Annotated in this window: 71 protein-coding genes and 1 tRNA gene (1 of these 72 only partly in view); 27 read left to right on the top strand and 45 right to left on the bottom strand. The window is 58.0% G+C overall.

Annotation, left to right across the window (positions count from 1 at the left end; genetic code table 11):
* The 5 genes from ACIQY3_RS00360 to ACIQY3_RS00340 form a co-directional block, all read right to left on the bottom strand.
* Positions 1-131, bottom strand: the beginning of a protein-coding gene (locus tag ACIQY3_RS00360; protein ID WP_403016131.1) for a hypothetical protein. 781 nt of this gene lie to the left of the window's left edge; the window shows 131 of its 912 coding nt (coding positions 1-131); its start codon is at positions 129-131; its stop codon lies off the left edge, out of view.
* Positions 132-434: a hypothetical protein gene (locus ACIQY3_RS00355; RefSeq protein ID WP_403016129.1), complete on the bottom strand. Its 303-nt coding sequence runs from the start codon at positions 432-434 to the stop codon at positions 132-134.
* A gap of 1 nt (position 435) precedes the next feature.
* Complete coding sequence (locus ACIQY3_RS00350; RefSeq protein WP_403016127.1) at positions 436-3,999, bottom strand: phage tail protein; 3,564 nt, start codon at positions 3,997-3,999, stop codon at positions 436-438.
* Between the two features lie 80 nt (positions 4,000-4,079).
* Positions 4,080-4,844: a tail assembly protein gene (locus ACIQY3_RS00345; RefSeq protein ID WP_403016125.1), complete on the bottom strand. Its 765-nt coding sequence runs from the start codon at positions 4,842-4,844 to the stop codon at positions 4,080-4,082.
* A complete protein-coding gene (locus ACIQY3_RS00340) occupies positions 4,799-5,149 on the bottom strand; it encodes a hypothetical protein (protein ID WP_403016123.1) in 351 nt (116 codons plus the stop codon). Before ACIQY3_RS00340 ends, ACIQY3_RS00345 begins: the two co-directional genes overlap by 46 nt.
* 463 nt (positions 5,150-5,612) lie before the next feature.
* On the opposite strand from ACIQY3_RS00340, the gene ACIQY3_RS00335 reads away from it, so the two are divergent.
* Positions 5,613-5,816, top strand: a complete 204-nt coding sequence (locus ACIQY3_RS00335) for a hypothetical protein (RefSeq protein WP_149658526.1) — start codon at positions 5,613-5,615, stop codon at positions 5,814-5,816.
* Positions 5,817-5,962: 146 nt separating this feature from the next.
* Here ACIQY3_RS00335 and ACIQY3_RS00330 read toward each other — a convergent pair whose 3' ends face one another.
* The 12 genes from ACIQY3_RS00330 to ACIQY3_RS00275 all read right to left on the bottom strand — a co-directional run bounded on the left by ACIQY3_RS00330 (position 5,963) and on the right by ACIQY3_RS00275 (position 14,993).
* A complete protein-coding gene (locus ACIQY3_RS00330) occupies positions 5,963-6,736 on the bottom strand; it encodes a C40 family peptidase (protein WP_403016120.1) in 774 nt (257 codons plus the stop codon).
* A 10-nt stretch (positions 6,737-6,746) separates the two neighbouring features.
* Positions 6,747-7,445: a phage minor tail protein L gene (locus tag ACIQY3_RS00325; protein WP_403016118.1), complete on the bottom strand. Its 699-nt coding sequence runs from the start codon at positions 7,443-7,445 to the stop codon at positions 6,747-6,749.
* On the bottom strand, positions 7,445-7,780 hold the full coding sequence (locus ACIQY3_RS00320; RefSeq protein WP_403016116.1) for a phage tail protein: 336 nt from the start codon (positions 7,778-7,780) through the stop codon (positions 7,445-7,447). The genes ACIQY3_RS00325 and ACIQY3_RS00320 overlap by 1 nt, the downstream gene beginning before the upstream one ends.
* Positions 7,780-10,977 (bottom strand): phage tail tape measure protein, encoded by a 3,198-nt coding sequence (locus tag ACIQY3_RS00315; RefSeq protein WP_403016114.1) that lies wholly within the window; start codon positions 10,975-10,977, stop codon positions 7,780-7,782. The genes ACIQY3_RS00320 and ACIQY3_RS00315 overlap by 1 nt, the downstream gene beginning before the upstream one ends.
* Positions 10,978-10,987: 10 nt before the next feature.
* The gene (locus ACIQY3_RS00310) at positions 10,988-11,248 is read right to left on the bottom strand and encodes a DUF1799 domain-containing protein (protein WP_403017603.1); all 261 of its coding nucleotides are present in this window, start codon (positions 11,246-11,248) and stop codon (positions 10,988-10,990) included.
* 47 nt (positions 11,249-11,295) lie between these two features.
* Positions 11,296-11,685 (bottom strand): phage tail assembly chaperone, encoded by a 390-nt coding sequence (locus tag ACIQY3_RS00305; protein ID WP_403016112.1) that lies wholly within the window; start codon positions 11,683-11,685, stop codon positions 11,296-11,298.
* A 3-nt stretch (positions 11,686-11,688) separates the two neighbouring features.
* Positions 11,689-12,345: a phage tail protein gene (locus ACIQY3_RS00300; protein WP_403016110.1), complete on the bottom strand. Its 657-nt coding sequence runs from the start codon at positions 12,343-12,345 to the stop codon at positions 11,689-11,691.
* 70 nt (positions 12,346-12,415) lie between these two features.
* Complete coding sequence (locus tag ACIQY3_RS00295; protein ID WP_403016108.1) at positions 12,416-12,832, bottom strand: phage tail terminator-like protein; 417 nt, start codon at positions 12,830-12,832, stop codon at positions 12,416-12,418.
* Positions 12,829-13,482, bottom strand: a complete 654-nt coding sequence (locus ACIQY3_RS00290; protein ID WP_403016106.1) for a hypothetical protein — start codon at positions 13,480-13,482, stop codon at positions 12,829-12,831. Before ACIQY3_RS00290 ends, ACIQY3_RS00295 begins: the two co-directional genes overlap by 4 nt.
* Positions 13,479-13,850: a hypothetical protein gene (locus ACIQY3_RS00285; RefSeq protein ID WP_403016104.1), complete on the bottom strand. Its 372-nt coding sequence runs from the start codon at positions 13,848-13,850 to the stop codon at positions 13,479-13,481. Before ACIQY3_RS00285 ends, ACIQY3_RS00290 begins: the two co-directional genes overlap by 4 nt.
* A gap of 16 nt (positions 13,851-13,866) precedes the next feature.
* Positions 13,867-14,370: a DnaT-like ssDNA-binding protein gene (locus ACIQY3_RS00280; protein WP_403016102.1), complete on the bottom strand. Its 504-nt coding sequence runs from the start codon at positions 14,368-14,370 to the stop codon at positions 13,867-13,869.
* A 62-nt stretch (positions 14,371-14,432) separates the two neighbouring features.
* Complete coding sequence (locus tag ACIQY3_RS00275; RefSeq protein ID WP_403016100.1) at positions 14,433-14,993, bottom strand: hypothetical protein; 561 nt, start codon at positions 14,991-14,993, stop codon at positions 14,433-14,435.
* A 104-nt stretch (positions 14,994-15,097) separates the two neighbouring features.
* On the opposite strand from ACIQY3_RS00275, the gene ACIQY3_RS00270 reads away from it, so the two are divergent.
* Positions 15,098-15,595: an HNH endonuclease gene (locus ACIQY3_RS00270; protein WP_403016098.1), complete on the top strand. Its 498-nt coding sequence runs from the start codon at positions 15,098-15,100 to the stop codon at positions 15,593-15,595.
* A gap of 43 nt (positions 15,596-15,638) precedes the next feature.
* On the opposite strand, the gene ACIQY3_RS00265 is transcribed toward ACIQY3_RS00270, so the two are convergent.
* From ACIQY3_RS00265 to ACIQY3_RS00210, 12 genes are all read right to left on the bottom strand, one after another.
* Complete coding sequence (locus ACIQY3_RS00265) at positions 15,639-16,607, bottom strand: major capsid protein (protein WP_403016096.1); 969 nt, start codon at positions 16,605-16,607, stop codon at positions 15,639-15,641.
* A 10-nt stretch (positions 16,608-16,617) separates the two neighbouring features.
* The gene (locus ACIQY3_RS00260; RefSeq protein WP_403016094.1) at positions 16,618-17,328 is read right to left on the bottom strand and encodes a hypothetical protein; all 711 of its coding nucleotides are present in this window, start codon (positions 17,326-17,328) and stop codon (positions 16,618-16,620) included.
* Positions 17,329-17,415: 87 nt separating this feature from the next.
* Positions 17,416-17,874 carry a DUF2829 domain-containing protein gene (locus ACIQY3_RS00255; RefSeq protein ID WP_403016092.1) on the bottom strand — a complete coding sequence of 153 codons (459 nt, stop codon included), beginning with the start codon at positions 17,872-17,874 and terminating at the stop codon, positions 17,416-17,418.
* Positions 17,875-17,887: 13 nt separating this feature from the next.
* Complete coding sequence (locus tag ACIQY3_RS00250; RefSeq protein ID WP_403016090.1) at positions 17,888-18,976, bottom strand: minor capsid protein; 1,089 nt, start codon at positions 18,974-18,976, stop codon at positions 17,888-17,890.
* Positions 18,951-20,411 (bottom strand): DUF4055 domain-containing protein, encoded by a 1,461-nt coding sequence (locus ACIQY3_RS00245; protein WP_403016088.1) that lies wholly within the window; start codon positions 20,409-20,411, stop codon positions 18,951-18,953. The genes ACIQY3_RS00250 and ACIQY3_RS00245 overlap by 26 nt, the downstream gene beginning before the upstream one ends.
* Positions 20,411-21,898: a terminase gene (locus tag ACIQY3_RS00240; RefSeq protein ID WP_403016085.1), complete on the bottom strand. Its 1,488-nt coding sequence runs from the start codon at positions 21,896-21,898 to the stop codon at positions 20,411-20,413. The genes ACIQY3_RS00245 and ACIQY3_RS00240 overlap by 1 nt, the downstream gene beginning before the upstream one ends.
* A 1-nt stretch (position 21,899) precedes the next feature.
* Positions 21,900-22,517: a hypothetical protein gene (locus ACIQY3_RS00235; RefSeq protein ID WP_403016077.1), complete on the bottom strand. Its 618-nt coding sequence runs from the start codon at positions 22,515-22,517 to the stop codon at positions 21,900-21,902.
* Between the two features lie 8 nt (positions 22,518-22,525).
* Positions 22,526-22,957 (bottom strand): proteasome subunit beta, encoded by a 432-nt coding sequence (locus ACIQY3_RS00230; protein WP_403016074.1) that lies wholly within the window; start codon positions 22,955-22,957, stop codon positions 22,526-22,528.
* The gene (locus ACIQY3_RS00225; protein ID WP_403016071.1) at positions 22,954-23,145 is read right to left on the bottom strand and encodes a hypothetical protein; all 192 of its coding nucleotides are present in this window, start codon (positions 23,143-23,145) and stop codon (positions 22,954-22,956) included. The genes ACIQY3_RS00230 and ACIQY3_RS00225 overlap by 4 nt, the downstream gene beginning before the upstream one ends.
* The gene (locus ACIQY3_RS00220) at positions 23,138-23,446 is read right to left on the bottom strand and encodes a Gp49 family protein (protein ID WP_403016069.1); all 309 of its coding nucleotides are present in this window, start codon (positions 23,444-23,446) and stop codon (positions 23,138-23,140) included. Before ACIQY3_RS00220 ends, ACIQY3_RS00225 begins: the two co-directional genes overlap by 8 nt.
* Before the next feature lie 58 nt (positions 23,447-23,504).
* Positions 23,505-23,852: a hypothetical protein gene (locus ACIQY3_RS00215; protein ID WP_403016066.1), complete on the bottom strand. Its 348-nt coding sequence runs from the start codon at positions 23,850-23,852 to the stop codon at positions 23,505-23,507.
* The gene (locus tag ACIQY3_RS00210) at positions 23,849-24,187 is read right to left on the bottom strand and encodes an MFS transporter (RefSeq protein ID WP_403016064.1); all 339 of its coding nucleotides are present in this window, start codon (positions 24,185-24,187) and stop codon (positions 23,849-23,851) included. Before ACIQY3_RS00210 ends, ACIQY3_RS00215 begins: the two co-directional genes overlap by 4 nt.
* A gap of 224 nt (positions 24,188-24,411) precedes the next feature.
* Here ACIQY3_RS00210 and ACIQY3_RS00205 point away from each other — a divergent pair, with 224 nt between their 5' ends.
* Positions 24,412-24,681 carry a DUF6555 family protein gene (locus ACIQY3_RS00205; RefSeq protein ID WP_403016061.1) on the top strand — a complete coding sequence of 90 codons (270 nt, stop codon included), beginning with the start codon at positions 24,412-24,414 and terminating at the stop codon, positions 24,679-24,681.
* Between the two features lie 845 nt (positions 24,682-25,526).
* On the opposite strand, the gene ACIQY3_RS00200 is transcribed toward ACIQY3_RS00205, so the two are convergent.
* From ACIQY3_RS00200 to ACIQY3_RS00140, 13 genes are all read right to left on the bottom strand, one after another.
* Complete coding sequence (locus ACIQY3_RS00200) at positions 25,527-25,829, bottom strand: hypothetical protein (protein WP_403016058.1); 303 nt, start codon at positions 25,827-25,829, stop codon at positions 25,527-25,529.
* A gap of 129 nt (positions 25,830-25,958) precedes the next feature.
* The gene (locus ACIQY3_RS00195) at positions 25,959-26,507 is read right to left on the bottom strand and encodes a hypothetical protein (RefSeq protein ID WP_403016055.1); all 549 of its coding nucleotides are present in this window, start codon (positions 26,505-26,507) and stop codon (positions 25,959-25,961) included.
* On the bottom strand, positions 26,504-27,148 hold the full coding sequence (locus tag ACIQY3_RS00190; RefSeq protein ID WP_403016052.1) for a recombination protein NinG: 645 nt from the start codon (positions 27,146-27,148) through the stop codon (positions 26,504-26,506). The genes ACIQY3_RS00195 and ACIQY3_RS00190 overlap by 4 nt, the downstream gene beginning before the upstream one ends.
* Positions 27,145-27,603, bottom strand: a complete 459-nt coding sequence (locus tag ACIQY3_RS00185) for a hypothetical protein (protein ID WP_403016049.1) — start codon at positions 27,601-27,603, stop codon at positions 27,145-27,147. The genes ACIQY3_RS00190 and ACIQY3_RS00185 overlap by 4 nt, the downstream gene beginning before the upstream one ends.
* A complete protein-coding gene (locus ACIQY3_RS00180; RefSeq protein WP_403016046.1) occupies positions 27,596-27,817 on the bottom strand; it encodes a hypothetical protein in 222 nt (73 codons plus the stop codon). The genes ACIQY3_RS00185 and ACIQY3_RS00180 overlap by 8 nt, the downstream gene beginning before the upstream one ends.
* Positions 27,814-28,437 (bottom strand): hypothetical protein, encoded by a 624-nt coding sequence (locus ACIQY3_RS00175; protein ID WP_403016044.1) that lies wholly within the window; start codon positions 28,435-28,437, stop codon positions 27,814-27,816. Before ACIQY3_RS00175 ends, ACIQY3_RS00180 begins: the two co-directional genes overlap by 4 nt.
* A gap of 88 nt (positions 28,438-28,525) precedes the next feature.
* Complete coding sequence (locus ACIQY3_RS00170; RefSeq protein ID WP_403016041.1) at positions 28,526-29,239, bottom strand: replication protein P; 714 nt, start codon at positions 29,237-29,239, stop codon at positions 28,526-28,528.
* Positions 29,236-30,078, bottom strand: a complete 843-nt coding sequence (locus tag ACIQY3_RS00165) for a DnaT-like ssDNA-binding domain-containing protein (RefSeq protein ID WP_403016038.1) — start codon at positions 30,076-30,078, stop codon at positions 29,236-29,238. The genes ACIQY3_RS00170 and ACIQY3_RS00165 overlap by 4 nt, the downstream gene beginning before the upstream one ends.
* Positions 30,078-30,806, bottom strand: coding sequence for a Rha family transcriptional regulator (locus tag ACIQY3_RS00160; protein ID WP_403017601.1), 729 nt, complete (start codon positions 30,804-30,806; stop codon positions 30,078-30,080). Before ACIQY3_RS00160 ends, ACIQY3_RS00165 begins: the two co-directional genes overlap by 1 nt.
* 151 nt (positions 30,807-30,957) lie before the next feature.
* Positions 30,958-31,389 carry a phage regulatory CII family protein gene (locus ACIQY3_RS00155; protein WP_403016035.1) on the bottom strand — a complete coding sequence of 144 codons (432 nt, stop codon included), beginning with the start codon at positions 31,387-31,389 and terminating at the stop codon, positions 30,958-30,960.
* 174 nt (positions 31,390-31,563) lie between these two features.
* On the bottom strand, positions 31,564-31,815 hold the full coding sequence (locus ACIQY3_RS00150; RefSeq protein ID WP_403016032.1) for a hypothetical protein: 252 nt from the start codon (positions 31,813-31,815) through the stop codon (positions 31,564-31,566).
* A 22-nt stretch (positions 31,816-31,837) separates the two neighbouring features.
* Entirely contained in the window at positions 31,838-32,191 is a 354-nt protein-coding gene (locus ACIQY3_RS00145) for a hypothetical protein (protein WP_403016029.1), read from the bottom strand.
* A gap of 34 nt (positions 32,192-32,225) precedes the next feature.
* A complete protein-coding gene (locus ACIQY3_RS00140; protein WP_403016026.1) occupies positions 32,226-32,420 on the bottom strand; it encodes a Cro/CI family transcriptional regulator in 195 nt (64 codons plus the stop codon).
* Between the two features lie 104 nt (positions 32,421-32,524).
* On the opposite strand from ACIQY3_RS00140, the gene ACIQY3_RS00135 reads away from it, so the two are divergent.
* On the top strand, positions 32,525-33,403 hold the full coding sequence (locus ACIQY3_RS00135) for a S24 family peptidase (protein ID WP_403016023.1): 879 nt from the start codon (positions 32,525-32,527) through the stop codon (positions 33,401-33,403).
* A gap of 60 nt (positions 33,404-33,463) precedes the next feature.
* Entirely contained in the window at positions 33,464-34,408 is a 945-nt protein-coding gene (locus ACIQY3_RS00130; RefSeq protein WP_403016020.1) for a hypothetical protein, read from the top strand.
* 269 nt (positions 34,409-34,677) lie between these two features.
* Here the strand turns inward: ACIQY3_RS00130 and ACIQY3_RS00125 are convergent, their stop codons facing one another.
* The gene (locus ACIQY3_RS00125; protein ID WP_403016017.1) at positions 34,678-35,112 is read right to left on the bottom strand and encodes a DUF1654 domain-containing protein; all 435 of its coding nucleotides are present in this window, start codon (positions 35,110-35,112) and stop codon (positions 34,678-34,680) included.
* Between the two features lie 738 nt (positions 35,113-35,850).
* Here ACIQY3_RS00125 and ACIQY3_RS00120 point away from each other — a divergent pair.
* The 22 genes from ACIQY3_RS00120 (at position 35,851) to ACIQY3_RS00015 (ending at position 50,214) form a co-directional block, all read left to right on the top strand.
* On the top strand, positions 35,851-36,108 hold the full coding sequence (locus ACIQY3_RS00120) for a hypothetical protein (RefSeq protein ID WP_403016014.1): 258 nt from the start codon (positions 35,851-35,853) through the stop codon (positions 36,106-36,108).
* Between the two features lie 21 nt (positions 36,109-36,129).
* On the top strand, positions 36,130-36,378 hold the full coding sequence (locus ACIQY3_RS00115) for a hypothetical protein (RefSeq protein ID WP_403016012.1): 249 nt from the start codon (positions 36,130-36,132) through the stop codon (positions 36,376-36,378).
* Positions 36,375-36,596, top strand: a complete 222-nt coding sequence (locus ACIQY3_RS00110) for a hypothetical protein (protein ID WP_403016009.1) — start codon at positions 36,375-36,377, stop codon at positions 36,594-36,596. Before ACIQY3_RS00115 ends, ACIQY3_RS00110 begins: the two co-directional genes overlap by 4 nt.
* A complete protein-coding gene (locus tag ACIQY3_RS00105) occupies positions 36,593-36,727 on the top strand; it encodes a hypothetical protein (protein ID WP_403016006.1) in 135 nt (44 codons plus the stop codon). The genes ACIQY3_RS00110 and ACIQY3_RS00105 overlap by 4 nt, the downstream gene beginning before the upstream one ends.
* 276 nt (positions 36,728-37,003) lie before the next feature.
* A complete protein-coding gene (locus ACIQY3_RS00100) occupies positions 37,004-38,098 on the top strand; it encodes a hypothetical protein (RefSeq protein WP_403016003.1) in 1,095 nt (364 codons plus the stop codon).
* A complete protein-coding gene (locus ACIQY3_RS00095; protein WP_403016000.1) occupies positions 38,095-38,832 on the top strand; it encodes a hypothetical protein in 738 nt (245 codons plus the stop codon). The genes ACIQY3_RS00100 and ACIQY3_RS00095 overlap by 4 nt, the downstream gene beginning before the upstream one ends.
* A complete protein-coding gene (locus ACIQY3_RS00090) occupies positions 38,829-39,392 on the top strand; it encodes a siphovirus Gp157 family protein (RefSeq protein ID WP_403015997.1) in 564 nt (187 codons plus the stop codon). Before ACIQY3_RS00095 ends, ACIQY3_RS00090 begins: the two co-directional genes overlap by 4 nt.
* 7 nt (positions 39,393-39,399) lie before the next feature.
* Positions 39,400-39,990 (top strand): hypothetical protein, encoded by a 591-nt coding sequence (locus ACIQY3_RS00085; protein ID WP_403015994.1) that lies wholly within the window; start codon positions 39,400-39,402, stop codon positions 39,988-39,990.
* Between the two features lie 69 nt (positions 39,991-40,059).
* Positions 40,060-40,308, top strand: coding sequence for a hypothetical protein (locus tag ACIQY3_RS00080; RefSeq protein ID WP_403015991.1), 249 nt, complete (start codon positions 40,060-40,062; stop codon positions 40,306-40,308).
* A gap of 73 nt (positions 40,309-40,381) precedes the next feature.
* Positions 40,382-40,858, top strand: coding sequence for a hypothetical protein (locus ACIQY3_RS00075; RefSeq protein WP_403015988.1), 477 nt, complete (start codon positions 40,382-40,384; stop codon positions 40,856-40,858).
* A 118-nt stretch (positions 40,859-40,976) separates the two neighbouring features.
* Complete coding sequence (locus ACIQY3_RS00070) at positions 40,977-41,570, top strand: DUF1566 domain-containing protein (RefSeq protein ID WP_403015985.1); 594 nt, start codon at positions 40,977-40,979, stop codon at positions 41,568-41,570.
* A 57-nt stretch (positions 41,571-41,627) separates the two neighbouring features.
* On the top strand, positions 41,628-41,981 hold the full coding sequence (locus ACIQY3_RS00065; protein ID WP_403015983.1) for a four helix bundle protein: 354 nt from the start codon (positions 41,628-41,630) through the stop codon (positions 41,979-41,981).
* A gap of 242 nt (positions 41,982-42,223) precedes the next feature.
* A complete protein-coding gene (locus ACIQY3_RS00060; RefSeq protein WP_403015980.1) occupies positions 42,224-43,351 on the top strand; it encodes an RNA-directed DNA polymerase in 1,128 nt (375 codons plus the stop codon).
* A 43-nt stretch (positions 43,352-43,394) separates the two neighbouring features.
* On the top strand, positions 43,395-44,168 hold the full coding sequence (locus ACIQY3_RS00055; RefSeq protein ID WP_403015977.1) for a hypothetical protein: 774 nt from the start codon (positions 43,395-43,397) through the stop codon (positions 44,166-44,168).
* Positions 44,169-44,529: 361 nt separating this feature from the next.
* Positions 44,530-45,444, top strand: a complete 915-nt coding sequence (locus tag ACIQY3_RS00050; protein WP_403015974.1) for a hypothetical protein — start codon at positions 44,530-44,532, stop codon at positions 45,442-45,444.
* Positions 45,445-45,491: 47 nt separating this feature from the next.
* Positions 45,492-46,229, top strand: a complete 738-nt coding sequence (locus tag ACIQY3_RS00045; protein WP_403015971.1) for a hypothetical protein — start codon at positions 45,492-45,494, stop codon at positions 46,227-46,229.
* Between the two features lie 49 nt (positions 46,230-46,278).
* Positions 46,279-47,418: a DNA-methyltransferase gene (locus ACIQY3_RS00040; protein ID WP_403015968.1), complete on the top strand. Its 1,140-nt coding sequence runs from the start codon at positions 46,279-46,281 to the stop codon at positions 47,416-47,418.
* Entirely contained in the window at positions 47,415-47,732 is a 318-nt protein-coding gene (locus ACIQY3_RS00035) for a hypothetical protein (RefSeq protein WP_403015965.1), read from the top strand. The genes ACIQY3_RS00040 and ACIQY3_RS00035 overlap by 4 nt, the downstream gene beginning before the upstream one ends.
* Positions 47,733-47,781: 49 nt before the next feature.
* Positions 47,782-48,162, top strand: a complete 381-nt coding sequence (locus ACIQY3_RS00030) for a hypothetical protein (protein ID WP_403015962.1) — start codon at positions 47,782-47,784, stop codon at positions 48,160-48,162.
* Positions 48,163-48,205: 43 nt separating this feature from the next.
* Positions 48,206-48,700 (top strand): hypothetical protein, encoded by a 495-nt coding sequence (locus tag ACIQY3_RS00025; protein ID WP_403015959.1) that lies wholly within the window; start codon positions 48,206-48,208, stop codon positions 48,698-48,700.
* A gap of 78 nt (positions 48,701-48,778) precedes the next feature.
* Complete coding sequence (locus tag ACIQY3_RS00020) at positions 48,779-49,165, top strand: hypothetical protein (RefSeq protein ID WP_403015956.1); 387 nt, start codon at positions 48,779-48,781, stop codon at positions 49,163-49,165.
* The gene (locus ACIQY3_RS00015) at positions 49,051-50,214 is read left to right on the top strand and encodes a tyrosine-type recombinase/integrase (protein WP_403017598.1); all 1,164 of its coding nucleotides are present in this window, start codon (positions 49,051-49,053) and stop codon (positions 50,212-50,214) included. Before ACIQY3_RS00020 ends, ACIQY3_RS00015 begins: the two co-directional genes overlap by 115 nt.
* 79 nt (positions 50,215-50,293) lie before the next feature.
* Here ACIQY3_RS00015 and ACIQY3_RS00010 read toward each other — a convergent pair.
* A tRNA-Pro gene (locus tag ACIQY3_RS00010) sits at positions 50,294-50,370 on the bottom strand.
* Between the two features lie 89 nt (positions 50,371-50,459).
* The coding region (locus ACIQY3_RS00005; protein WP_400555528.1) for a MerR family transcriptional regulator at positions 50,460-50,727 on the bottom strand (268 nt) is incomplete at its 5' end.

Genomic DNA, 50,727 nt, shown 5'->3' with positions numbered 1-50,727 from the left:
GCCGACCTTAAATGGCGTCTGCTCCAATACTGCTGAAGCGACATATTGCCACTCTTAATTAATCCGTAACAAATCAGACTGGTATCGAAGAGTATTTGCCCATTGTCTTTAAAAACCTCAATATTGGACATTCAGTAATACCCGTAATATATCCGGCAGTTCGCCGAGAAGTATCCCCAGCCATTAGTTGCGTAGGAGTAAGCCCAGGACAGGGCGCTACCCGAAAGCGTAACGCCTGGCTTCTTGCCCTTTTCCTGCTGAAGATCCACCAGCGGCACGACGATAAAGAACTGCGTCTTGCCCGCTGGCGGCGCGGGTATGTTGATTGCGCCATTGGCCCCGCCGGTATCGTACGAGCCCTGCATCTGACTGATATTCATGGTCATATCGACCAGCAGACGACTAGAGTCGTCGTAAATGGTTATGCCAGTCATGTCAGACACTCATGTTGATGGCCAAGACGCCATTGGGGTGATAGAGCTTTACGCTGCTGTTGGTGATCGCGATCCGAGCTTGCCCGGTACCCTGACCGTTCATTTCGAAGCCACCGTTCTTGAAAATGGCCCAGCCGGTTTGGCCAAACACATAGTTCGTTGAGGCGATGTAGTCGCCGATCTTGGCATTGGTGATCGTGCCGTCCTGAATGAATGCGGAACGGATAAACACCTGTCCGCCGGTTACGGCGAACGGCGATGACAGCGTGCCGTTGATTCCATTCACCACCGCGAAAGTATCCGCACTGACCAGAAAGGTGCTCTGCAAACCACCTGGACCGTTCTCGATGCCGAGCCCGATCGCCGCCGCCACGTACTGCCCTTGGGCGTTGAGCTGCATTTTCACCGACCACATGGTGGTCAGCCTGCCAGCGGTGTCGGCGTAGGCCGTCGAGGTCTGCTGAATGGCCGCCGTGTTCTGCCCAACAGACACGTTCAGTTGATCGATCTTCGTCGCCGTGGCTGACGCGTTGGTGGCGACCACCTGCTCCAGCTCGGTGATGTTCGCCGCGTTCTTGCCAATCGCGGCGTCGAAAGTCGTGATCCGCTGCGCCGTTGCTTCGTTTTCGGAGGTGCGAACCTTTGATTCGGAAGCGATCGCCGCGGTGCTGGTCCAGCCTTTCAGGGCATCGGCCAAATCCCCTTCCCCGTTGTCGTCTCGGGAAGAAGCTTTCAGCGCCTGAAACGCAGTTGCCTGGGCAGTGGTCACACCATCCAGCTCGGTGATATCGGCAGTGTTGGTCGCAACCTGTTGTGCCAAGCCATTAGCTGTCTCGATCGACTTCCCCACATCCAGCCAGTAGGTGGCGTTCGGCGGTGGCGTGTTGATGGGCACCTGGCTTTTCGCCTGGTAGATGCGCCCATTCTCGACGACCATCTGATCTTTCTCGTAAATCTCGGCCGGCTTGTAGCCAGTCAAACCGTCGAGTGCGTCGATCTGATCCTGCAGGCCTGGGATTTTGTTGATCTCATCCAAAATATCCTCGCCAAGCTCAGATCGCCCAATCCTTCCGGCAATCATGTCCAAAATTGGATCAGCATTCGAACTCGATTGCCCCATGACGCCCATGCCCACCGGATACCACGGACCGATGTTGCCGATCCGATCCACCAGGCGCGCCCAGAAAAAGAAAGTCACGCCCGCTGCGAGCCCCAGCATCGAGAAATCGCTTTGCGGATACGACAGGTCCGTCAGCTTGGTCGTAGCCTCCAGACTGGTCGTCGGCCCGTACCAGATTTCGGTACGCTGGGTGTCCTCGGCGCCAGCAGGGAAACCCCACTTGAGGTAGATGCCGAACAGCAGCGGCGTGGCCGTCAGGAACGACACCGCCGGCGGATTTCCGGTTTTCCCAAAGAGTTCGGTTGGCTGGGAGAAGGCCCAGAGGGAGCTGTTTTCGTTCGGACCTACAGCAGCCACTCGCGCCGCATAGGTGCCGGTGTAGATGCCCGGAACCTCCATTGAGGCGGTGTAAACGCGCCCACCAAAAATCCAGTCACTAGAGCCTCGTCGCCACCACACGTTATAACTGGCAGCGCCTTTTGGCGCAGTCCAAGTAATCCGCATGGTAGCGACGTTGACGCCTTGGCGGACCGTGTCGAACGTAGAAAGCGTCACGCCGGTCGGGATTGCCTGAACCGCCGACGGAAGAACCGTTGTGGGCAGCGTGACGATCTGTGCTCCGTTATCGATAGCCGGGAATTTGCTCGCGTTGTGCTGCACGGCGACGATGTCGTACTGCAGCTTGTCTTCACCGAAGTTCTCGATAACGGACAGAATTCTGAATGTCTCGGCTTTCAGTTCTGCCGACTCAATGGTGTAGACGGACTGCGTAGTTGGCGTCGAGGAGAAGAACTCCGTCACGGTCACGGTACGGCCTGACACCCCCTGAATGACACGAGCCTCAGCGGTACCGGTGGGTCGTATAACAACCAGCGTATCGCCTGCTTCTGCCTCTATATCAGCATCCAACGTCACGCTGCCGGCTGTCGCGGCCTTGATTCGCCCGGACATTGGCTTGCCGCTATAGTTCTCGTCGGCCACCCGAATCAATTGCCCGGGCCGCGCGATGGTGCCGTCCAGGCCCACGGAGAAACTGACTGTGTCGGTTTCGTAGTGGTTAGTCAGTAGGATGTACTGACCGAGACGCTGGGCCTGCCCTTGCGAAACGCAGCCGAAGGCGGTGGTTTCGGTTTCGCGGATCTGATACCTCGCGATCGCCTCTTGGCTCTGAACGAACTCAACCTTGGCAGCGCCGAAGTTGGTTCGGTCGGACCAAGAAACCTTGCATACGCTGTAGCGAGTTGAACCGCTGGAAGCCGATCGGCTGAACTTGCCGTTTATCACGTTGGCGTTGGTGTAGGTGTAGACGGGGTCGCTCGGCATATCCGCCGACACCATGACTTCGCTGCCGGCGTAATAGCTCATGCCGCGGAAGATGCTGGCCATGTCTTGCAGCACGGTCAGTGCATTGGCGCGACTTTGCAGATAGAGATTGCAGGTGAAGCGCGGCTCTTGCCCACCCTTCCCGTCATCCACCAGTTCATCGCAGTAGCCGGCGATTTGATACAGGCCCCACTTGTCCACCTGACTATCGCTAATCACTGCTCCCAGACCGTAGCGATCATTGAGGATCAGATCGCGGTAAATCCAGGCCGGGTTATCGGTCCACGCCAGCTTGAACGTGCCGTCCCAGGCGCCAATGTAAGCCCTAGTGGCCGGGTCGTAATTGACCGGCACCTGGATGATGCGACCTTTGATGTGAAAGGCACGCTCAGGGATGGAGTTGAATTGCGAAGCGTCAATCTTCGTGCCGATCAGTGCGGTGTATGGGTACTGAAGCTTTGCGTCGATCACCTCGGTGTAGCTGACGATCGAGGTGTTGGCCTGGATGCTGGAGTTCGGTGAATCCGGGGTCAGGCGGCGAATACGAATCTGCCAGCCTCCATCAGTCGGGGGCAGCTCAATCCGGTGGCTGCGCTGGTAGCCGCTGGTTGTCTTGCCGTCGAATGCTTGAGTTAGGACGGTGACGTAATCGCCGTTGTTGGTGGAGAGATCGATAGCGTAATTCACCAGGTAGCCGACGGTGTCGCCGTCCGTCTCGGTCGTGTACAGCGTCGATACGCCCAGGCGAACGCGTACCGCCGACAGCTCGTTATTGCTGATGGCCTGCGTCCACGACTGTGAGAATTTCAGTTCAACGCCTACGGCGGTTTCCGACTCTACCGCCGGAAAGCCGCGGATGTATTCCTGTTCGGCTTCGCTTGTACGCTGCTCCCAGGTAACCCCGGTAAAATTCAGGCTACCGTCAGTGTTCGCCAGTGGCGTCTGGTTGTAGAAAATTGACTGAGCGCCATTCACCAAGCCAACAATCGGTCCCTCGCTGACAGCATCGAGGATATTGGCGTAGCTGGTGTTGATCAGGCTGTCCGGGCTCTCTACAGGCGAATGCGGTTTCTCGCTACCGCCCTTCGAGCCGCCGGCGCCGAATGTTTGTGCTGCGCCCATGCTTTTCTCCAGGCGAAAAAAAACCGCCGGAGCGGTCTTGGGGTTTCTGTGTGTTTGGTATCCGGCTGGCGCCGGCCTGCCTACTGCTGGTCTTCTGCGACGACGCCCAAGGAAACACAGGCAGAGCCAACCACCATCTCGCCGTAGCAGAGAGGGACCGGGTTGCCTTGGGTTACCGTGTTTTTTATGCCACTGAAGTTGTAGCTGGGCTGGTTGTCGGCGGCTTCGGAGCTGCCGATGCCGGGTGCAGTGCCGGCGACCATCTGGGCCACGCCGCCGAGGGCGAGCGAGATGCCGACTGTACCGGCGACCGTCCATGCGCCAGCCGCCGCCCCGGTAGTTCCGAACAGGGCTCCAGACCCGCCTGCCGCAAGACCACCAGAGAAATAACTGGCAGCGACGATCAGTGCTACGCCGATAATGGTCTGAAGCCCGCCCTGGTTTTTACTACCTTGGACGATAGGAGAAATCCGAATTTCATTATGACTCGGAGGATCTCCCAGTTCACTTTCCCCTACATTCCGATTGCCGTAAAAGACCGCGTAGACAAGGCCTCTATCTTTCGATTCAGTCATGAATTGATTGAATCCTTTATGGATCACGCCTAGTGCGCGGACAGCTTCTCGGGCGGAGTTGACCGCAAGATAGTGGACGTGACCAAAACGCTTACCAAGGACTCCATGAAGCCTGACTGTCCGAACTCGATTGCCGGCTGATTGAGTTGTGGCGGTTGGTATCACAGGTTTTCTCCGGGCAATAAAAACCCGGCGCAGTAGCCGGGTCTGTTTTTCAGGGAGACCTAGATGCATGTCTCCATAGAGGATATGAGCTTCTTGGAAATCCACGAATGTCCAACTTCAAAATACTGAATTGTCGTCTTCGCCTTCCTCTGCTGGATGTCAGCAAAGTACTCATTACCTTGGGTGTACACCGTCACTCCGCCGGAACGCCCTGGCTGGATATAGGCAACAGCACCACCACCGGCAAGGCTTGTGTCCTGCCATGCAAATAGAATGCACTTGGCCAGCGCGTCTTCTGGCTTATTCGACGAGTATGTCTTCGCCGGCCCCGTCTGACGCATCTCCGGCATCGTTGGCGTCGAGCACCCAGCCAGCGTCAACAGCGCCAACGCTCCTACGAATAATTTCATGCAGGTCACTCCTGTGGAAAGCGCCAACCATATCACCGGTTTGGCCCTGTACGAATCCCCAGTAACGCCCCGCCTAATTTCAGGAGTAGCGTTTGGCCTTCATTCAAGCCAAGGAGCGGATATGCGAATCAGAAGCCATGCGAAAAACCTACCGAAAGACCCTCGCGCGCCTGGGTCAGTTCTCGGATGGGCCGTTGTGCGAACCACACCGCAAAGCTTCATCGACATTTTCGCCATCAAAGACATTGCAGAAACCCAGGCGGCGCGACTTGGTGCTGCCTATTCCGTCAAATACGGATCACATCGCTTAGGAACTGACGACTTCATTGAGGCTTCTACAGCCTCAACGTAACAAGCCAATTTTCTGTAGCGAACTCAATTAAAGGATTTCCCAGTCCTTTGCCTGCAAGCCCAAGGACTGGGATTGCGCCAATTTCGGCGCGTTTATGACCTGGAGGTCAAAATGGCAAAACAACCTGAAAACGCAGGAAAGGCCTGGACAGCGGCAGAAGTTGCCGAGCTGAAGAAACTGGCTAAGGAAAACACTCCTACCCGCGTGATCGGTCTGAAACTCGGCCGATCAGAAGACTCCATCTACTCGAAAGCCGCAGATGAGAATGTGAGCCTTAAGCCAACTAACCAGTCGCCTTACAATCGTCAGAAGTAAGTTGAGCAACGCTTGATTCATATGCCTGGCGCTGTTCATGGCTCCACTCATGATTGTGTTCCGCCAGTGAGAGCGCCATCGAGTCCAGGCATTTGAGCAAATCAATCTTCATTTGATCCATTTCAGTCTCCCGCGGCCCTGCCGCATCACGTGGTTGGTTGTGCATCTTTGTGCCTGAGGTACAGCCGCGCCGCATCCCGCCAATACCCGCCGAAAATGTCGCGCTTTGAGTCTTTGCCGTAGAGGTGATGCAGGATGCATCCGGGCACCGGATGGTGATTCGGTTCTGTTTTCAGCTTCCCGTCTGCCAGATAGATCCCGGCGTGGTTCGCCTTTTCGGCCCGCACCTGCATGATGATCAGGTCGCCCTGACGAAGCTCGCTCGGGTCAATTTGATGGAAGCCCGTCGCCTCGTACTTGTCCATGTAGTGATCTTCGGCGCCGCTCCACCAGCCATCCTTACGCTCGTAATCCGCCAGCTCAATACTCAGTTCGCGTCGGTAGTAGTCGCGGACCAGCGTGTAGCAGTCGAGCACGCTGTGATGAAACGACCGCCCTAGCAGCGGCGCCTGGTAGCCGGTCGGCAAGTGGATCAGGTGAGAGACGGGCTTGCCCTCGCGCACCTCAACAATCAGCCAGGGCAACTCGGTCGCCTCAAGCGAAACACGGTCCGCGCCGCTCAGTCGGGCCGACTGTCCCGGGTGGCTGTGAACGACACACATAGGCTCACCCTGGTCTTCGGCGCCTGCCCAACTTTCAGCACTTATACGGAAGTCCTTCTCGGGTGCCTCCGCAATGTTTGGCAGTGGCAGATAACGTCTCTTTCCGCCGGCCAGCACCACAATACCGCAGCACTCCTTGGGGTTTTCCGCTTCGGCGTGAGCGTAGATGGCATCGATGATGGATTTATTGAGTTTCATGCGATGCCCCTCAGTTGCCTGCGCTGGGGTACGACCCGTAGCGGAGTTGGTTGTTTTCGCCAAAGCGAAGCTTGCAGCCCTTCAGGGTAAATGAGCACATATCCTTGGCGGGATCGTCGGTCGGCACATCCTTGTCGGTGAAGTAGTTCGACCCGGTCCAGGCGCAGTAGACGCCGCGGTAACCCCCGATGGATGACCATTGGCAGCAGTTCGCGACAATCTGCCGTCCTGGCAGCTTGCGGTCGGTGGCGATCAGTGGCGACTTCAGGACAAAGACCACCGCCTCGCCGTCGGCTGATTGTTTTTGGTCAATGACGTAGCTGTCCGAAGCGAAGTACTCGTTTGGGTCGGCTTCAGGGTTTCCGCCCGGGAAGTTCGCTGCATCCATGTAGCGCCCCAGCGTTCGGTGGCGGCGCAGCTTGGCGTCAACCAGGTCCTGATAAGTCGCGCAGAGCGCCGTGATGAAGCCGGTTACGTTGCCGACAGTGAGCGAGGGGTTGGATTGCTGGCCTTCCCCCGTCATGCCCAAGCCTTCAATCTTGATTGGCCAGGGCGAGTACTCAACGCCTTGCCAGTAGATCGGCCCAAGCTGCGTGTACCCGTGAAAACGGTAGATGTCGCCGCTCATGGGTGTCAGATCGAGCTCAAACAACTCGACGTACAAACCGACCTCCAGCTTCTGGATGTCTTCGTAGATACTTTCAGCCATCACTGCACCTGGAAGGTTTGTTCGAACGTGGCGGTGAGCACCCAGGCGTTGCCGCCTTGCGGTGTAGCGCCGTACGTGGCGCAGGTGAAATACAGCGGCCCATCGAGAGGCGTGGCCCAAATGAAGGACCTGTAGCCCTGGTGGGCACGCAGAAAGGAAAGAATCGCGATGATCCTTTCCTTTGGGCCGGTGAAGGTCTGCGTCCAGGACTGGGTTTCAGTGTTGAGCCCGTCCCCGGCGGTTTGCTTATAGCCACCGAAAGTGGCCGACCGCGTCCGCTGGGCGAACGTGACCGGGACCGACTTATCTGGGCGAAACGTGAATGTGTCGGTCATTACCCCCTCCCTTGAATTGCCTTGCGGATGTTGCCCTGCGGGCTCAACGACTTGGCTTCAAGCTGCTTGAACTTCTGCTCAACAAACTTTCCGATTTCGGCGCCAAAACTTTCGAGTCCGGACTGGTCACTCGACACGTCCGTCTTGCCGTCGCTGGAAATGTTGATGTAGACCTGAGGTGCCCCGCCCGAGCCGCCGGAAGCGGCAACCCCTGGCCCGCCACCGGTGTTCAGCGGCGTGACGCTGCCACCATTGGCGCCAGTCATGAGGAATGACTTGCCACCCTCGCTGTAAAGCTCGGGCCCTCGTTCATTCACCTCGTAGAGGGTGTTCGGATCAACTCCGCCACCGGTGGCCCGGCCACCGCCGAACGAGACAGACGCAGAACTGGCGTCAAACTGACTGCCGAAGCCTTGTGCGCCTGCTTCAGCGCCGCCGGCCGTTGCCGAGCCGGTAGCTCCGCCACCGGCGAAGTAGTTGGTGCCCGCACCGATGATGGCGTTGAGAATCCCCGACGAGGCTTGCCTGCTGGCAATCCGCGCCATGTCCGCCAAGATCGACTTCGCGAAATCGGCAAACGACAGCTTTCCGGTCATGGCGAAGTTGACGATCGCGTCCTCCATCGAACTGAAGGCATTGGTGAACAGGCTTTTCGTCTGCCCGGCAACATCCCGCGCCGACTCCAGGTAGTTCTGCCATGCCGACGATGCGCCGGCGCTCCAATCTCCCTGTGCGGCCGTCATCTGGTCATAGTTGGATTGCACGGTGTCGTGCAGATCCTGCTGCGTGGTTTTCAGCGCAGCCAGCTTCTTCGTGTACTCATCAAGGCTCATTCCCCGCGAGCCATCACCGTACTGGTTGGCCAAGTCGAGCTTCTGGGAGTTGATCTTGTCGTCGATGGCGTTCTGTTGATCGGTCAGGCCGCGCTGTCGATCTCCCTGGCCAAGCCCGGCCGCGGCGCGCTGTCCTTGCTGACGCAGCGTGTCGACTTGCTGCTGCAACGCACTGGTGTAGGTCTGGACGGCCAGTTCCTGCTTCTTCAGCCGGCCCTGCTCGTTCTTCGCCAGCACATCCAGTTCGCTGTCCGCAGCTTTCTGCGCTTTGACCATGTCAGCGCGCGCGTCGGCGATCTTCTGGTCGAGCTGAATTCTCTGCTCGCCCGTGGTTGTCGCCTTTCCCTTTGCCGCTTCAAGAGCGGTAATTTCCGCCTCATAAGCCGCAGTGACCTCATCCCGCTCGTTGCCGATCAAGGCTTCACGCTTCAGGAGATATTCCTGTTGCGAGATCAGCCCGGCCTTCTGCGCGGCATCCAGTTGTTTCTGGGTGTTCGAGTAATCGGCCTGGATTTCCTTGAGTGCGTTTTGCGCCGCGTTGAAAGCAGTTAGGTCGACGGCACTAGCGGATGCTGTCTTCGGGTCCTTGTTCTTGTCCTTGATGTTCTCGAGCGTCTTGGCGACATAGTCGGCCTGGACCTTCGGATCATTTGGATTCGCTTTCCTCAGTGTCTCGACGTCACGCAGATAAGCTTTGGTCAGCTTGTCCCGCTTTTCGGCATTAGTAAGGTTCGAGTCGCCGATCTGCTTCAGGCGCTGTTCGGCTTCGATCCCTTCCTTCTGGATGCGTACCTGATCCTCCTGCGTCTTGGTCCGTTGCTCGCCGGTGAAAACCGTGAGCTGCAGCAGGTACAGTTCCTTCTCCGAGGCTGCGAGTTTCTTCTTGGCGTCGGTGTCATCGGGATCAGCCTTGAGCGCGCTTCGTGCATAGGCTGCACTCTGCGTAAGTTCGGCGATTCTTTTCGCTGGCCCCTCGTCACGGCCAATGTTCTTGATTGCGTCGAGAGACTTCCTGGCTTCGTCAGTGATGCCTTTCCATGCTCGTTCAATGGTGCCCAGATTCTGGGTGATCTCCCCGGCCCGCCCCTTTACGGTATCGGCATAGGTGTCAGTCAGCAGCTTCGCTGCGCCAATGGTGTCGCCCTGCTCCTTGAGCAAGACAATCTGTGAGTAAACCGAGGCGGTCAGGAAGTGGTATTGGTCGTTCAGCTCTTTGGCTGCGCTGACCGGGTCCTTCGCGATTTTGACGAACTCCGCAATCGTCGCGCCGACCGACTTGCCGGTTGCGTCTTCCATCGCAGCGGCAGCTTCAGCGATTTCTTTGAAGCTATCGCCTGCGATCACCCCGCTTCCTGCCAACTTGGCGAGAGATGCCGCCGCATCACCGGTAGTGCCGACGGTCGCGCTCACCTGGCGCGCCATGTCGCTGAGTTGCCCGGCGCTTGTGCCGGCGTAGTTGCCGGTCAGGATCAGAGCGTTGTTGTAATCCTTGGTTTCTTCAGAGCCTTGGTAATACGCGTAGGTCAGGGCTCCCAGAACGGCGGTAACAGCCACAATCGGGCCAACCAGGGCGAGCAGCCCAAGCGCTGACGATCCAGCGCCAGCGCCAAGCTGGGCGATGGCGCGAACACCGCTTCCGATGTCGCCGGTTGAGAAAGCGTTGCCCAACTGAACGACGTTTTCCTGCGCCTGGCGTGTGCCGAGCTTTAGCTTGTCGAACACCCCACCAGACTTGCCGGCCTCGTCATTGAATCCTTTTTGCTTTACGCGGGCCGCGTCAATATCGGCAGAAAATGCCTTGTAGTCGACCTCCTTGATATTGCCAGCTTTGAAGTGCTGGTTAAGCAGTTCTTGTTGCTCATCAAGCCGTTGAATTGCAGCGATTGCCGGGTTGATCTTCCCAAGCAGCGCTTGCAGTCCTTCAGCTTGAACGCCAGTAGCTGCCGCGGCCTTCTTTGCCGCATCGGCCTGATGATCTGTCGTTCCGACAAGAGCGTCAGACTCGGCCTGCAATTTTTTCTGAAGCGCTGCCAGGCTACTTGCCGAAGAGCCGGACTTCTCTAGGGCGGTGGCATTGGTGTTCACGCTGGTGGTGAGGGTCTGGTAGTACTCGCTCGAATCGAGCGATGCCTTGGCCATGGCCGTCAGACGCTTCATCGCATCGTCAGTGGATTCGGACAGCTTCCCTTCCGCTGATGCCAGGCCAGCTGTTGCGGTGGACGCCTTGTTGAAGCCAGCCGCCATGCTATCGGCGGCTTTCTCGGCATTCGTACCGGCCTGAACAAGACGCTCCAGATCCGTGGCGGCCTGGACAGCATCGCTCGAATCTACTGCAAGGCCTAATTGCGCGATTGTGCCCGACATGAGTGCTCCATTACTTCGATTCGCTCATGACGAGCAGGGCTTCGGCCTCCATCACCTGAAGGTCAGGAAAAATCTCAGCGATTTGTTTTTTCTTGATGCCAAGGAAGTTGGCCACGTTTCGGATGGCCGAATAATCGAGCCCGGTGGCGCCGCATGCCCCTGTGCGCCATTGCGTTGTCATGGCATTGAAGAGGCAGAACGCCTGCCAGTTGTCCGGCCAAACGTCCATATCCTCATCAAAGTCCGCAGGGGATAAGCCGAACAGTCTCATTTGGTCGGCCGGCGCGCCCGGCTCGTACAGTGAGCGCGCCACGGCTATCAGTTTCCCAGGCGGGAAGAAGCGAAGGCTTTCTGGTAAGCGTCGACGATGGCATCGCCGGCACCGGCAGAGGTTTCAACCAGGGCGCGGATCGACTCGGGGCTCAGCTTGTCCTCAAAGCCCCAGCCAGCGACCAGTTGGGTTACTTGCTCAACCTGGCGCTCGATGTGTGAGTCGGTGATTTCGATCAGGGTCAACTCGTCGCCCTTCGCCTTAAAGCGCTCCTGATCTTCCTTGACGCTCTCCTGCCAGCCCGCGAACAACGCCGCGAGTTCTTTTCGGTCGCGATACTTGAACTCGAATGGCACCTTGATCGTAGTGCCGCCGACGCGAGGAATCTCCACATCGGCTTTGAAGGTAGCGTTCTGGGCGATCTTGAACTTGGCCATTGGTTACGCCACCACGGTCAGGTAACGGGTTGGTTCCGCCTGCAACGCCAAGTTGACGGTGCGGGTCAGCAGGTTGTTGCGGGAGACAGCCGGCTGTTTCGAGAACGAGGTGTAGGCCCCGTAGAGCAGCGTGTCGTTGCCCGGCAGGTTGAGACGCGCAGCCTGCACCTGCTTGCCTGCATCAGCAGACATCAGTACGGAGTTGAATGGCTGGGCCGGGTCATCGGCGATGGTCAGCACCATGCTCGCCGCCGACTTGTCGGTAGGAATCTGTTTGCCTTGGTCGTTCTCCAGGAACACCACGTCCAGGTAGTTCTGTTCGCCACCCGAGAAAGCAAGATCGGTGACCTGCGGGATTTGCACCCAGGTCAGCACCTTCTTCATGGTCCCAGCGCCGTTACCAGCCGGAAAGACCTGTGTATCGGTGGTGTCGATCGACTCCAGAGTAATCGCGGTGGCCGTGGCCACTTTCACGCGCACCACTTTGTTGTCCAGCTTGCTCCAACCCGAGCTGAGCAGGACGATATCGCCAGCGGCCAGGGTGCCGCCAACAACGGTGGCCACGGCCTCGGATGCGTTGGAGATGGCGGTGAAGGCCAGCGCAGCGGCATAGGTCGCGGCGTGCTGGAAGGTGCCGCCGTTGGGGATCTTGTAGCCCATGGGTTTTTCCTCTTTTCAGAAATGACAAAACCCGCTCAATGGCGGGTTCTGGGTTTGCCCAATGGGCGGATTAGTTGGTGTCAGCGCGGTACATGAACGACACGGGCACGGTGAAGGTGGTGCCGTCGGGAATGCCGGGGCCAGGGTCGACCGGACTCATGGTCACCACCGTCAGCACGCCTTTGGTGTTCCGCTCGTACAGGGGGAACAGCGCGGCGATCTGGTCTGCCAGCGCACCGGCCGCGCCTCGGTACTTGCCGGACGGTGTGACGATGCTGACCTGAAACACGCCGGTATACAGCTTGTGGTCACCGCCGAGCGTGTTGCTCGCGGTGTCGCCCGGCAGCGTGAAGACTCGCAGGTAGGTGACGCCATCGGCGGGCTCGTAAGCCTCGTTTTCGACGACGACCTTCAGCGGCACCGGCAGTGCTTTCGCCCAGGCAATCAGCTTGGCCTCGTAGATAGAGGCGATGGTGTTGTGGCTCATACCTGGTTGTTCCTGATGGCTTCATCGACGATCTGCTGGAAGCGGGCCAGGGTGATGCGGACCATACCGCCGGGCGCCTGCTTCGAATGCCCGTACTCAAGCGGCACCGCATACGGCAGGTTGTTGACCAGGTACGCCGTCTGGCCGATGGTCAGCGACTGCACCTGCGTCCTGAGCACTGCGATAGAGACATTGCCCGACGGGTCGATCTGGTCGAGCACTCCGTCGGCCGGAGTATCAATCGAGAACTGCCAGTTCCCGCGAAACCGCCCGCCTACGTAACCCTTGCCGGCGACCAGGCCGTTTACGTTGTAGTTCTGGTCGCGCTCAGTCTTGGTCAATGGCTTGGCGTACTTCACGCCACGCTTCAGCTTGCCGGCCTTGGTGAAGTTGCTGTCGGTCAGGTTGATGACCGTGTTGCGCACGGCTACGTTGAAGTCGTAGGCATCAGCCGCCGCAGTGTTGCCTTGTCGATGCGCGACGTTGGCCGCCCAGATCTCGGGGTTGCCCACCGGCGACATGCGGATCACGCTGCTGCCAATCTCGATCACGATTTCGCGGAAGGTTGCGTCAAGCCCGGCCTGGGCCTTCTCGGCGAACTGCCGGATGTTCTCCGCGAAGATGCCGTTGAGGCCTGAGTATTTGCTCATGACCGCACCTGCAGCTCGTACAGAATTGGCGTGCCGGCCGGGTTGATCTCTTTCAGAGGCGGGACGATAGACCAGGTGCGACCTTGGGCGATGACTTTGTTCAGCAGGCCAGGCGCCCAGGCCAATCCCTGCGCGGCGATCTTGAGCTTCTTGTCGCCCTGTTTAATGAGGCTGTTGTTCTGGAATTCTTGGCCGGTGAAGTCGAGCAGAATGCCTTGGGCGGTTTGCTCGGTGATGGTGTCAGGCGGCGCGGTACCGGTTTCGGGATCGTACTCGCCGACGGTGAATGCCCGGATGATCACGGGCTGGCCGAACTCTGTGATCATCTCCAGAGCCATCACGGCCATTTCGTCGTAGAAGGTGGCCATGAAAGCTCCGTTTCAGCTATGCGCGGACGGCGAACAGGCCCCGCTTTTGTAGGTAGTCAGCAAACTGCGTGGCGCTCGGCCGATCCGGCGCCGCCGGCAACAGTCGGCCGCTGGTGTTGGAAATCGTCGCGTACTCGCGAGTTACCGCGCCTTCGACACGCTCCAGCGTCACAGCGCCTTTGCGCTTGTCGATGGGGTCGATGTCGTCGGCATGAATCTCGGCGGCCAAGGCCATCTGGCCGTATTCGATGCGCGCAGGAAGGTAGTTGTCGGGCTTGATCTGGCAGTCCAGCTCAACACCCCGGCGCGGCCAGGCCAGAGCCTGATCGCTGCCCATCTTCCGGCCCTTCCAAGTCATGCCATCCATCGCCAAGGCGGCTCGACGCAGCAGCGCTTCCTGCTCGGAAACCCCAGCGGGGATGACCGTACCGAATTTCACGGCGTACATGGCCAGGTCCTCGGCGCTCGCGTAGCTTTCAGCGTCAGGCTTGCCGGTGCCGTCCTCGATAATGAGTGTCATGGATCAACTCGCTGGATTAAGCTTTGAATGATTGGACACCGGATCACCGGCAGCCAGCAGTATCACGCCTCGGGCAGTTCAGCGACGAGCTTTTCCAAGGATTCTTTCGAGGCGTTCGCCCGGTAGCTCACGCTGGCCGCGTCGAGTTTGGCCTTGAGGGCTTCGATATCTTGACCCTCACCCGCTGCCTTCAGGGCTTCGAGCTCGCCGCGCAGTCGCTCGTTTTCACTGGCGAGATCATCACGACTCGTTGCCAGGTCATCCACTTTGACGCGGATGTGATCCAGGGCATGGTAGAGACGGATCGCGAGCTCACCGCATTCCGGCTTCAGGATTTCACCTGAGTCGAGGCCATCAACGATGGCGCGGACCGTATCGCTCTCGGCGCGCAGCTTTCCGATCAGTTCTTCAAGCTCGCTCTGATCGCCGCCCACAACAGCCACAACCAATGGAGATGGAACCTCTTTCAAGGTCGCCTTGGGCACCTTGTCCGCCTCACCTTCACGGCTGTCGGTCACGTTGGCATCGATGATGATCAAGCCAGCCTTTTTGGCAATGGCCTTCACGTCATCTTCGTAGCGGTGGAACGGGCCCGGCAAATACCAGACGTTGTTATCAGTCATCACAAATTCTTCCTATTTTCCGATGGTGCACAGAATGTCCCAATCGCCTTTCCTGCCTGTTGCTAAGGGCATACAATTGCCATTGGGACAAACGGATGCCAGACATGAAAGCGAGAGATGACTTCGATTACGCATACCTTTCTTCGCTGCTTGAGTACGACAAAGAAAGCGGCTCCATAACCTGGAAGCATTCCCGAGGAAAGGCCAAGGCTGGAAGTGAGGCGGGCTGGAAGGACTCCAGGGGGTACATAAAAATCACATGCAACGGAAGAACTTATACGGCTCACCGGCTTGCATGGCTTCTTCACTACAAGGAATCACCTCCAGATGTCGTCGATCACATCAGAGGGGTTGAGGACGGCAACAGGATCAGCAATCTTCGACCTGGCATTTCCTGCGTCAACCAGCAAAACCAAAGGCAAGCCCACACCAGAAACACTTCAAGCAAGCATATTGGAGTGTCTTTTTTCAACGGTCGCTGGAGGGCAAAAATCTATCATGCAGGCAAATACATCTTCCTCGGTTACCACAAGACGGAAGAAGATGCTGCAAATGCATACCTCGAATCAAAGCGACGAATACATGTTGGGTGCGACATATAGATAGGGCGCAACATCGCGCCCCACCCACACTCCCGACCCGATATTACTTAGCCGCATCACCGATCAAGGCGACACCAGCGGTGTCCTTGATCGAGGTTGCCGTCTTATCCCAATTCGCGCCGGTGGCCAGCGCAGCGCTGGTAGGCGACTTGCCACCGTTCGCGGTGTCCCAGGTGAAGCCCTTCAGGCCCAGACCGAAGGTGTAATCGACCTGGATGGTGGTCTCGATGCGAGTCTGACCGTTGGTGGTCTGCACGTTCGAGATGATGTCCCGACCGTCATGCACCAGCGCCGCACCCGAGGCCAGGGCCAGGATGATTTCCTTGTTGGGGGTGCCGGTCTGCAACAGAGCAGGAGCATCCGTCACCACGGAGGTCTTGCCGAGGATGTCGACAACACGAACGTTGCCGGCCAGGAACAGGTTCTGGGCGTTGGCGAGGTTCTGACCGACCAGCTTGTGCCACGAACTGCCAGTCATGACCTGGGCAACCAGGTTCTGGCTAGCGTCGCCGAACTTCGCGTGTGCGCTGTTCAAGCCTGCCTGCGAGATACCGGTAGTTGCCGACACATCGTTAACCGCTGCGGCCTGGGCTGTGATCGCGGCAACCAAGGCAGCAATGGCGGTGTTCAACTGATCCTTGAGCAGGATCTCAGCGAACGCTCGGGATGCGACCTCGATACCCTGCGCAGTTGGACGCTGCAACCAGGTCATCTGGGATGGCTCGTAGCGCACCGGGCCGAAACCACCGGCAACCTTCACCGTGGTGTTCTGCAGCTCGGTCAGATCGACCGGGGTCACGGCGGCCTGAGCTGCGTAGCGGTTTACGCGACGCTGAGCTGCGCCGAGGTTCTGGAAGAACGACTCCTGCAGAAAATCGCCAGTGAAGCCGTCAGGCGAGAGCACGATCGCGCCGTTGCTGGCGGCATTGAAGGCCGCGAGCATTTGATCGAGGGTCTCCAGAGTCGCCGGCATGACGTAATCGTTGAAGACCTGCATTTGGGACAGGGACATGATTTATTCCTTAATTTAGAGGGAGATCCGGGAACTTGCTGGCAATTGCAGCAGTGCGTTCCGTCTTGGTGCCGCCGATATTTCCTTTTGCGGCCCCGCCGCCACCTCCAGCACCAGCAGCCCCGCCGCCAGATGCCTTACTACCCGCGATCAACGGCGCGAACGCCGTGTCGTTTGCGAATTCTGCTTTCAGCTCATCCAGCGTTGCCGCCGAGAGCTTGCCCTGCTGGTCAAGAACGACCACAACAGGCTTCCCTTCGCGCTGCTCGACGCTCAAACGGCGTTCGATGTGCGGCAACAGGGCTTTGGCGCTGCCTGGAATTGCCAGGGCAGACGCGATGTCAGTAGCGGTACGACCGACAGTCAGATCCCGGATCTGAGTGCTCAGCGTTCCACGCTCCTGCTCCAACATGCCGTTCAGCTCAGCTTCGCGGCGGTTGTATTTTTCGGACCAGGACTTTTCGAGCTCTTCGACGTTGCCCGATTTGCGGGCATTCTCTTCGCGCTCCAGTCGGGCCTGGTCTTCGGCATCCTTGCGCGCCTTGTCGGCGGCCTTCTTCTCGTCCAGCAGTTCCTGGACCTTCGACTTCAGGCCGGATACGTCTTCTGGTTGCGGCAGGCCTTCAATACCGAGGACAAACTTTCCTTCCTTCTCGGTGTAAAGCGATTTAACGGAGTCATCGAGACCGTCCAGAGTGTCCAGCTGATATTTCAAACCCATTTGCTTGTCTCCCAGAGACGATTTGCAGGCCCTGCCCGCAGATATGAAAAAGCCGGCTCATGGCCGGCTTGTGGAAATCAGTGTTGGTCAGTCGAACAGTTGCCAGTCATCGGCGAGCATGTCGGTCTGGCTTGGAGCCCAGGAAACGCGAGCGCCGTCCGGGTATGCCTTGCTGTGCACTGGATAGCTCAGCCGAACAAACGCCAAATCGACACCGCTGGCCGGGCGATACTCAAGCCACATGCCGGCACCATTCCAGCCAGCTCGGGTAACTCGCTTGCCCAGTTTCAGCGCCTCTACGGCCAGACCGAAGCTCATGCCGTCAGTTGCGCGATAGGCGTTGTCGAGTTGTGTTTTTGGCGACCAGCTGATGTACCCGGCATGGTCCGGATGGTTAGGCACGCCGCCGTCGGTGTACTCGACCAGATAGCCGTCGTCTGCGCCGTTCTCGTCGGCAGGCAGTTCCCAGCCGCGGTATGCGTTGTACGCGAGCCGCGTCATGGCTAGAGCCAGAATAATTTTGGTGCCGATAAAACGCTGAGTCATAGATAGCTCCAGATTACTGAAAGCCTGCCCGCGCGAACGCCAGAGGCTCAAGAGCCTTCATCTGCACAAGGGTCAGAGGTGAAAAGTTGCGATCAAGCTGCAGCTCGGAGAATCGCTCGATCGTCAAGCCGCCTTCGCGGAACAGCTTGGCGCGGACCGGGCCAATGGCCTTGTCCTGAAACGCGGCGGGCTGCTGCTGGAGCCAGTCGTAATAGCTGAGGTCTGCCCTCACCTGCTGCGGCCCGTCGTCACCGATGGATGCCCGCGTGGCGTCCTTGGCGAACAGCGCGCTGAAGCGAGTGATAGCCACCACCGTCGAACGGCAGTTGATGTGAATCGGCGGCCGTGGCCCCTCGGTCAGCTTGAACCGGCGCTTATCGAGCGTCCGGCACTGGCTGGTGGTCTTCGTGTCCAGGGTGCTGACCCATTCCACCGACTGCACGACGTCGCTGTTTTCCTTCAGCGTCTCCATGCGCGCCTGGGTGGCGACGTGCTGCACCGCCGTCCGCACCACGGCGCCGGCATTCCGGTTGGTCGTGGCCAGTATCCCGTCGTTGTACTGGAGCGCCTTGCTCCCGCGAATGTTCTTGATGATCTGGAAGTTGGTTTGGCCTTCGAAGAAGCCCTGGCGGATCGCGCCAGTGAGGCGTTGTCGCTCGGTGGCGGTGAAGCCATCAATGAAGGTCTTGAGCAGCTTGCCGCCATCCGCACCGCGCACGCTGAGCGGATTGGTGAGGATGGCAGCCCTGATTGCAGCGGCGCCCGGCACCGCGGCATCAAACGACACGCCCACCGGTGCCGCGCGGCTCAGGCTCGTCGCCTCAAACTCAGCCTCATAGTTCGCGATGTCGATCAGATCGAGGTTCAGCTTGTCGCTGTAGCGGTCGAAGATGCCCAGCAGCAGGCTATCAACCTCGCTCAGCAGCCGCTCCAGCCGCGCGACGGTGTAATCCGTCAGGTCTGCCCGGGTCAGTCGCTCGCGGATCGAACGGTCAATCTCCTTGAGGAAAGGCCCGAACTTCGCGACCTCCCCCGACTTCAGTTGCTCGAGGAAGACCGCGTGCCGGATCGTCGCATCAAGGATCGCTTGGTTTGCGGCCATTCGGGATTACCTCGGTGTCGTCCAGGGCAGGCCCGGGGCTCTCGGTTTCCAGTTCGTCGCGGATCTGGTCGTCGGTCTTCTCGGGATTGATAACGCCACGATCGCGCAGGTACTGCCAGAAGTCGCCCGCCGGCAGCTTGCCACCCTGCACTGCGTTGAACAATGCGGTGAGAATCGTTGCGTCCAGGCTGATCTGGCTGAAGTCTTGATTGAGCTTGTAGAGCGCTTCGCCTGGGGCGTTCGCGAACTCAGCCATCCAGACCAGGCACTGGCTGTAAGCCTCGCTGACGTTGCTCACCACCAGGGAGAGCACGCTGTGTTCGGCGGCGCTGTCGTTGTCGGCCTGAGTCGCGGTCTTCACCGCGCTGCCACGCTCGATCAGCCGAGCGCCGAGGGACACCATGTCCTCTTTCTTGCTGTCCATGGCCTCTTTGGCCACGGTGTTCGGCTGGGCCTGCATCATTCCGCAGGCGCCTCCCTGAGGAAGCAACCAAGGCGCGCGCGATCCAAGGAAGATGCCTTCTTCCTCCAGATGGTCGCGCCATTGATCGCCGAGCCCAGACATCCATGGTTGCGGCTGGCCCACCAGGTAGGCGGCCTCTTCGTAATCCGCGCTGTTGCGGTAATGCCCGATGTTGATTTCGGCCATGTCGTACAGCGGCGAGTCATCGACGCTGGTGTCGTTGTTTTCGCTACCCAGGAACTGGAATGGGATCACCTTCCACGGCAAGCCAAGGCCATTCAGCGGGGTGAACGGTGCGACGGTCATTTCCGTCTTGCTTGATCCTTCCTCCCAAACCTCTTGGGTATAGACACCGGCGGCATCGAGGCGCAGCACGCGATATTGCACGACCTGCTCACTGCCGAAGCCGTCGTCGGTATCAACGTCAACCGTCTCACGCAGCACAACGAGGCTCAGCAGATGCTGGCCGCCAACCTGTCGTGTCTTCCAGTTGATGATCGCCTCAGTCGCATAGCTGGCGACATTTGCACGGGCGCGTCCCGCTTGCTCGTCCGCTTTGCTCACCGACCCAGGCTGCACAGCCGCGTAATCCACCAGCAACCCGTGGCGGCCGACTTCGAGCAGATGCCCGATGACCGACTGCGACTGCTGGTAAACGCTCACGCCTTGCCCGTCGATATCCTTCGACACGTAGTCCAAAGCGCCCGGCACAGTGAGCGTTGGCCATGTGCGAAATACCGCACCTACCAGGCTGTGCTTGGTGCGACCGGTCGCGTTGTAGAACACGGCGCGCTTCTTGTAAGCGTCGTATCGGTCCTTGTTGTCCTGACTGGTGTCCGAAGCATTTGGCCGAGGCAGGTACTTATCACTGGCGGCCTTAATGGTTTCCGAGCCTTTGCAGACGTCGCGCACCAAGCGCCAGCGGTTTTGTGCCGCCTCATACTCAGGGCGTTTAAAAGTGACGTCGCTCATCAGCGTGCAAACCCCATTTTGATTTTGGTGGCCGGCTTCCTGGCGCTCTTCGCCACGGCGAAGTACCGAAAACCGTCGGATCCGTGAGAGGTCCAGTCATGGAGCGGTTTGTCTTTCCAGCAACCGCGCTTGTCGTCCCACTCCTTGCGGTAGTTCTCGAGGCAGGCGATGCCCTTCTCGCACTTGGATTCATCGAACACGCATTTCGGCAGGATCTCGCGAGCCTGCTCGATGCCGTCGTTGATGCCGAGCTTCGGGACCACCTGAAAGGTCATGCTGTATTTCTGGCCATCGATGTCGTAACCCTCGCGGGCCAGCTCTCGGCGAGTCTTGGCATCGCTGCCGAACTCCCGGTTGTCGATGTCGTGCGGTCCCCAGTGCTCGGAATAGGTGTAACCCTTGTCCTTGAGCACCTTCATGTAATGCCGCAGGCCTTCGCCCGAATTCTCGTAGTAGTCGATGACGTGAAACTCTTCACCGACCTGGCGCACGAACCAGATGGCGGTGGAGTCGCCGACGCCGATGTCCCAGAAGGTCATCACCGGCAGATGGCTGTTGTTCGGTATCGCGCCAATACGCTGCTGCGCGTAAAGCTTGGTCAGTTGCTGCGCGTAATAGGCGCCCTCGACTGACTGCTGGAAGGCTTCGACAGGAATTGACGGGTATTCCCGCTTCATGTCGTCGCCGAGCGTCTTCTCCTTGGCCGCGTACCAGGCGCGCTGGCCGTCATTGGTGACGATGGCGTGCTTGGCGTGCAGTTCGTCGAAGTAGTCGGTCAGGCGGTGCGGGATGACCACGTCAGTCGGGTCAAGCCGATAGGCCTTGTTCTTCCACCAGGAGAAGAAGAAAAACTTCCAGTCCAGCAGGCCCAAGGGCACACCGGCCAGTTGCTGGCGCTCAGCACTCTGCGAGTAATCGAAGAAGTAGCCGGCCCGGCCTTCCGCCGTTGATTCAATCGTGACGAAACAATCGGTGGCCACCGCCTCGAAGGCACCGGTGACAATCTCGCGGGCCTTGTGCGGGAACTTGGCGCAGATCTTCCCGAACTCGGACACATGCAAGTAACGCAACGTGCCGCCCCGGAATGAGGTGCTCACGTAGAGCGAACCGCCCTTGCTGAACACCAACTCGCCGGCAGCGTCGTTGCTCGCCGGGTTGGCCGCCCTGACTTCCTTCGGCAGGTTGTCGTAGGCGTACTTCACCTTCTCCCGGAACAGGCGCTTGGCGTCGTTCAGGGTGTGAGCGATCAGCGCGCACTTGGCAGACTCGAACAGCGCCGCGTCCAGCTGGATGATGCAGCACTCAGTGGTGAAGCCGAGCTGCCGAGCCTTCAGGATGATGTTGCGCGTGTGCATCCCATCGAAGTACTCGATCTGCTCGTCCGTCATCCGGAAGCGGACCTTCTTGCCCTGCTTGTCCGTGATGAAGTAGAGATTGTTCAGGCGCCATCGCTTATCCCGGAGCAGCTTCATGTGCTCGGGCTTCATGTCAGGCTTCCTTCGATAGTTCGTCCATCATGCTCGACAACTCGTCGGCATCGCTGCCGCCGGCTTTCGTATCCAGGTCGTAGGCTTGGCGCTCCAGGGCAACCAGCGTTTTGAGTGTCTCGGCCAATTCCCTCATGGTCTTGGTCCGGGATGGAAGCGCGCCGATCTTGTTGGCCAGTGCCAGCATGTCAGCCATCGCCTCGCCGTCTTCGTGATCGCCCTCCTTGAACTGTTTGATCAGCGACTTGATCGAGCCCTGCTCATCGGTGAGCGATTCCAGCTCATCCAGCAGCTTGTTGGCTAGGCGACGAGAGCGGCCAATGTCAGTGCGGTGGGCCATCCTGATGTCAGCAATGACCTCGGCATTGGCCTCTACGATTCCACGCTCGGTTGCCAGCGTTTCCGTGGAAACCTTTGTGGAAACCTCGCGTTTGGAAACCAGCGAATCAGCCTTGGCCTTGATCTTGGCGTTTAGATCCCGGTCCCAGCCTTCAGCCTTCGACCGCTTGTTGATTGCTGTGTGAGATACGCCGCATGCAGCGGCAATCTCTCGCACTGAGAGCAGACCAGCCCGGAAGAGCTGTTCAATGCGCTCCCAGTCAGGTTGCTTGGTTGTCATTGGAATCCTTACTCTTGCTTGATCTTCAGTGTGCGGATGGTGCCACCGGTGCCGGTGTCACGCTTTGCAGCCATTTCGACGGCCTTGAGCGCGCCAACCCCCATATCCATTGCAGTGATGGCATGGTCGGCGCCCGAGCCAATTGCATAGGTCGCGCCAAGCATGATCGGGCTCTTCCAGAACCCATCTTCCACGCCGGCACCGATACACCAAAGCTCTTGACCGTCAGAGACGATTGCTGAGGCATCCACATCCTTGGTAACGGCTGCGCCAAAGTAAGCGTCCTGCAGTGCGGTGTAGTCACAGGTCTTGCCGCACATAATGAACTTGACGCCTTTCACCTCATGGCACTTTTCATAGTCGTCATAGGTGATCGTGCTGCCACTGGTAATCTGAGAGTCGTAGGCGATCACGCCGTCTTTGTAGGCAATGGTCGTCATACAGTCACCATCTGATGGGTTTGTGCGTGGGCGTGCCCGTGCAACAGGGAAACGACCAGGCCTTGAGGTAGGCCGGCAGTCTTGGCAGCGTCCACCGCCCGGGCGATGGCGCTATCCAGATCGGCGATGGCCTTGTTGATGTCGGGACTCATCGGCAGGACGTGGCGCAGGCGGGTGACATTACTCATGCAGGCGCTGCTTCAGTGCATAGCCCATCAGCGGCCACAACTCCTGCGTCGCGTTCTCGATGGCAATCTTCTCACCAATCTCGGCGTTATCGTTCGCGGATGAAGCGCTAGCGGATGGCCGACCGGTGACAGCGAAACCGTTGACGGTGGTCAGCACTGCCCAGCGCAGCACCTGGCCAGAAGGAGACACGTGCTTAACGATCTCGGTATGGGCGATGTTTGCTTGCAGTTCTGCAACGCTGACACGCGGCGCGGTCAGGCCCTTCGCTTGGATTTCCTGCTCAAGTGATTGATCGTTCATGGTCATTCCTCGTCGCAGGTCGCGACACGATTTGATAATTCGCGAAACGTGTCGCGAATTACGTTTTACGGCGGTCGTTTTTGCCTGGGCCATGCTTCTCACACGACAGACAGTGCTCGCAGTTCAGCGTGCGACAGAGCCAGGCTTTCACCGGCTGCCAGTACGTGACCATGAAGATGTGGCGGGCGCCGGCCAGAGCCAGGGACACATGCAGCGTCAGGCCGGCCGAGGTCGGACCGAAGAAGATGTTCTGGCTACGCGCCGACACAACGAAAGCGGTGATAGCGATCGTCGTGTAGATCAGCTTGCCGAGGATCCCGTCGCGCACCTTTCCGCTCAGTACGCACCAGGTGGCCCAGAGCGAGATCAGGCCGCAGGCCATCGAGTTGATAAGTTCAAGGTTCATGGTGGATTGCCTCCCCCGAACCGCTGGCGGATAAGCGCCCATAGGTCCGCGGCTTTGATGGCGCGATTGATGGCTGCCAAGAGCGAGCCACCGAATGTGCCCAGCAGGAAGCCAATGCCGGCGACGATTTTTGGCTCTGTCACACCCAGGTAGGTGCTGACCATGCTCGTCAGGTACAGCGAGCAGGCGACACCCGTGATCAGAAACACAAGCCAGGCACGCCAGTCCGACAGATCGTCCTTGTGCCACCAACTGGCAACGACGGCGCCGACCAGTCCCGCGATCAGCAATTCAAACCTGTCGATCTTGTCGAGCAGGCGCTGCAATAACTCCATGCGCTCGACTCCGTTGGCATGACTTGATTTGAATCAGCCCCAGCAGCACTCCCAGCCGTAGCGATGGGTGTGGTGGGGCCGAAAACGAAAAAACCCCAGCAAATGCTGAGGCCTTGAATAAGTTGTGGAGCGTTGGGCTAACCGAGCCATCGCCGACTGTCGTTAGATAGATGGAATTTAAAGCGTCGCCAGAACTCAGTTACTCCTCACAAGGAGTAACAACCATGCCCTCGGCAATGCTTTACGTGATCGACTACGAGATACATGGGGTCCCGAAGTCTTTCATTATTCGTGCGGACATCATGAACAACGCTGAAGCATGGCACTGGGCGAGCTGCGATGCGGGCGTAGGCCGGATACCGAAATTCGGCCGAGAAAAAGTGCGGAGAGTGAGTAAACCTCTTGCGGAGCGATTCGGCATTGAGAGCGTTCGCTGGCGTTTATCTGGAGCCGAGGCCTTTAAGCCCCCCGCTTTCATACCGCCCGGTCATTAGCGTCGAGGCCGACCAGTTCGCAACAATCGAAAAAGTTCTAGTCGGTCATTAGGCACGTAATAGCAGACGTTGGCGACTTGAGAAGCTTTATTCCCGACATGCTCTGACTATCCAAGCACAACCGGAATAACCGCTGCTCGGGTGTTTGTTGCTATTACACAGGAAGGAGCCCATACCCGATGGAATACGAAGATAGAAAAAGGCGCCCTGTACACCGATATGGCGCAACTTAATCAAGCGAGCGGATCACATGAAATGCAACACGATAACCGTATCCACCTGGCACGCAGCGACTGACCTGAGTAACGAGTTGTTTCGCGAGGCAGATCGCCTCAACGACATCGCCTACGACCTCCTCCCCAAAGTAGCCAACTCACCAGAAGATTCCCTTGCATTTCAAACTGCGCGAGCCGCGGCCGATGCTAAAACCCGTGAAGGCAAAATATCCTGGGACAGGGCAAGGGCAGAGTTGCGGAGCGGCAATTAGTAACCACCTACAGCTCTCGAGGCTTCGCCACCCGGCGCAGCCTCTGACAGTGCGCACGTCTTTCCGTGCTGTCCGCCAAAGGCCTTCTCAGCGTCGACGCCCTTTTGCATCGATCTCGCAATCCAGTCTCGCGCCACCCCGGAGCATGTACGGCCAGGGTGCGCGGGCTGCCGGTGTTTTCTCGTGTCACTGCACTACCGGCTTATCAGTGTCCAGGCCTTCCCGAAGGCTGCCCTGGCTGCAGTGGTGTTTTCTAAATGTACGTCCGGGAAAGCATCCACTCGGGTAGCGGCTGTCCTCGGAGGTACAAAAAAAGCCCGGAATTTGTCCGGGCTTTTTCTATTGCTTCCAGGCGTATTCAGCAGGGGGTCAGACCGACACCATCAGGGGCCGGCTTGGCCGAAGCCATCACGAAATGGTTGCTGGATGCGCGCAGATTGGAAGCGAGACCTTCGTCACTGGACTGGCTACCCGTTCGCCACATGACGAGGGTCAGTTCCAGGCGCTGCATGGCGACACCCTGCGGCTCGGCGTGAGCGGTCAGATAGTGCGCGGCATAGTTGCCACCGGTGCGGATCGGCTCGGCGAATGCCGACAGGGAGAAACAGGACAGGCAGGCGGCAAGCGCCAAGCCCAGGTAAGCGGAGAGTCGCTTCATCATTCGGCATTCCTTCGTTGGGGTTTCTTCGGGCAATAAAAAACCCGGCGCAGTGGCCGGGTTTTGTTTGTCATTCTTAACACGCAAGAAGGACAAGATAGGGATTAATCTATGCCACTCTGCCACTATCCGTCAAGCAGCAATTTCACTCTCAATAAGGCCCTCGGCATCAAGGATGCCTTGAGCCTCGGCCAGCGCGGCATCAACCATGCCTTTCAACTGCTTGCAGATGGCCGACTTCCACCGGTACTGAGTGCGCTCGGCAGTTGGTTCGTCGAGCCAATTATCCATGCAGTACCAGCCGCCCGGCAGAACATTGGTTGAGCGCTTACCTTCCTGACCCGGGAGCTTCGGCATTGCCCAGGTGACTACCGCTGCATGGCGGAAGCGCTCAGGCGCTGGCGATTTGATCGACTTTGCGATTACCACGATCGCGTCATGCTTGCGTTCGGTGTGTGTCGAGTACTGGGCCAGCAGCGCAAGCCAATGCACGGGAGCCAGCCCTTTACGAAGCCGGCTGAAGACCATGCAATCGACCAAGAATGCTGCCTCCTTGCCGACGATCTCCCCCTTCTGCTTGGCGCACTGGACCTTGGGCTCAAAGTCGCAACCGCCGACGGAAGTGATGGTCTCGGCCGCAAGGGCTCGAACTACTGCTGAAACAACGTTGCGATAGGTCATGCTGCGAGCCCCTTTTTCAGTTCTTTGGTCTTTGCCCGGTATTCGGCGGTGATGGCTTTCAGTTGCTCTATGGTTTCTTTGCGTGGTGTGTGGTCGGCTTCCAGCTCCTCAACAGCTTTCAGGCCGATTCTGGCGATAAGCCCTTCGCGGAATGCCTGTGAAACCGTCTGCCCCTTTCGGGCGTACTTGGAAGATCCGGCGTTACAGCTTTTGCACTGAAGCCAGATATTGGTCGGGACCAGCCTTAACTCTGGTCGAGCACCTTTGCCCATGAAATGGCCAGCATCGAAAGCGCCGCCGGTCTTCCAGCCCTGGGCGTGGAGAATTGATTCCTGAGACTCCCCGCAACTGATGCAACCGCTGCCGATGCTCAGCTCGTAGGTGCGCCGGTAGTCGCGCACCGCCTTCTCGGCATCCTTCATGTGGTCGGCACGGGTCTTCAGCTTCTCCTTGCGCACCTTGATTTCCCGGCGGCCGGCCAGCGCCAGAGACTTTTTCTCCTTGGCCTTCTTCACCTCGACCACGGCCAGCGCGCACTTCGGACTGCACACCGCCTGGCCCATACGCGAAGGGACGAATGAGGCCCTGCACGTAGCAGCGCGGCATTTCTTCGGCTTGGCCGGCTTCCGTTCGATGGTCATGCCGCCTCCCCCATGTTGCAGCGCATCTTCATGTACTCGCTGTCTTCCGGGTGCGGCAGGTAGATCCCGTGCTCAGTGGCCCAGACGTCGATGCAGGTCATGAGGGCGTGCATGGCGCCTTTATCCAGCTCGCTGGTGTGGCGCAACTCGTAGCGCTCGGTGACTTCGCCTGTCTTGAGGTTGATGTCGCGCACCACTTCTTCGCCCAGGAACGTCAGCTTGAGGTTGCGCTTCATGTTCTCCATGTTCATCGCGGCACCGGTGGCGAAAGTGGTCTTTCCCATGGACACGAAGAACTGGGCAGCGCACTCGCACCACTTGTGGAAGAGCGCGTTCTGCGGAAGGCTGCGCGATGCGCCGGTGATCGACACATTGCAAGGGAAACCTTTCTTTCGAATGGCAGCCTGAAGCGTGGAAAGGTCGTTGATCTGGTTGAGGCGTAATTTCTCAGCCATGGATCACCTCCAAGGCCTTAACGGCAGTCTCGAAGCTTGGCTGATCCGCACCATCTACGCGCCAGGTGTTCGTGACCTGCTTGGTCTTGCGATCAAAACGCTTGAACAGAGTCAGGCGTGGATGCTGAACGCATTCGTACCCGTAGGCGAAAAACGCTTTGCCGCCGTTGTAGTGCGCCACTTCGCGGATAGTCAGCGTGGAGATGTCGATCATGACCGCTCCCCCTTGCCCATGGCGGCGCGAGCCAGGCGACGAGCTTCGTCTTGCTTTAGCGAATTCCCACGTTCGACCCAAGGCACATAGCCAGATTGGCCAGCCCATCGCTCATACAATTCTTTCGCGAAGGCTTCGAGCAGCGCCTCAATCCCCTCCTTCAACGCCGCGTTCTGCGCCTCATACGCCTCGTAGCCGGTCTTGAGGCCGGCGACTTCGGCGCGGAGTTGGTCGCGCTCGGTACGAAAGCCCGTCAGCGTGTCGAGCAGGCGCGTGCCCGTAGCGTGCTCGCTCCGGTAGAGGGATTCCCATTTGTCGTGGTCATGCCGGAGCTGGTCACGATCAGCGCGCCATTCCAGCCATGCATCCAGGTCGTAGTCGCCCTTCATGCCAATGCGCAACCGCTCGTTCTCGGCGATCAGGGCCAGTACTGCGGCAGGGTTTGCGGCGGCCACGTAGCGGAGGCACGCATCCTTCTCCGAGTCGATGCTCTCGTACGCCAGGAGGGTTCCGAGATCCACATCGAACACGTAGCTGGTGCCCGGCGCATATTCAGGGCCGAACCACGGACCTTCCGGCGCAGCCTCGGCAAGTTTCTTCAGTTCGATGTAATCGCTCATGCCATCACCGCCATTGTGATCAGGACGCAGAAAATACCGATGCCAAAGCCTGCGAGGGTTCCAGCAGCGCCAATTAGAAATTTGGAAGTCATGTCCGTTGCTCCGTGGTCTTTCTGCCGAACTTGGCCATGAGTTGCGCCCGAGCGGCCGCGCCGGTGGATGGGATGCCCTGAACGCTCAACAGGCGCGCCTGACTCTGGCTGGCAAACTCTTCCGCCAGCTCCAGTTCGGTTTTCTGGCTATCGTGTCCAATGCCGGTGGCGATCTTTCCGTCCAGCGGCTGACCAGCCTGAGCGCGGCGCAGGATCACCTCGTAGTTGCGATCAAATCGTGCACGCAGGCCCTTATCCTCTTGCTTGGCGGCGCGCAGGTCGAACAACCCAGTGGCTTCGGCGGCGATCTTTACCGCCTCATGGCTGTAGGCTCCCATGAGCGCTTCGAGCCATGCGTCCGTGGCGACTGGCATGCCGAAGTCTTCAGGACCGGCGACACACATGGCGATGAACTCACCAACGCTCGGCGCGAATGGCTTCTTGAGCTTTCGGCACTTCTGAATGCCGAACTCGATCTGCTCCAGGGTGCGGATGCCTTCGTCTGCAAACTCTTTGATCCACTCAGCCTTGGCGGCGTCGAGCGCTTCGGTGGATGGCCATGCTTGGCGCCAGGCCGGGAAGATCCCGCGAAGGCGACGGAACAGGTCGTTCACCACTTCGGCCGTCTGAGGTGTCACATGGAGCGGCTGGGTGTGAACGGCTGGCGGCAGGTTGCCCATGGTCGCCATCAGTTGGCTGACTGGCTTCATGGGCTCACCACAAGGCCTTCGGCCCAGGCGTTACTGTCGAAGTCAGGTTCCGTGGTCTGGCGGCGCGACGGGAACTGGCGAACGTTGCTGGCTTGGTTACGGTCGGACTTAACCCACTTCACCAAGAGCGCTACCCATGCGTCTTGCGTCTCCATGCGACCGGATGCCGTGTAGTGACACACGAACGATGCCGTAGCCTCGGCGGTGAAGATGTCCACCGGAAGCGTCATGCGCAGGGCGTAATTCTTCAGGAGGTTCAGGTCGGGCTCCCAGTTCAGCGTCATCTCGGATGGCGCTTTTGGGTCAACAGGTACTGGGTCGGCTTCGGGGCTTTCGTCTGCCAGCACTTCCTCGGCAGGCGCGAAGCCGTCGAACGTTTCGGCGACCAACGCCTCGTGCGCAGTGAGAGAGTTGTGTTGATCTTCTTTCTTCTCTACATCTACATCTTCTTTAGGTAACGCAGAAGTAACGATGCGAGCGTTACCTTTTGCGTTACCTGCCTTGTGACTGGCTACTCGCTTTGCCGTAAGAAGCCTGTTTTTAGCGGTCTTGCCGTTGTGTCGCTCAAAATGAGGAAGGCTGATCACTCCATCGTATTCAGCCATCCAGCCGACAGATTTCATGTGATCACAGAAACCGGTAACGCCAACGGAACGGTCGAGTAACTTTTTACTAACGCTCGGAGCGTTACCATTTTCGGTTTGTTGGTCGAACCATGCCCATACGCGCATGAGTTTTCCCACCACTGCATCAGGATCAATTCCGGCCAGGTCTGCGATAAGGCAGACCTCCGGCTTATCCATGGTGGTGAGTTCGAATTTGATCCAGTCTCCGGCCATTACTTGCCGCCTTTGCCGACCAGGTCGGCCAGTTCGAGGAAGCGATCGACGTACCAGTGAGGCTGTGTCTCGCGGGGGGATTGAGGGCTGGTGAGGTTCTTACCGAAGGTCATGCCCTTCTCGGTGATCGACCAGAACGGGACCATTTCGTGCTTGGAGTTCTTGCGCTTGAGTTGCTTCAGGTAACCCCTGGCTTCAAGTGCACGATTGAACGCCGCCGGCGCGTAACGGATGCCATGGTCTTTCAGCAAAGCCGTGGCCGACTTGGTCGGCATCGAGGAGCCGCCGGTAGCATCTGGCGCGGCGTCCACCGCGTAGCCTGGGAGAAACTTCGGATCTAGTCCGTTGTTCTGGGCAATTTTGGTGAGCATGGCCATCTGGCAAGACGCCGCCGGCTTCAGCAGCCGCGTGAAGCATTCCATGATGGCGATCTCGCCGACCACCTTGGTGCCACTGAACAGGACCTGCTCGCGGGCGCCCTGCTGCTGTTCCAGCTCCCGCCAGCGGCGAATAACCTTCATGCGCAACGGGGCGCTGTAGCCAGTAAGGAGGCAATCGGTGTGTTCGCGATCGAGCAGGTATTGCACCTGCTCGCGGTTGCGGCCGTCCAGGTAGATGTCCTCAAAACTGAGTACATCTCCTTTCAGGTCTTTGAGCATTGCGATGATGTCGCGCTTCACGTTGTCGTGCCGCTTGCCGGTGACGTTGGCGATCTCGCGGGAGGACATCGTGGTACGCGACACGTTTTCGGAATTAACAAAACGTGTCGCGACCTGTCCGGTATTGTCCTGTTGTGTCTGTGCGTGCATAATCTTCTCCACTTGCTTTACCGCTGTAGAAAAAGCCGACCTCGTACGTCGGCTTTTTTGTGTCTGGAATTCAGGCGGCCTTCAGCGACTCGCGCAGTACATGCAGCGCGTCGATGGCTTCTTGAATGGCTTTGTCGCCCTGGGCTTTTTCGTGCTGGCTGATGTGGTTGTCGGAAGCGGCGTCGAAGATCAGCCGCCCCACATCGCCGCACTCGGCAGTCAGGTGGCACAGCGCGGCCATCAGCGGTTTCGGCTCTGGGCGCTTGCGCAGCACGACGTCGCATTCGAACTGATTGGCGAGTGCGCCCAGGACACTCAGGCGCCCTTCCAGCGGCAAGTGGGTCAGAACCATCCCCAGCATCTGGATGTTCATCTTGTGATTCGCCCGGTTCGGGTTCGCACAATCCAGCAGCGTGGTTTCGTTCACGCCCATCCGTTTGGCCAGCGCAGTACCGCCGTCAGCCTTCACTTCCCGATGCAGCGTTCTTTCAAATTCTTCCATTGCGAAACGCCCTCTTCTTCTCGCGTGGCACCGAGCCACTACATCCGCGATCATTCGTTCATCAACTGATCAGGGAAGATTCCATGACCTACTTTTCTTCTTGGCCCCTAATGAGGTGCCAGCCCCGCTTACCCCAAACGTTGTTGCGGTGGCCCCTAATAAGGGGCCGGGGTGTTACCTCACAGGAAAAATTGAAACCACGTTTCCTGTCCGTGCTTCTTGCGTGTAGTGATCAGCGAGGCGTCTTCGCGGGGTTGTTTTATCCGTTGCGAGGCGAGCAGCGCTGCGCCGCTCAACCGCAAGCTCTGTCATCTGCAGAATCCGGTCGGCGAGTTGATCCATGCCGATACCAACCTCATCAGCCCAGCGCTCAAGCTCGTCCTTCTCGTCCTGCGTGTACTGCCCTACTTCAGGTGTTGCGGACATTGGTGCCTCCTCCGTGGCCTAATCAGGCGCTGAGCTTTTTGTCGTTGATCTGTGGATTGGCGTCCTGCTCTCGCTTGGCTTGCAGGGCTGACCGGATGAGCTCGCGAACTAGCGCACCAGGTTGAATTTTCAGCTCGCGGGCCAGTTCGCCCAGCGCTGGAAAGCCGTCCAGTTCGGACGACTCGCCGTCATCTACCAGCGGGAAGTACCCGTAATCCTCCTTGAACCGCAGAGCGGCCAAGGTGAGCTCACGAACCAAGGCGCCCGGCTGAATCTCACGCTTCAGTGCTTCCACCTCGAGAGCGGCGTAAGCGTCGTCATTGAGTCGCGACTTCAGCTGGTGAGTGTTGCGATGCGTCTTGTTTCCATAGGCCATGGGTTCACTTCCGCTTTGGTGTGACGGGGCTGATTTAGGCGGCAGATCTTTGCGATGGGAACGGGCGCTGCTCTTGTGCCTTGAAGCTCCCGTCAGGGAGTTCAAGCACTCGGATATCCCGCTTCGCGATCAGGGCTTTGTGAATGGCTGGGGCGGTCACTCGAAGAAGCCTTGCGGCCTCGGACTGCCCTTTGTCAGCCACGAACTTGTCGAGGGAAGTCTCATTCATGGTCGTGCCTCACTTGTAGATGAGGCTGATATTAACCATCTGTTAATTTTTAATCAATACCGATGGTTTCTTCTTATTTTTAACCATTGGTTTAAATTCTCGCGATGACGAAAAAACGAATCCTTCCCCCAGACCGTATGGCCGAGTGCGAGTCGGCTCACGCTCTGTTCCTTTCAAAAAAGAACGAACTCAAGCTCAGCCAGAAGAAAATTGCGGATGCCGCGGGCATGACGCCGGCCGCCGTAAATCTCTATTTCAAGGGGATAAACCCTTTGAATGCGCAGTTTGCTGCTGTCCTGTCCAAGATGCTCAATGAGCCCGTCGAAGCTTTCAGTCCGAGGCTTGCCGCTGAAATAAGATCAATGACCAACTCCGCCCGGCCAGCTAGTAATGGCACTGGAGCTGCACTCAAGGTTCTTGAAATGATCCGCAAGCACGCAGGAAAGTCGCTTGATGAGTCAGCTCAAAAAAAGATCGCCGATGCTGTCGCTGAGGGCCTGGCCGATGAGCAGGGCCGCAATGTCATCTCCGCGGACTTTTCCGGACTTCGAGCACAGCCAGACGAAATACTGATCCCGCAGTACGACGTGCGCGCGGCAATGGGGCACGGCCAGGTGCCTGCCGACTACAACGAGGCGATTCGCAATCTTGTTGTGCGCGAGGAAGTGCTTCGCGAGAAGGGTGTCACCTATACCTCCGCGTCAGCGCTGGCAATGATCACTGGTTGGGGCCAGAGCATGGAGGGCACCATCAATGACAAGGATCCGGTGATCGTAGATCGCGGGGTCACTGAATTTATTGGTGAAGGCGTGTACGTCGTCACATGGCATGGCTTGCTCTACATCAAGCGACTACAGATGAAAGATGCGGAGCACTTCTGGCTAATTTCAGACAATAAAAACAATAAAGACCTGGAGGCGCGCATAGATGATGTGAGCATCCACGCAAAGGTTTTGTTGGTTTGGAATGCTACTAAATTGTGAGATGTAGATACTAAAACATTGCACCCATAAAACTTAAGGCTGAAATTCAGGGAATTGAAAATGGCGGAGAGCACAGTCGACTTAGGGGCTGATGATGTCCCTACTTTAAAAGATGTAGAGTCTATTATCAGTAGAAAAGACTACTCCTCCCCACTTTCATTTTTTCCGGACCACCGAGAACGAAAATTTGGCGGCATTATTGCCCCGTACCACCTATCGGGAACAAAAATTAAGTGTGGTATAAAATCCTGTAGAACACCGCACTGGCACGGCTATTTGATATCTACAAGCGACGGCTATGAAACCAACATAGGCAAGGACTGCGGAAAGACGCACTTCAAAGCCGACTTCACTGCAGAAATGAAGAGGCATGACGCTCTATATGAGCGGCGATTAAAGCTGAACAGGATTCTAGAGTTAAAAAAATACGCTCCTAATTTACTAAGGGAATTATTGGCTTTGCAATCTGCTTACTCAGAATTGAAATCCATGAGATTCAAGTTTAGAGGCTGCTTATCCGCATCGGAAAACAACCGAATAGAAAGCAAGGTCAAGTCTGCCGACGCTACCTTGTATCACTATCAAGAGCGCACCAAGGAGGAAAGAGACGCTTATCTTGAAGCCAATCCTGCCTCAAGAAAAAGTGGCTCCGTCCCACCGAAAGAAATTCCAGTCGGCGAAATAAAAGGTTTCTGGTTCTTAGGGGCGACCTACAAGGATGAGGAGATATTCAACTACATAAATCCTCTCCGGCAAGTAATTTCAGCAAACAAAAATCATATTGCAGCTTGGAAGCAAGGACAGCTTAACGCAACTCACTTGTGGATCGGAAAATCGAAAACTCTAATTCCGGCCATGGAATCCATAGTCGAGCAAGGAAAGTCTTTTTTTAATGTTGATAATTTGATAAGCCTTTCCATTATAGGAATATCAGAAGAAAGTCTTTCTCATGCCGTCTACGAGCTAAAGAAAGCGATGTCCAGCATTGGCAAATCACTCGGTTAAAAATTCAGATGTCAATTTGTTACCATCTGGGAGAGCTGCCCACAACATTGATTGTTCTGGGCTTAACGGCTCGTAAGTGCCGAACCTAAAGAAACCAGAGCTTCCGTTAATTATTTTCCAAGTGGCTAATTGAAAGCCCTCGCAAGGGCTAAATACTAGGCACTCTTGGTAATTACTTGGGCGATGAGTTTTTGCGCTTCTAATAATTAGATCCATCTTCACATAATCCTCTAGCGATTAGTTGATTGCCTGGTCTTCATTAGTCTCGGCTAAAAAGGCGCCTTGTCTAAAACTGGCTCGACCTCCCACTCCGCGATCAATTGATCATTATCAGTCTGAGCGTCCCACCTCAAGGTAATCGCTCCGTCATCATTGAAAATCATCTCGATCCCGTCTGTCTCGGACAGTACCGCCACTATTTCATCCCACGCCTGATCATCATCTGTATCCAACTTATGGATCGTCACCCATCGCTGTATCTGTGCGACAGGTGAGGCGATCATCGCCGACACCCTCAAACCAAGCCTATCTAAGCCAGTCAGCGCCTGTGGCTCCCGCTGCGTCTGATTTTGTTTTTTTCCCACGCGAACCTCCAGTAGCTGTACATGCATACAGTTGTCGGGTGAAGCATAAGCTATTCCCATCAAAAATAAATTAACCATCGGTATTGACGGATAAATATACCGATGGTTAACTACATCCATCGCAACCGGCACCCAATCAGGGGCCAGCTGCGAAGGGCTTCAAACCCCACCGCTCTTTAGCTCCACCACTTCACCTTGCCGGATCACCACCGGCCCAGATTCAAAGGCAGCGATGAACCGGCCTCAACGGTTCAGAGGGTTGGCAACTGACCCGGGCGTGCAGCGTAAAACGCCAAGAACAGTTATCCAGCGGGAGAACAAGCCGAAAGGCCCGCGGCTGGAGAGAAAGATTCCCGAGCCAGCTTGAGGCAAATAGCTGGGCATCGGTCGCCGCCTCCGGGTGATTTTGAGCGACTTAAACCCTAGGCAATTTGGGGTGCTGGATAGATCCGTAGGCCAGCAAGATTTACCTGATTCAAGAATTAGCGATCCCGATAGCCTCGGCTGGGACTGCCGGACCTCATGCACCCTGCCCACTCAATCAGGGCACTCAGAGCTGTAGCGTGCATGTTGTAAGGACCTGTGATCCACGGCGAACAGATGCTGTTTGACGCTGTGAGTAGGAAGCTCGAAGCCCGCACCAACGACGAACCGCCGACCTGCAATCAGCAGCGGGATACGCGGCGCCGCCATAGCGCACCAGGACAACTTGATGCTGCAAACCCAGGCCGTCGCCAGTAGCGGGCCTGGGCACCCTTCCCCGCCTCTATTACGTCAGCACTCACCCCGCGCCCATCGGCAGCCAGCGGGAGGCATGAGTGTTGACGAATACAGGTGAACCAACGAATGGAGAGAGTCATGCAAACATTCTGGCTAACGTTTCAAGGCAAGCCTGCTGGCTGCGTCGAGGCGCCGACCGAAGCCGAAGCTCGATCGATTGGCGAGGCAGATCGCAAAGCTCAAGCGTTGACGTGCGACATCATCCCTTACCCTGCAAACCCTCGGATCAACAAGTTCGACGACCCGAAATGGGGCGTCTGCCCTTCCTTCTGCTACAAGCCGAATTCCTGCAAAGGTCGAACGTCTTGCGGCGAACGACGCGCTTGCACTGACTGATCCGCCACTCTGGAGGCGACCATGGCAACCAGCTATGCAGACAGTTCGCAGGCCAGGGACTGGGACAGGCGCTACGACGCCTGGGGGCGCGAGAAGAAGCCACAGCCGGACGAGTTCCACGACTACGAGGCCGAAGCGCTGAAGCGCACCCAGGCGCTGGCAGATCAAGTGGCTCGCGAGTTGGTTGAGCGCAAGGCCAGTGCAAAACGTGTCGCCGCCGCCACTGATGCGATTGGCGAATTCTGGGGATTAAAGGAGAAAGTGCAATGAACAATCACGAGGCTGCAGTGAAAATGATTGAGGCAGAAATTGCCACTATCCCGGCCACTGCGTTCCCAGTCATGGCTGGTTCAGTTTGCCGGATGGCCATCTTCTTAGCGCATCGCCTTGAAGCGATTGCCTCAGCAGAGCGCGACGATTACCTCAAACAGGTGCGCGCACTGGAGATGACACGCTTCGTCGAGCTTTTGCAGGGAGCTGCAGCATGACCATCATCGCCCGAAACGCCAAAGCAATGACCGAAGCCCTGCAAAGACGGGGCTTTTTTCTGGTCGCCGATCTTCCAAAGAGCATCACCATTCAGACCCGGCGCGGCATGCTGGTTGTGAGGCTGACATGAAGCCCTTCTGGTGGTTCTGCATTGTCGTCACTGTGTTCTGGTGGGGCATCTATGCCGAGATGCGCGAGATTCAGCAGGAAATCCGGTTGCCAGTGGCGGTGTCGCGATGACCTCATACCAGCGCGCCAAGCGATTTTGGTTCTGGCGCGGCTCAGCCATCACCCTGCTCTTCTTCACTGCCTGGATGCTGGCAAGCGCTTACTCCGGCCAGATCACTCAATAACCCAAACCTTCGAATTCAGCGCCCCGGCAACGGCATGGCGCGGGAGTATCGCCATGCTCGCAGCAATTGCAGATCGCATTCGTTCTAAGTCCTACGAACTTCCATTGTCCCGCGATTACGTGCGCCACTGGGGCCTGAAAGAGGCCATCCGGGAGCTGGTGCAGAACGCGCTGGATAGCGAGTCGCCTTTCGAATACGCCTTTGCCGACGGTCAATTGTTCATCACCAGTCGCTTCGCAAGGCTGGAAGCAAGCACCCTGGTGCTGGGCAGCACATCCAAGGCTGACCGTTCGGATGCAATCGGCAGTTTCGGTGAAGGCTACAAGATCGCTCTGCTAGTGCTGACCCGAAACGGCTACGACGTGAAGGTGCTCAACGGCAACAAGCAGTGGGTGCCGGAGTTTCGGCATAGCGATCAGTTCGATGCGGAGGTGCTTTGCATCAACGAAAGTCCAGCGCACCGGCAAAATCAGGGTGTCGAATTCGTAGTTTCTGGCCTGACAGAGGAAGACGAAGCGGAAATTCGCGGCATGTGCCTCCGCATGCAACCGCCAATGAGTGACGTCATCGGCACCAAGTACGGCCACATCCTGCCATCCCGGCCAGGCAAGCTCTACGTCGGCACGCTCTTCGTGTGCGACACCGATCTTACTTACGGCTACGACATCCTCCCTGAACACCTGCAGCTTGAGCGTGACCGCCAAACGGTGAGCGGCTGGGATTTGAAGCAGGTATCTAAAAATGCCTGGATCGACACGGGGCGTCTGGATGAGGTGGCAGAGAAGATCGAGGCAGGTATTCCAGACGTTGAATACGTCGAGTACGGCAGCACCGAACTTGTGAGGGAAGCCTGTTACAGGCTTTTCCAGCAGAAGCACCCTGGCGCCATCGCTGTTCAATCCCAGGAAGAGCTGAACAACCTGGTCAAGCAGGGAATGACCAACACCGTAGTGGTGAGCCGGACATTCCACTCGCAAGTGGCCAACTCGACCTCATACAAACAGCAGGTCGCCCACGTCGTGGCCATCCAGACGCCCAAAGCTGCCATGGAAGAATGGTACCGCGACAACAAAAAATATATGAGCAGGCTGCCTGCCGCTTCCTTCAAGGAACTGGTTAAGCGCGCTGACGGTTGGAGGAATAAATGATGTCCACGAATATGCGGATTTGGGGCCAAGTTAACAAGACCGATACCAGCCACACGAAAAAAGCCGAAGTTGGCGGACAGAAGATCACCAGCCTCAACGGCACGGCGATGATCATGAAGGCGACCGAGATTTTCGGTCCGGTCGGTATCGGGTTCGGCTGGACGGTAGTTGAAGAGCGCTTCGACAAGGGCTCTGAAATGGTCATAGGTGAAGGTGACAAGCGCGTGGTGCTGGGGGTTGAGCTGAACCACACCATCAAAATCAAGTTCTGGTTCGAACTCGATGGCAAGCGCGGTGAAATCGAGCAGTACGGTTGCACCCGCTACCTCTACAAATCGAAGTACGGCACCACCACAGACGGCGAAGCGCCAAAAAAATCACTCACCGATGCCATCAAGAAATCTCTGTCGATGCTGGGTTTCAGTGCCGACGTGTTCCTGGGCCTGTTCGACGACGACGAATACGTCACCCAGCTCAAGGAAGAAGAGGCAATCGCAAATGCCGACGACAAAGACGCCGAAATCCTGCGTCAGAAGCAGGAGCGCGTGGATTGGCTGGCCTCGGCGGTTGAGACCATCGGCAAGGCCGTCACTGTCTACGAGCTCAAAACCTTAAACGTGAAATACATCCGCGAAGCCAAACGCCGCAATGAGCCCGCGTTCATTGCCCGTATCACTCGCGCATTCGAAGAACGCAAAGCCAGCCTTGAGAAAGGCACGGAGGCAGCAGCATGACCCAGCTCTACGCACTGACCGGCAAACTCGCCGAACTCCAGGCCATGGACGACACCGATGATGAGGGCCTGAAAGAGGCCTTGCAGCACGCCATGGACGAGATCCAGGGCGACTTCAACGACAAGGCCGACAACATCGTCATGCTGCGCCGCAACATCGAAAGCGACGTGACCGCCATCGACAACGAGATCGAGCGCCTTGCCGAACTCAAGCGTATCAAGTCGAACAGCGTCACGCAGATCAGCGACTATCTGCGCCGAAACATGGAGGCCGCCAACATCAAGTCAATCAAGCGCCCGCTCTTCACCATCACCCTGGCGATGGGAAGTGAGCGGGTAATCGTGGATAACGAAGATGCGGTTCCGGACGAGTTGTCCTCTGTGAAGTCGAGCATCTCTCCGGACAAAAAGGCCATCGCAGCCAAGCTGAAGGAAATCCGGGAGCACAACGAAGCCGTCCGCAAGCGCATGGCCGCCGGAGAGGACGCAGAACACGAACTGCTCGAAGAGCCTAAATGGGCTCACCTCGAACGCGGCGACAGTTCAATCCGCATCAAGTGAGGCCACCATGATCAGCAACCACCTCAGCATGGTCGAAGCCCTTCGGCCAGCATCCGACGAACTAGCCGCTCAGGTCGCCCAATATCTGGCGGCCGGCGGCCACATCGAAGAAGCGGCGCCCATTGGCTACAAGCCCAAGCCGATCAGCTACAGCAACCAGATGCCGCCAGTGCCGAAGCCGTTTATTCGGCGGCGGATTGAAGCGGCTCCTGTACCAGCGCCGCTCAATATCCGAGAAGAAAAGCGCAAGGCGAAGGCCGACCAGGTAATGGCGCTGGCCACCACCCACACCCAGACCGAAGTCGCCCAGGCCCTAAGCATGAGCAGGCGCACTCTCTTGAGCATGTCCCAGGAATACGGGTTCACTTTCAAGAAAGCGGCAAGCGGCGGCGCTAACGACGCTCACCGGCAAGAACAGGTCGAAGCCCGAGACGCGAAGTTCGCCGAGCGGATCAGGGCCTTCCTGGAGCTGGGCATAACCCGGCGCCAGTGCTGCGGGAAGCTCGCCATTGGCAACAAGGCCTTTGAGCGGATTATCGCCGCCCACGGTATTGATTATCCAAAAGCGCGGCGAGGTAGCGCTTCATGCGCCGCATAGCCAGGGTACAGCAACGCAAACGACAGACATGGCTGGACTTGCCGGCCAGCGGAATTGAAGAGGTAGGCCATGGCCAAGAATCCAGCCGAACGCAAGCGCGACCAGCGCGAACGGGACAAGCTAACCAAGGCGGAAAAAGAAGCCTCGCTACTGTCACGGCAGATTGTCACGAAGCTCTATCACAACGATGACGCTGCGCTGAAACGGGTCATGGCCCGGACGAAGATCGACGAAGAGCAAGATCTGATTTCCCGCCTCATCCGCGGCGCTGACCGCATGACTGACGAACAACTGGCGGATCACATTCGCATTGCGTGACATGCCGCCGTGACACACCCAAACCTACTTGCTGCATCCGGTCACGGAGGGCGGCGCACACCCGGAGAAAACCATGACTCAACATGCACTGAATTCCGTTGCCGCCACCGACCTGCCTGAACGCGGCCAGCCTCTGGCCGGCGGTGTGTTCGTCACCCGCAACTGGCTAAACGGTGAAGAGCGCGCACTGGTACTACTCGACGAAGAGCTGACCGGCGCCTGGGGCAAGTACGGCGAAGACGTGGCCGGCGCCAAAAGCTACAGCGACGGCGCCGCCAATACCCGCGCCATGGCCGAAGCCGGCAGCGAACTTGCGGCAAAGGTGCTGGAACTGGATGCGCACATCCCGTCTCACTTGGAAGGCGCTCTGCTGATGTCGGCCAAGGCCGATGGCCTGATCACCCTGCGCGAGGATCGCTGGCACTGGCTGAGTACGCAGTATTCCGCCTACAGCGCCTTCTACATGGACTTCGAAGATGGCTGGATCGGCAGCAACGACAAGAACGATGGGCGGCTCGTCCGCCCTGTCCGCAGCCTTCCTATTCAGTAATTCATTCCTTCTTTGATTTTATGCAGGCGATTCCCGGGAGTGTCAGGACGACGCTCAGACCAGAAGCTTGCCGGGTAGCGCCGGCGGCCTGCGCCCAATTCCCTCACAGGAGCATCCCATGCAAGCAAATCAACTGACCACCTACACCCGTGGCGATCTGATGATCAGCAGCCCTGACGAATCGGTGGTTCTCAAGCTGGCTTCTCTGGCGATTGCAGTTGCGCCGACGGCCACTCCAAGCCAAATCCCTGCTATTGGCGAAGTCTGGCCCGGCGAAGGCGGGGTGAGCGGTGGACTGTTCCCTGGAGACGGAAAGCCCTACTACTTGATCGTGCCAACCGGCGCCGATGCAGAAGCCGAACTTCAGTGGGGCGGCTACCGGGAAGAACTGGATGGTGCGAAAAGCGCGCATGGCGGCCCGAGCAATACTGCCGATCTGGTTGAAACCGACACGACCTATCCCGCTGCTCAGTTCTGCAGCTCGTTCGAACGAGACGGCCATAAAGACTTTTATCTGATGTCCCGCCGAGAGGCTTCATTCCTCGAAATCACCCTTGGTGACAAGGATGTATTCAGCAAGGCCTACCACTGGACCAGCACGCAGTATTCCGCCAACCTCGCCTTCAGCATGGCCTTCGTAGATGGCTGGATCTACTACAGCGTCAAGAACGATGAGCGGCTCGTCCGCCCTGTCCGCAGACGCTTTATTTGATCATTCAATAATTCATTCATGGGCGCGATAGCGCCCTCGCTTTTCAAGGAGGCCAGGATGGCCATGCATTCGGATCTGGAGATCCACAAGGTTGCAGAAGAACTTCTCGGCATGTCGCTCGATCTGGTGCGAAACATCCCCCGCGACCTGAAACAAGTTGTCGGGGCAAAGATCCGCGATGAGTGCCTGCAAGTTCTGGTGTTGATCGGCCGAGCCAACATGGCGCGGGAAAAACTCCCACATCTGAATCTGCTACTTGAAAGTGTCTGGATGCTGAATTACTTGCTGCGCGCTCTCACCAATCGAGGGTTGATCAGTAAGGGTCAGCACGCCAAGGCAATGAAGATGACGGCCTCTGTAGGTCGACAGGCGAATGCCTGGAAAAAGTCCGCAACAGCGCCCGCTACGTGAGGGTCAAGGCTCTCCCGTCTATGCGCAAAATCTGGTCGAGCCGCTGACCTCTGGGTCACCGCCATGCGCACCCAAGATACCGCCGGTCTAAAGCGTCCGCGTAGGTCTTGCGCAGTTTCCATCCTGATCGGCGAAGCCTTCGGGGTGGCGATGTAGATAGCTCGGCAGGTCGCAGTATTCCGCCAACAACGCCTTCAACATGGACTTCGAAGATGGCTGGATCAACAACAACGACAAGAACGATGAGCGGCTCGTCCGCCCTGTCCGCAGATTTGAATGTTGCACCCTTCCAGTTCGAGGATCTCGTCCAAGCGTATTACGACTGCCGGCGGCACAAGCGCAACACAGCGAGTGCCAGGTTGTTCGAAAGGGACATGGAGATCAACTTGCTGGAGCTTCACGACGACCTGATTGCCGGCACTTACCGGCCAGGCCGCTCCATCTGCTTCGTGGTCACCCGGCCGAAAGCCCGAGAAGTGTGGGCAGCAGCATTTCGGGATCGCGTCGCCCACCACCTGCTCTACAACCATGTGGCACCGCGCTTCTACGCCAGCTTCATAGCGGACAGTTGCGCATGCATTCCTGGGCGCGGCACGCTTTACGCCGCTACCCGGCTTGAGTCGAAGATCCGCAGCGCCTCGCAGAATTGGTCGAAGCCCTGCTGGTATCTAAAGTTGGATTTGGCCAACTTCTTTGTCGCCATCGACAAGGCGGTTCTGCGTAAGCAGCTGGAAGCCAAGATCACCGAACCCTGGTGGCTGGCCCTGACCACGCAGATCCTCATGCATGACCCGCGCGAAGACTATGAGGTGCGCAGCCCGGCCCACCTGTTCAATCGGGTGCCGCAACACAAGCGACTGGTGGCGCAGCCAGCGAGCCTGGGCCTACCGATCGGCAACCTGTCGTCGCAGTTCTTCGCCAACATCTACCTCGACGCCTTGGACCAGTTCGCAAAGCACCAGCTGCGCGCCAAGCACTACATCCGGTACGTTGATGACTTTGTGTTCCTGCATGAGTCGCCCCAGCAGCTCAACGAGTGGCTGGCCCAGGTCGAAGCGTTCTTGCCCAGGCTTGGCGCCAAGCTTAACCCCACGAAGACGATCCTGCAGCCAGTAGATCGCGGCGTCGACTTCGTTGGACACGTCATCAAGCCATGGCGGCGAACCACCCGCAAACGATCACTGGCCCAGGCACTGAAGCGAACAGCCGCGGCACCTGCCGAGGATCTGCGCGAGACGGCCAACAGCTACTTCGGCCTGCTCAGCCAGGCCAGCCACAGCGAGAAAGACCGGGCAGCACTCGCCCGCGTCGTGTTGAAGAGCGGCAACAGCGTCAATGCGGCGCTGACCAAGACCTTTCAGAAGAAGTAACCCCACCCATTTTTCGAATCACGCCAGCCGGCGAGGATCCCTCATGTCCGCACAACGACCACGAATCGTATGCCAATTCAGTTGCGGCGCTGCGTCGGCGGTGGCCACCAAGCTGGCCCTGGCGGAATATGGCGCCACTCACGATGTGCAGATCGTCAACGCCTTCCTGGCCAACGAGCATCCAGACAACCGCCGCTTTGCCCTAGATTGCGAGGCGTGGTTCGGCCGCCCTGTGACTGTACTGCGGGATGAAAAGTACGGAGCCGACGCTCAGGAGGTGTTCCGGCGCGAGCGGTACATGAAGAACCAATACGGCGCCCCCTGCACAAAGCTGCTCAAGCGCCGCTTGCTCGACACATGGAAACAGCCAGGTGATGTGATGGTGTTCGGCTTTACTGCCGAGGAGACGGATCGCCTGGCGGATTTCCGCGAGCGCAATCCCGACCGGCCAGTGATAGCCCCGCTGATTGATCGTGGCCTGGGCAAGGAAGATTGCAAAGCCATGGTCGAGCGCGCAGGCATCGAACTCCCCCTGATGTACCGCATGGGCTACGACAACGCCAACTGCATCGGCTGCGTGAAGGGTGGCGAAGGTTATTTCCGGGCTATTCGGGAAGACTTTCCGGAGCAATTTGAGGGGCTGTGCCTGATCCAAGACGACTTGGGCGAAGGCTCCTACCTTTTCCGCAACCGGACTACCAACGTGCGCTTTTCTCTGCGCGACCTCGGCGACGGCCCGGTGCGGCGGAACGAGAAAATCCCGGCCTGCTCCTTCTTTTGCGAAATGGCCGAAGCCGACATCATCGCCAGCGCATAACCACCCCACTTCAACGCCCGGGAATAGGACGCCCCCTTAAACGTCAATCAGTCGGGCAGCCACCTCCGAATCAATGACTGGAATTATTCCAGAGCCCTGCTGATCCTCTATCCACTTCCGGGCAAGCTCAACGTCAAAACGCCAGCCGTGTTTATCCAAGAACGCAATTGCGCTACCGGTGACTCGATAGCGCCCGCACTTGCAACACGCAATCTCCAGGCATCTATCGAACAAATCAACCGCCGTCGCTGGCTCATTGCAAATCATGCAGGTCATGAACGCCACCTTTTAAGAATTAACGAATCTTAACTGATATCTGTTCCCATTCCACCGCCCGGGCATGCCCCGGTTAGGACGCCCCATGCCCACAGAAAACAAACCGGCCGAGCCGTTTCGCCGCGAAGACCGTTACATCGTCATCAAGCGCAGCGATATGGAAAAGCTTCCGGCAGATGTGCGCCGAAACTTCTCAGGCCGTTGCCGCAGGTTTTATGAGCAAATGCTGATTGCCGGCGCTCCAGCTCGTTCGTTCCTGGTCATCGAAAGTGACTGGCCCGAGTACGAGCCGTCCTGGCAGATGATCGAGCGGCGCGTGACCGGTCTCCCTGCAGTGACGGCAGCGGAAGAGCTGGAAGCCGTGCTGCACTGGCGCGGGAAGCATGCCCAAGCGATTCGCGAGCGTGACGCCCTGCAGCTGCGCCTGAACGCAGCGGACCAGCGGATTGATGAGATGACCCCGCCTGTGTCACCCGATCCAGTGACGTGGGGCGCGCCCAAGACAGTCCGCCAGTTGATCCAGCAACTCCAAAAACTTGACCAGGACCTGCGACCTCTGTCGATGCTGCGCGTGCCTGGCGATGTTTTTGAAGATGGTAAAGAGCGAACTCGCGCCTTGCACCTATCGATCTCTCACGAGCGCGTTGACGGTCAATGGCTGGCCCCTTTTAAAAGCGAAGGTGAAAAGGTCTTGGCGTTCTGGTGCAGGATGGAGCGGCCAGCGCCAATGTTTGGTTTCCCGGTGGTTATCGATCCGACCCTGGCACCTGATGAAACGCGGCTGGTGTCGCCTACGACTCGCCGAACGGACGAGATTCAGATCAAGGGCATGATCGAGACCATCGGCGGCGAGTTCGCCATCATGATCGACAAGGATAACGCCCACTACGGCTGGACCTTCAAGCGCCATCCAGATGGGATGTGGGTGTCGGGGCGCAAGGCCACCGACGCCGAAATGCATGCCGCGCGTACTCACGCCCGCATCACCAATCAGCAGTAACTCCCTCCCCATTCAAAGTCAGCCGCTATAGCGGCAAGGACGAAGTCATGCCCAAACATAAGCCAGAGTTGGCCGACATCTACAACGTGTTCGGTCTCAGCTCCAACCACGAACTTTCGACGCTGTTGGCCAACATCGAAAACACCAAACGCTTCTCTGATCTTCTGCACGATGTCGAGCGCGAGTTCTTCATGGTGCCGGGCGAACCGTCAGGCGAGCCGGAAGACGAAGACGCGCCGGTTGACGACGAGTGCCTGGTAAATCGTTGGGGATCAAACCAAGCCGAATATCTCGAACAGTTCAGGGCGGCCCTGCCGATAGCTGCGGCGAACTCGATTCCTGACTATGAAGCTCCGGCGACTGGAGAGAAGTGGTCCCTCACCGGTGAGAACGGTTCCTGGGATTACGACAGCCTTGATGAATTGCTCAAGGACAACTACGGCCACGACAGCGACGGCGATGGTCACCCGGCCAGCTTCAGTCTGGGCCTTTACGAAGGCGGGACGGTCTATCGCGGTACCGAGCGCAAAGATGATCCGGCCAGCTTCCTGCCAGACCAAAGTGAACTGCTCGACCACATGAGCGAGCGCGCCTACGACAGCGACGCCGGCGAGTGGGCCGACAATTACCCAACGCTCGACGCTGCGGCGAAGGCTGATCTGGAGCGAGCTATGCGCCCACTGATGGCCTGGGCACGGAAGCATTGCCAGCCCCATTTCTTCACTATCAAGGACATCACCCCGCACATTGTGACCGTCGATGACGTCAGGAGGGCTGCGCCATGATCTTCGCCCCGCTCTACATGGCCTACCTGATCTACAGGGGGCCGTGGCGATGACAGAACAGCACCGCATTCTGGTCGGCGACTGCATCGACATGATGCGGACGCTGCCGGAAAAATCAGTTCATACCTGCGTGACCAGCCCACCCTACTTTGGCCTGCGCGATTACGGCGTAGAAGGTCAGATCGGCTTGGAGGAAACCCCGGGCGAGTTCATTGCCCGACTGGTCGAAGTGTTCCGCGAAGTACGGCGAGTACTCCGCGACGACGGCACGGCCTGGGTGAACATGGGCGACAGCTATGCCGGGAGTTGGGGCGCGCACGGCCGCGACGATATGGGAGTCGGTGTTTCAACCATCAGCCAGCGCCAGGTGATGGCATCACAAAGGAAGGCAAAAGCCACTACTCATGCCGAGTACAAGCCCAAGGATTTAATGGGCATGCCGTGGCGCCTAGCCTTCGCGCTACAGGACGACGGCTGGTATCTACGGCAGGACATCATCTGGCACAAACCGAATCCGATGCCTGAGTCGACTCGGGACCGGTGCACCAAAGCCCACGAGTACATCTTCTTGCTCAGCAAGGCGCGGCGGTACCACTGCGACATGGAGGCGATACGCGAGCCGGCGATTTATGGCGCCACGCCAACCGGCGTCGGTTTCGGTCACGGGTTCGACGCAGTGACGAAGCCGCGGGCAATGGTGCCGACCGGCTGGGATACCTCAACCGGCGACGGTGGCCACGGAACTTTTCACAAGGAAGGTGCGGAGCGTGCACGGCGCGACAGTTTCAAGCGGGAGGATTCGAAGCGAGAGCAGGTGATCCCGGGGCAGAACAAAGGCACGCACCGACCAGACCGAAAGGAAAGCACTTGGGACACGGCAACGAGGAACAAGCGCAGCGTGTGGACTGTGGCGACCCATAGCTTCAAGGGCGCCCACTTCGCCACCTTCCCGCCCGACCTGATCCGGCCATGCGTTTTGGCCGGGGCTCCCCGCGGTGGCGTGGTGCTTGACCCATTCGGCGGCGCCGGTACCACAGCGGTGGTCGCCATGCAGGAGGGCCGAAAGTCGATCCTATGCGAACTCAACCCAGACTATGCCGCCATGGCTGAGCGCCGGATCTCGGCTGCCTGGCTCGACGGTGCGGCGCAGATGGACGTGTTTCACGACGCGAAGGCGGTGGCGGGATGAACCGCATGGTCAGCATCCGCACCGAGGAACTGGCCGGCCCGGCGCTGGACTGGGCAATCAACGCGATCGAGGGTGATCAGCAGCCCGGCGCCGGTCAGCTTCAGCTCTTCGCCCTGCCCGACGCCGAGCACCTGATCACGAAGTACGGCGTCTGGGTCGATGTCGGTCACCGGCACCCTTGGCTGGCCGACATGACGAACGACCCGTTCAACCGCCAGCCCGGCGAAACCCGGACCATCGCAGTGTTCCGCGCCGTGGTCTTCGCCAAGTGCGGCGGCGCCGTGAAGGTCCCCGCCGAACTGATCCAGCAGTAACCCCTCCCCAACACAACAGCCTGCCGGCGTTGGCAGGCAAGGAATTCGTATGTCTTCAGCAAATTGCGATACCGCGATCCAACAAATCAGCACCCCCGACTTTGTCGCCACTCTGTCGCTCGATCAGCTCCGCGCTGCCCGCAGCATCATCGAAGAGAAGATCAAGGCGGCTGAGGCGCAGCCGAAGCGCATCGTCTGGCAAGTGTGCCGCGACGGTGTGATCGACAAGTACTTTCGCGAAGAGAGGTTCGAGGCGGCCGCCGATCACTTGCTCAGCATCTTCAAGGAACGGTTCCAAGAGATTGCTGAGGACTTTGTCGCGAATCCTTACGGAACTCACCAGCTTCAGTTGGAGATGCCACACATCACGGCCGAGCTGGTTCCTCAGTTCGAATATGAAACCCAGTGGTTCCCCGCCAAGACCCAATAATCAACTCAACAGCCTGCCGTTGTATGGCGGGCGAGGAATGCGTATGTCCGCACTGAACCACTTTCATGAAACGGCGATCGATGCGTTGGAGAAGATCAGCGCCTGTCTGCCAGACGGCGCCAAGCTCTGCCTGACCATCTACACACCCGAAAAACCAGAACTCGACATCGTTCTGCAGGACGATGGGCTCGACCTGAACGAGGTGGTTTCCACCCTGCGCCGGCGCGGCCTGAGCATCGACGGCGACAATGCCTACAAGAGCGATCTGTGTGACGTGATCATTGGATCCTTGGCCGTGGGCGCACAGAACGGCACCCCTCCACCTGCCGGTCACTGGGCGCAGCGATTCTTCGATATCGGACGGGAGGAGCGCGGACTGCACGAAGAACTGGTTGCCGCGCTGAAACTCAACCGCGAGAACCTGCGCGCCTGCCAAGCGACCATCCACCTGGCCGGCTACTTCGATCCCGCCTACGTGAACGACGCCCAAGCCGCAATGGCAGTTGCCGACGCAGCTCTAGCCAAGGCCGGCGCATAACCCATCACCACCTTCTGCCGCCACGCGCGGCATGGAGCACCACCATTTAACTGCCCCAGCAGGGGAAAAGGATGCTGTATGGGCGCACAAAAATTGCAGCCACGCTTTATTCGCGCCGGCGAGGCGCCTGCCTACCTGAGCATGAATTTGCCGCTATTCAACGAAATCGTCAGGCCGTACGTCAATGAGTTCCCGATTGGCGAGCGTGGTATCGGCTTTGACCGACAGGAGCTTGATGCATGGGCCTCGTCCTATGTGGCAGCCAAGGCAATTGATAAAAAGGGCGCGACGGAGCAACAATTGCCCCGCAGCGAGCGCCAGAAAGGAGAAACACAATGGCGCGAAAAACAATCACAGGCCTCTCCCAAAGGAAAGGCCTCTGGCATATCGACAAGAAAATCAACGGCGAAAGACTTTACGAATCTACTGGAACAAGTGACCGGCAAGAAGCAGAGCGCTACCTGATCCACCGGCTCGAGCAGATCCGACAGGAGAAGGTCTACGGCGTTCGACAGGTCAGAACATGGCGGGATGCGGCAATGCGCTTCTTGGTCGAATTTAAGGATCAGCCTTCGATCAAGCTTTCGGCTCATCACCTTTCACAGCTGGACGCATTCATCGGTGACATGCCGCTGACCCATATTGATGACCAGGCCCTGGGCCCTTTTATCAAGGACAGGTTGGCGACCAAGAAGCTCGTGGATGGCAAAGTGAAGAAAGGCGTCAGCAACAGAACGGTGAATATCTCGATTGAGCGCGTGATTCGGGTTTTGTCGTTGTGTGCCAGGAAGTGGCGAGATGATGAGCGACGGCCATGGCTGGATAGCGTGCCGATGCTCTCGAAGCTGGAAGAGAAGAAGTCGAGTCGCAAGCCCTACCCGATGTCGTGGGAGGAGCAATCGATTCTTTTCGGAGAGTTGCCGGCTCACCTGCAAACGATGGCTCTGTTCAAGGTGAACACAGGCTGTCGCGAGCAGGAGGTCTGCAAACTTCGGTGGGATTGGGAGATTTCAGTTCCGGAGCTTGGCGAAAGCGTGTTTCTTATTCCGGCTGATTTTGGTGGGAGACATGAAAAATCTGGCGTGAAGAACGGCGACGAGCGCCTGGTGGTGCTGAACAGCGTGGCCAAATCGATCATTGAGCGGCAGCGTGGCCTGAGCAAGGAATGGGTATTCCCTTACAACGGCAACGCAATGCACCGGATGAACGACTCGGCTTGGAAGAAGGCACGAGTGAGAGCGGCGAAACTCTGGCAGGAGGAAAACCTTCGCCCCGCTCACCCTGGCTATCTGTCGATCAGGATTCACGACTTGAAACACACGTTTGGCCGTCGCCTTCGAGCGGCGGGTGTCACCGAGGAAGACCGCAAGGCCCTTCTTGGCCACAAGAACGGCAGCATCACCAGTCACTACTCGGGCGCGGAGCTCGGGCATCTGATTGAGGCTGCGAACATGGTATCAGCAACCGATTCGCGTGGGCCGGTGCTGACAATTTTGAAGAGGAAGCAGGCGTGAGAAGTGGAGTAGTCACGCAAATGTCACGCGCATGAAAAAGGCCAATGCTGTGAACATCGGCCTAAGTCATTGAATTATATGGTCGGGACGGAGTGATTCGAACACTCGACCCCTAGCACCCCATGCTAGTGCGCTACCGGACTGCGCTACGCCCCGACTAGGCGTTAAACCTGTTCCTCATCTCGAGGAACGCTCAAGAATATATCGCAAGCTTTTGAAAACTGGAAGTATTCAAACGCAGGAATTTATTTCTTGAGTACAACCAACACGTCTTCCAGTTCAGCAATCATCTGCCGAATCATCTGCTTGTATTGGGTGGTGTCGTCTTTGGCTTCATCGCCGGACAAACGCAAGCGAGCGCCGCCGATAGTGAATCCCTGATCGTAAAGAAGCGCGCGGATCTGCCGGATCATCAGCACGTCTTGGCGCTGATAATACCGGCGGTTTCCGCGGCGTTTGACGGGGTTGAGTTGAGGAAACTCCTGCTCCCAGTAGCGCAGCACGTGTGGTTTT

Origin of the sequence: Pseudomonas sp. NPDC096950, assembly GCF_044762525.1 — a bacterium.
GTDB lineage: Bacteria > Pseudomonadota > Gammaproteobacteria > Pseudomonadales > Pseudomonadaceae > Aquipseudomonas.
The sequence above is the reverse complement of the archived record's forward strand: the minus strand, read 5'-3'. Positions and strand labels throughout refer to the sequence as shown.

What these genes read in the sequence shown, in the direction of transcription:
- ACIQY3_RS00355 (WP_403016129.1), bottom strand. Translation starts at nt 434, where the DNA reads ATGACTGGCATAACCATTTACGACGACTCTAGTCGTCTGCTGGTCGAT.
- ACIQY3_RS00350 (WP_403016127.1), bottom strand. Translation starts at nt 3,999, where the DNA reads ATGGGCGCAGCACAAACATTCGGCGCCGGCGGCTCGAAGGGCGGTAGC.
- ACIQY3_RS00340 (WP_403016123.1), bottom strand. Translation starts at nt 5,149, where the DNA reads ATGAAATTATTCGTAGGAGCGTTGGCGCTGTTGACGCTGGCTGGGTGC.
- ACIQY3_RS00335 (WP_149658526.1), top strand. Translation starts at nt 5,613, where the DNA reads ATGGCAAAACAACCTGAAAACGCAGGAAAGGCCTGGACAGCGGCAGAA.
- ACIQY3_RS00330 (WP_403016120.1), bottom strand. Translation starts at nt 6,736, where the DNA reads ATGAAACTCAATAAATCCATCATCGATGCCATCTACGCTCACGCCGAA.
- ACIQY3_RS00325 (WP_403016118.1), bottom strand. Translation starts at nt 7,445, where the DNA reads ATGGCTGAAAGTATCTACGAAGACATCCAGAAGCTGGAGGTCGGTTTG.
- ACIQY3_RS00320 (WP_403016116.1), bottom strand. Translation starts at nt 7,780, where the DNA reads ATGACCGACACATTCACGTTTCGCCCAGATAAGTCGGTCCCGGTCACG.
- ACIQY3_RS00315 (WP_403016114.1), bottom strand. Translation starts at nt 10,977, where the DNA reads ATGTCGGGCACAATCGCGCAATTAGGCCTTGCAGTAGATTCGAGCGAT.
- ACIQY3_RS00310 (WP_403017603.1), bottom strand. Translation starts at nt 11,248, where the DNA reads ATGAGACTGTTCGGCTTATCCCCTGCGGACTTTGATGAGGATATGGAC.
- ACIQY3_RS00305 (WP_403016112.1), bottom strand. Translation starts at nt 11,685, where the DNA reads ATGGCCAAGTTCAAGATCGCCCAGAACGCTACCTTCAAAGCCGATGTG.
- ACIQY3_RS00300 (WP_403016110.1), bottom strand. Translation starts at nt 12,345, where the DNA reads ATGGGCTACAAGATCCCCAACGGCGGCACCTTCCAGCACGCCGCGACC.
- ACIQY3_RS00295 (WP_403016108.1), bottom strand. Translation starts at nt 12,832, where the DNA reads ATGAGCCACAACACCATCGCCTCTATCTACGAGGCCAAGCTGATTGCC.
- ACIQY3_RS00290 (WP_403016106.1), bottom strand. Translation starts at nt 13,482, where the DNA reads ATGAGCAAATACTCAGGCCTCAACGGCATCTTCGCGGAGAACATCCGG.
- ACIQY3_RS00285 (WP_403016104.1), bottom strand. Translation starts at nt 13,850, where the DNA reads ATGGCCACCTTCTACGACGAAATGGCCGTGATGGCTCTGGAGATGATC.
- ACIQY3_RS00280 (WP_403016102.1), bottom strand. Translation starts at nt 14,370, where the DNA reads ATGACACTCATTATCGAGGACGGCACCGGCAAGCCTGACGCTGAAAGC.
- ACIQY3_RS00275 (WP_403016100.1), bottom strand. Translation starts at nt 14,993, where the DNA reads ATGACTGATAACAACGTCTGGTATTTGCCGGGCCCGTTCCACCGCTAC.
- ACIQY3_RS00270 (WP_403016098.1), top strand. Translation starts at nt 15,098, where the DNA reads ATGAAAGCGAGAGATGACTTCGATTACGCATACCTTTCTTCGCTGCTT.
- ACIQY3_RS00265 (WP_403016096.1), bottom strand. Translation starts at nt 16,607, where the DNA reads ATGTCCCTGTCCCAAATGCAGGTCTTCAACGATTACGTCATGCCGGCG.
- ACIQY3_RS00260 (WP_403016094.1), bottom strand. Translation starts at nt 17,328, where the DNA reads ATGGGTTTGAAATATCAGCTGGACACTCTGGACGGTCTCGATGACTCC.
- ACIQY3_RS00255 (WP_403016092.1), bottom strand. Translation starts at nt 17,874, where the DNA reads ATGACTCAGCGTTTTATCGGCACCAAAATTATTCTGGCTCTAGCCATG.
- ACIQY3_RS00250 (WP_403016090.1), bottom strand. Translation starts at nt 18,976, where the DNA reads ATGGCCGCAAACCAAGCGATCCTTGATGCGACGATCCGGCACGCGGTC.
- ACIQY3_RS00245 (WP_403016088.1), bottom strand. Translation starts at nt 20,411, where the DNA reads ATGAGCGACGTCACTTTTAAACGCCCTGAGTATGAGGCGGCACAAAAC.
- ACIQY3_RS00240 (WP_403016085.1), bottom strand. Translation starts at nt 21,898, where the DNA reads ATGAAGCCCGAGCACATGAAGCTGCTCCGGGATAAGCGATGGCGCCTG.
- ACIQY3_RS00235 (WP_403016077.1), bottom strand. Translation starts at nt 22,517, where the DNA reads ATGACAACCAAGCAACCTGACTGGGAGCGCATTGAACAGCTCTTCCGG.
- ACIQY3_RS00230 (WP_403016074.1), bottom strand. Translation starts at nt 22,957, where the DNA reads ATGACGACCATTGCCTACAAAGACGGCGTGATCGCCTACGACTCTCAG.
- ACIQY3_RS00225 (WP_403016071.1), bottom strand. Translation starts at nt 23,145, where the DNA reads ATGAGTAATGTCACCCGCCTGCGCCACGTCCTGCCGATGAGTCCCGAC.
- ACIQY3_RS00220 (WP_403016069.1), bottom strand. Translation starts at nt 23,446, where the DNA reads ATGAACGATCAATCACTTGAGCAGGAAATCCAAGCGAAGGGCCTGACC.
- ACIQY3_RS00215 (WP_403016066.1), bottom strand. Translation starts at nt 23,852, where the DNA reads ATGAACCTTGAACTTATCAACTCGATGGCCTGCGGCCTGATCTCGCTC.
- ACIQY3_RS00210 (WP_403016064.1), bottom strand. Translation starts at nt 24,187, where the DNA reads ATGGAGTTATTGCAGCGCCTGCTCGACAAGATCGACAGGTTTGAATTG.
- ACIQY3_RS00205 (WP_403016061.1), top strand. Translation starts at nt 24,412, where the DNA reads ATGCCCTCGGCAATGCTTTACGTGATCGACTACGAGATACATGGGGTC.
- ACIQY3_RS00200 (WP_403016058.1), bottom strand. Translation starts at nt 25,829, where the DNA reads ATGATGAAGCGACTCTCCGCTTACCTGGGCTTGGCGCTTGCCGCCTGC.
- ACIQY3_RS00195 (WP_403016055.1), bottom strand. Translation starts at nt 26,507, where the DNA reads ATGACCTATCGCAACGTTGTTTCAGCAGTAGTTCGAGCCCTTGCGGCC.
- ACIQY3_RS00190 (WP_403016052.1), bottom strand. Translation starts at nt 27,148, where the DNA reads ATGACCATCGAACGGAAGCCGGCCAAGCCGAAGAAATGCCGCGCTGCT.
- ACIQY3_RS00185 (WP_403016049.1), bottom strand. Translation starts at nt 27,603, where the DNA reads ATGGCTGAGAAATTACGCCTCAACCAGATCAACGACCTTTCCACGCTT.
- ACIQY3_RS00180 (WP_403016046.1), bottom strand. Translation starts at nt 27,817, where the DNA reads ATGATCGACATCTCCACGCTGACTATCCGCGAAGTGGCGCACTACAAC.
- ACIQY3_RS00175 (WP_403016044.1), bottom strand. Translation starts at nt 28,437, where the DNA reads ATGAGCGATTACATCGAACTGAAGAAACTTGCCGAGGCTGCGCCGGAA.
- ACIQY3_RS00170 (WP_403016041.1), bottom strand. Translation starts at nt 29,239, where the DNA reads ATGAAGCCAGTCAGCCAACTGATGGCGACCATGGGCAACCTGCCGCCA.
- ACIQY3_RS00165 (WP_403016038.1), bottom strand. Translation starts at nt 30,078, where the DNA reads ATGGCCGGAGACTGGATCAAATTCGAACTCACCACCATGGATAAGCCG.
- ACIQY3_RS00160 (WP_403017601.1), bottom strand. Translation starts at nt 30,806, where the DNA reads ATGTCCTCCCGCGAGATCGCCAACGTCACCGGCAAGCGGCACGACAAC.
- ACIQY3_RS00155 (WP_403016035.1), bottom strand. Translation starts at nt 31,389, where the DNA reads ATGGAAGAATTTGAAAGAACGCTGCATCGGGAAGTGAAGGCTGACGGC.
- ACIQY3_RS00150 (WP_403016032.1), bottom strand. Translation starts at nt 31,815, where the DNA reads ATGTCCGCAACACCTGAAGTAGGGCAGTACACGCAGGACGAGAAGGAC.
- ACIQY3_RS00145 (WP_403016029.1), bottom strand. Translation starts at nt 32,191, where the DNA reads ATGGCCTATGGAAACAAGACGCATCGCAACACTCACCAGCTGAAGTCG.
- ACIQY3_RS00140 (WP_403016026.1), bottom strand. Translation starts at nt 32,420, where the DNA reads ATGAATGAGACTTCCCTCGACAAGTTCGTGGCTGACAAAGGGCAGTCC.
- ACIQY3_RS00135 (WP_403016023.1), top strand. Translation starts at nt 32,525, where the DNA reads ATGACGAAAAAACGAATCCTTCCCCCAGACCGTATGGCCGAGTGCGAG.
- ACIQY3_RS00130 (WP_403016020.1), top strand. Translation starts at nt 33,464, where the DNA reads ATGGCGGAGAGCACAGTCGACTTAGGGGCTGATGATGTCCCTACTTTA.
- ACIQY3_RS00125 (WP_403016017.1), bottom strand. Translation starts at nt 35,112, where the DNA reads ATGGATGTAGTTAACCATCGGTATATTTATCCGTCAATACCGATGGTT.
- ACIQY3_RS00120 (WP_403016014.1), top strand. Translation starts at nt 35,851, where the DNA reads ATGCAAACATTCTGGCTAACGTTTCAAGGCAAGCCTGCTGGCTGCGTC.
- ACIQY3_RS00115 (WP_403016012.1), top strand. Translation starts at nt 36,130, where the DNA reads ATGGCAACCAGCTATGCAGACAGTTCGCAGGCCAGGGACTGGGACAGG.
- ACIQY3_RS00110 (WP_403016009.1), top strand. Translation starts at nt 36,375, where the DNA reads ATGAACAATCACGAGGCTGCAGTGAAAATGATTGAGGCAGAAATTGCC.
- ACIQY3_RS00105 (WP_403016006.1), top strand. Translation starts at nt 36,593, where the DNA reads ATGACCATCATCGCCCGAAACGCCAAAGCAATGACCGAAGCCCTGCAA.
- ACIQY3_RS00100 (WP_403016003.1), top strand. Translation starts at nt 37,004, where the DNA reads ATGCTCGCAGCAATTGCAGATCGCATTCGTTCTAAGTCCTACGAACTT.
- ACIQY3_RS00095 (WP_403016000.1), top strand. Translation starts at nt 38,095, where the DNA reads ATGATGTCCACGAATATGCGGATTTGGGGCCAAGTTAACAAGACCGAT.
- ACIQY3_RS00090 (WP_403015997.1), top strand. Translation starts at nt 38,829, where the DNA reads ATGACCCAGCTCTACGCACTGACCGGCAAACTCGCCGAACTCCAGGCC.
- ACIQY3_RS00085 (WP_403015994.1), top strand. Translation starts at nt 39,400, where the DNA reads ATGATCAGCAACCACCTCAGCATGGTCGAAGCCCTTCGGCCAGCATCC.
- ACIQY3_RS00080 (WP_403015991.1), top strand. Translation starts at nt 40,060, where the DNA reads ATGGCCAAGAATCCAGCCGAACGCAAGCGCGACCAGCGCGAACGGGAC.
- ACIQY3_RS00075 (WP_403015988.1), top strand. Translation starts at nt 40,382, where the DNA reads ATGACTCAACATGCACTGAATTCCGTTGCCGCCACCGACCTGCCTGAA.
- ACIQY3_RS00070 (WP_403015985.1), top strand. Translation starts at nt 40,977, where the DNA reads ATGCAAGCAAATCAACTGACCACCTACACCCGTGGCGATCTGATGATC.
- ACIQY3_RS00065 (WP_403015983.1), top strand. Translation starts at nt 41,628, where the DNA reads ATGGCCATGCATTCGGATCTGGAGATCCACAAGGTTGCAGAAGAACTT.
- ACIQY3_RS00060 (WP_403015980.1), top strand. Translation starts at nt 42,224, where the DNA reads ATGAGCGGCTCGTCCGCCCTGTCCGCAGATTTGAATGTTGCACCCTTC.
- ACIQY3_RS00055 (WP_403015977.1), top strand. Translation starts at nt 43,395, where the DNA reads ATGTCCGCACAACGACCACGAATCGTATGCCAATTCAGTTGCGGCGCT.
- ACIQY3_RS00050 (WP_403015974.1), top strand. Translation starts at nt 44,530, where the DNA reads ATGCCCACAGAAAACAAACCGGCCGAGCCGTTTCGCCGCGAAGACCGT.
- ACIQY3_RS00045 (WP_403015971.1), top strand. Translation starts at nt 45,492, where the DNA reads ATGCCCAAACATAAGCCAGAGTTGGCCGACATCTACAACGTGTTCGGT.
- ACIQY3_RS00040 (WP_403015968.1), top strand. Translation starts at nt 46,279, where the DNA reads ATGACAGAACAGCACCGCATTCTGGTCGGCGACTGCATCGACATGATG.
- ACIQY3_RS00035 (WP_403015965.1), top strand. Translation starts at nt 47,415, where the DNA reads ATGAACCGCATGGTCAGCATCCGCACCGAGGAACTGGCCGGCCCGGCG.
- ACIQY3_RS00030 (WP_403015962.1), top strand. Translation starts at nt 47,782, where the DNA reads ATGTCTTCAGCAAATTGCGATACCGCGATCCAACAAATCAGCACCCCC.
- ACIQY3_RS00025 (WP_403015959.1), top strand. Translation starts at nt 48,206, where the DNA reads ATGTCCGCACTGAACCACTTTCATGAAACGGCGATCGATGCGTTGGAG.
- ACIQY3_RS00020 (WP_403015956.1), top strand. Translation starts at nt 48,779, where the DNA reads ATGGGCGCACAAAAATTGCAGCCACGCTTTATTCGCGCCGGCGAGGCG.